We start from the raw sequence: 57670 nt of genomic DNA, 5'->3' as shown, positions 1-57670 counted from the left end.
CCAAGCGGAACAAGAATGACGCTGCCGACGCCGAAGGGCTGTGCGAGGCGATGAGCCGCCCAACGATGCGGTTTGTTCCGGTCAAGACAGTGGATGAGCAAGCGGCACTCATGCTGATCAGCGTCCGTACCCGTCTGATAGCCAACAGAACCCAACTCGCCAACGCTATACGGGGCTACGCCAATGAATTCGGCATTTCCGCAGCCAAGGGGCTAGCACATATTCCGATGCTGCTCGAAAGGGTACAAGTTGAGAAAACTGTGCCAGAGCTCGCACAGGAATTGTTCATGAGCCAGGCCGAGGAATACGCTCAGCTGGAAAAGAAGATTGCGGCTGTGGAGGCCAAGGTAAAGGCATGGCAGCGTAACGACGAACGCAGCAGACGTCTCAACACCATTCCCGGCATTGGCCCAATCGGTTCGGCTCTTTTGATCATGAAGACACCCGCTCCGGAGCTGTTCCAATCTGGCCGCCAGTTCGCAGCCTGGATAGGGTTGACGCCAAAAGATCACTCGACCGGCGGCAAGCTGCGGCTCGGTGGTATCACGCGAGCCGGCGATGAAGCTCTGCGGGCCGTCTTGGTGGCAGGAGCAACCGCTGTCATTCATCACGCGCGGCGATCTGGTAAGGCTTCTCAATGGTTGGCGGAACTGCTCAGACGTAAGCCGCCTAAACTGGCAGCTGTCGCACTTGCCAACAAGATGGCACGCATAGCCTGGAAACTCATGATCTCTGGGCAAACATACAGCGCACAATCAGGAGCAGCTTTGACGGGATGCGCCACATGAAGATTGGCGAGCAAGAACCCTGGATATCCTGATCTTCACCACGTGTTTGTGATACAACAACTTGCAGGATAATAGCAGATGGTGTGATCGATCGATCCGGGACACAGGATACTCCGGAAATCCCTTTGGCTCCTCAAGGCCGCCTTGATGTTTGGGACCTGTGTTGCGGAAACCATCTTGGCCAGCGTTCATGTGCGGACGCAACAACAGGCCGGACATATGGACGCAAGCGATCTGGTCAAATTATCTCGAGATATCTTGCAAGTCGGGGCCGTCCACATATGGGGTTTGAACTCTCGGCGCCCTATTTATCTTGGCCACTTCGAATCAAATCAACTACTTGGCTTTCGAGTCGGAGGACAGCCTATTCCCCAAACGGAAGCTCAATGTCTTCGCGGTTTTTCTTTGCCCCCTCGATCAGGACCATCTTGAACCGCTCGGCATCTTCTGCCGGCAACATCCCCACCCCGGTTCGAACACCTTCCTGCCACGCAGGCCCGCGCTCCCACGCTTCGTTGTAGACAAGCGCCAAGTCGGCAGATCGCCTCGTCTGCTGTAGGGCTTCAAAGAGCAGCGCAGCTTGACGAACATCCTTCTCTCGCTTCGCCGGCCCCTGCCCGTCAGTGTGCCGACGGCTGGCGACTATAAGCTTGTGGATCGCATACCTGGACGGATCCGGGACGACGACTGGGACACCGCTTCGGTGGAGCAGCATTGTCCTGACAGGTTCCTTGATGAGGAAATCGAGAAAGCGTAATGGATCCGCACTGGCGCCGCCGAGGGCGGGCATCGTGGCCGGCTGGTCGATGTAGTCGTCCGAACCACGGTTTGACGTCAGGAATTCAACCCTGTAGCCGTCGGCATTCTGAAACGCCGACGAGGCCGCGGATCCCGATCGATGGAGAACTGGCCGGAAGCTGGCGTCGACGCTTTGCAGAAGCTCAACAATCGGAGGCAGGCTGTCTTCAACTTCCCAGCTGATGGCATAGTCCTGGGCGATGTCCGCATCGCCGGTCAGGATTGCAGCCATGGGAAGGCGGACGCCCAGCAGTCCTGAATAGCACTGAAAGGCCACTGTGCCTATGAGAACACCGCGGAGCCGAAAAAGACCGCCGTCGGCAAGAGCCTCGACGATGTCGCCCGACATCGCGTCAGGAGCGATCATCCCGCCTTCACGGGTCAGGGTGTTGACCATGCGCCTGCGGGCGCGTAGATCGTCCTTGTCCCGCTTATGATCAGCTACGCGCTGCGCGATATCCGGATCGTCAGCAGGACCGACGTAACGACGTTTCGTACCACCGTGTCCATCCGGGATGTCGAAGTACCAGTACTTGCGCCCCTTGATGTTCGCCGGGGTGAACCGACCCTCCGGAGGGAAATCGGCCGTCCAGGCGGCGTCTAGCGAACGCTGACCTAGCTCGGCGAGCATCGTCTGATACATGAGGTCGATTGACTTCATAAGCGCGACTCCGCGTTATACTGTTTCTCAAAAACAGTATAACGATCGAGAGGATGGGTAGCAAGATTAGATGCTAGCCCTATCGCCTTGATGGGAGCTGAACCAATGACCTTTAACCAAAGCTTGCGATCTCTTGCCTTTGCTGACATCACTTTGCCGGCAAAAATGGCCAGATTGGGGTCGAGAGCAGACTGTCCGCTGCCAGGACAGCCAACGCGAAAGCAGACATTTGGGTATTCGCCGCCAAGAGCTGGAATTGGCCCGAGCCATACCATCGCCGGATAAGCGCGGGCCGCCTAGGCGGCCCTCTCTTTCCGTATCAGGGTGAGACCGAAAATCCCCAGTCCGACCAACGTCAGAGCGAACCCGGCCCAGACAGCGGAGAGAAGGCCGTAACCTGCCGCGATCGTAAGACCGCCTGCCCAGGCACCGATGGCATTGGCGACATTGAGCGAGGCGAGATTCATGGCACCCATCAGGCTCGGGGCTTCCGGAGCGAACCGGGTCAGACGAACCTGGATGGTGGGGATGGCGGCCATCATTGCACCACCGACACCAAACATGGCCGGGAAGAAGATCCAGGGGTTCGCACCACCAACGGCCAAAATTGCCATGATCACCAGAGCGCTGCCGAATCCGAGCGCGATGCCGCGAGCGGGATAGCGGTCTGCGAGCTTGCCGCCATAGACATTGCCGGCGGTCATGCCGATGCCGAACAGTGTTAGCGCCACCGGGATCATTGCAGGGGCAAGGCGGACGGTGTCGGTGGCCATGGGAGCGATGAAGGTGTAGACCGCGAAAATGCTGGCGACACCGAGGGCAGCGACGAGCATTACGCCCCAGACCGGGCCCTTGCGCAGGGCCGAGAGTTCCTGGATGACCGGAACACCGTCAAGCGCTTTGGTGCGCGGCACCCATTGCCGGATGGCGCTTAAGGCCAGAAGCGAGAAGGCGGCGACAGCAAGATAGGTTTCGCGCCAGCCGATAGTCTGGCCGAGGAAGGTGGCGAGCGGCGAGCCGACGATCGTCGCGACCGTCAGGCCGGTCATGACGATAGCGAAGGCCTTGCCAGCCTGGCCGGGGCCGACGGTGTAGGACGCGACAACCGCGCCGGCGCCGAAATAAGCACCCTGCGGCAGGCCGCTGATGAAGCGTGCCAGCATCAGCAGGCCGAGATCCGAGGCAACGGCTGACAGGACATTGCCGGCAATGAACAGACCCATGAGGGCAAGCAGCAGCGTGCGGCGATTGAGCCGGGCCGCCGCCAGCGTTATCAGCGGCGCGCCGATCACGACGCCGAATGCATATGCCGTGATCGCACTGGTGGCCTCGGGAACGCTGATGCCGAGACTATTGGAGAACAGCTGAATGATGCCCATGCTGGCAAATTCCGACGTTCCGATCGAGAAGCTGCCGAGCGCGAGCGCCAGCAATGTCAGGTTCTTGGAGCGGGCTGCTCCATTGGTTTGCGCGGGAATGTAGGCTTGAACTTCGGAGGTGATGGACATTTCAATGATCCTTTCAGGAGCGGAATGGAGTGCGGTCGCTTGGCGGAACTCAAAACCGGCCTGGTGCTTGACCACATGGATCTCACGTCGGGCCGGGCAGCAGTAGCCAGGTCGCGTTCTCACGATTTGAGAAGAAAATTCACAGATGAGTGCACGCTGCGCTGACAGCGCGCACTCTGGCGGCTACGCCCGACCCCACTTGTAAACTGGCGCGGGGGTAGCGGCATGGACAACAGAGCCGGTGAGGCGATGGTTTTCGTTCAGGTCGCCGAGGCCGGCAGCTTTTCCGAGGCCGCCCGTTTGCTGATGATGACCCCATCGACGGTTTCACGGTACCTCGCATGCAGGGGTTCCTGGCGGGCGAGCCACGTGGGGATACCGTTGCCACCAGCACCTAAGCTATGCCTTAATTTGCAAGTCATGACCTTCACTCCAGAGCGGGAAGCGGTGCTTCCGGGTTGACGAGGCCGGTCTGGCGGATTTCATACCAGAAGTCGGTGGGGATCTGTTCGGCAAGTGCCGCGCTGTCCTCCACGATACGGCCCGGCTTGCTGGCGCCGGGGATGACGGCGGCGACGGCGGGATAGGCGAGCGCGAATTGCAGGCCGGCTGCCTTCATGCTCACGCCATGGCGGTCAGCGATCGCCTTGATGCGGGCGACCTTGTCGAGGATCGCGGGCGTGGCGGGCGCATATTCGAAGTTCGGGCCGCCGACCAGTGCGCCGGAGCTGTAGGGACCGCCAACGACGATGCCGAGACCACGTTCGGCAACCATCGGCATCACGCGCTGCAACGCCCGATCATGATCGAGCAGTGTGTACCGACCGGCCAGCAGAAAACCATCCGGCCGCGGTTCTTGCAGGGCCAGCAGCAGTTCGATCGGTTCCACACGATTGACACCAAGACCCCAGGCCTTGATGACCCCTTCGTCGCGCAGACGATCCAGTGCCTTGAAGGCGCCCTTGCGTGCGCTTTCGAAGATAGCCAGCCACTCGTCACCGTAAAAATCCTGCGCCACATCGTGGACCCAGGCGATTTCGATATGGTCGGTCTTCAGGCGTTTCAGGCTGTCCTCGATCGAGCGCAGGGTCGCATCTTCCGAGTAATCGTTGACGATCTTGTTGGGGCGGCCATACTTGAAGACATCGCCCTTCTCGCCTAGGTCGCGGACGCTGATATCCTCGATCTCGTCGAGAATGACGCGGCCAACCTTGGTGCTTATCACATAGTCTTCACGCGGCTTGTCCGCCAGCGCCTCACCCATGCGGATCTCCGCAAGGCCTGCGCCATAGAAGGGCGCGTTGTCGTAATAGCGGATACCGTCATTCCAGGCGGCTTCGACGGTGGCGAGCGCTTCGGCCTCCGGAATATCGCGGAACATGTTGCCGAGCGGGGCTGCGCCAAAACCGAGCTTGCTGGGGAGAATGTGCTTGAGAGTCATTGTCTTATCCTTTTGATGTTAGTGGTGCGAACCAGGACCCGTCCCTGTTGAACGAAAAGATGGGAGGGAGTGGTTTGAGCCGGTAGCCGGTCGAGGTTCGCAGGATATGCGAACGGAACTCACAGATCCTGCGCAGACCGGTCCGACCGTTCAGCGCGCCGCCTTCTCGATCACCCCGGCGACATCCTCTGCCTTCGAGATCAAACCGGCTTGGCTGGCGGCGATCTCCGTCACCTCGGCCTTCATTCGGCTGGCAAAGACGCGCTGGGCGTCGGCCGGCACAGTCCGGTCTTCGGTCGTCACGACATAGAAGTTCGGCTTGTCATGCCACGCCGCGACCTCGGTCACTGCTTCAAAATTGGCGGGGTTCGAGGGCAGTTGCTTCTGGGCCAGCGCTTCGGCTTCGGCCTGGGGCAAGTCGCCGGCGAAGACGGTGGGGAAGGCTGCGGGGTCGACGATCACAGCGCCCTTGTCATTGGGGCGGATGGCCTTGGCGCCCTCGCTCGGCTGGCCGCCGGCCAGCAGCTTGGCGAGCGATTCGCCTTTTTCCGGGCCAAAGGCCGAGACATAAACAAGCGCCTTGACCTTGGCGTCGTCGCCGGCCTCGCCGATCACCACGCCGCCCCAACTATGGGCGACCAGCACGGTCGGCCCGTCCTGTGCGGCGAGCGCCGCTTTGGTGGCGGCGACGTCGTCGGCCAGCGAGGTTAGCGGATTGGCGACCTGGGTGACGTGGTAACCCTTGGCGCCGAGGATGGCGGCAACCTTGTCCCAGCTCGATTCATCGGCGAAAGCGCCGTGGACGAGGACGATGTTCCTGGCCGGCTGGGCGAGGACGGGAGCGGCACCGAAAACAGCGGCGCCGAGCATGAGCGTTGACAGGATATTTTTCATTTCCATCTCCATATGTTGTGTTAAGCTCTGGACGATCGGCAATGTTCTTCCCACCGGTGCCGGTACGCGGCGCCATGGACTGGATCTCTCCGTATCGTCAGGTTTTGATTGCGTTTTCGCTTCAAGCGATGACTGGAATATAGAGCTTTCCGCATGACAAGCCATGATCGCGCCTCCCAACATCTTGCCCTGGCGTCCGAAACCCATTTCCCGATGATGGCTTCGCGTGAGGATTTCCTGTCGCAGATCCTCACGCTGATCCGTCTTAGGGGCGAGCTCATTTGTTCGGCCGAGCTCGGCGCGCCCTGGGGCCTGACTTTCGAGCCCGGTTCGGGTTATCTTCACGTCGTATCGGAGGGCGAGCTGCGACTGACAGCGAGCGACGGAAAGACCGTCTATGCCAGGGCCGGTGATCTGCTGGTCATGCCCCAGGGAACAGGACATGTGATCGGCACTCCGGGGGCGGAGCCGGTCGAGGCACGCGGGCTGCTCAAGGCGCAGCTGCGCGACGATAACCTCGCGGTCCGCATCCAAGGAGGCGGGCCTGTCACCCATCTGGTGACGGGCGCCTTCCGTTTCGAGGGTGACAACATGCCCTCCATGCTCGCGGTGCTGCCGTCGGTGATCCATATTCAAGGATCGATGGATGCGGATGAAAAGGGCTGGCTGGAGGTGCTCGCGCAGTCATTGCTTTCTGAGGCAAGGGCGGCGCATCCCGGGTCGGCCATCATGATCTCGCGGCTGATCGACGTGCTGGTCATCCGGGCGATGCGCATCTGGGTGCGTACGGCCCCACCCGAGGAAAAAGGCTGGCTCGCGGCGCTGGCGGATGCAAGGATCAGCCGGGCGCTCAAGGCCATTCATGACGAGCCGTTCCGGCGTCGCACTGTCGCCGAACTCGCCGCGATGGCCGGGATGTCGCGTTCCAATTTTGCCGAGCGTTTTTCCACCCTGGTGGGCGCCGGACCCCTGCACTACCAGACCCGGTGGCGCCTGCTGCTGGCGAGCGACATGCTGCGACGCTCCGATGCGAGGGTAAGCGACGTCGCCCGCCGTGTCGGCTACGACTCCGAGGCCGCCTTCAGCCGCGCCTTCAAGGCGCAGTTCGGCATTCCACCCGTCATGGCGCGGGCAAGCTAAGCGAAGGACTCTGCCAAAGCTCTCGATGTGCCGCTGTCGGCGTTAGCATCCCGCCTCGCCAGCCAAGACAGTGTCTGCTTTCGAGCCGCCGCTTGGCGAGGCTCTATGACTGAAATGAGTGCGCAAACGACGACTACAACGATGACTACTCAGAGAAGCGGCTAGGGGCCTAAGTGGAAGATAGTCTCGCTCACGCGTTTTTTAACGACGCTGATCGTCTTGCGAGGGCTGAGGCACGAAACCGAAGCATTCGAATATGGCCTCACGGCCGAAAGTAAATCCTCTCGCTCTTGAGTGGAATCGAACCACCGAGGCACATTAGATTCGCTAATGAGTTGAAAATTGCAATCACCTTATGCAAGCTTAACGTTGGCTACGGCGTAAGCTGCTATTATGACCCAATCCCGTTGGAACGACGCAGTCGTGTGTCGAAAGTAGCCTCAAATTTCTTGGCACTGCCGAGCGCTGTGGCTGAGAATATGAAGGTTCTTGAGCGAGAAACTCGGGAGCATGGCCGCCGCTTCAATCGGTGATTTCCTTCGTCGGCGAACAACCGTAGCGTCGGCATTGTTACCAGGCCAGTTTCAGTTCTGCCCTGAGATAATTGCTGTCGCGGCCACCCACAGCTTCGAGCGCCGAGCCGACCCGGTAATGAACAGCCTCCAGCGACCCCGTGAGATTGGGATTGAAGCGGTAGTCCGCCTTGACCTGCACATAAGCTCCGGTCCATGCCTGCCCCTTACCCGCCGTGCCAGCGACGCGAACGCTTGGCAGGGTGTAGACGGCGTCCCGTGTTGTCTGTCGCCAGAGCAGTCCGACCCCGGCCATCAGGGTCAGGTCTTCTGTCGGCTGAACGGTAATCGACGGCTTGAGGTGAATGAGGTTAGCATATCCGGTATGGCCGCCAAGCGAGAAATAGAAGCCGTTCGGAAACAGCGGGTTGAAGGTACCAAGCGTGCCATCACCTGCGTCCCGGTCGCCGGACGCCACGTCGAACTGCAGACCGATCCGCGGCGACCAGGGGACATCCTCGAAGGTATAACCAGTCCTCGCACCGACGGCCCAGGCCAGAATGTCGGCTGAGCCGACCTGGCCAACCTGTCCCATCGCTTCGGCATCCCAGTCGAAACCGGCATATTTGCCGGCCGACCGGATATCGAGCACATGCCTGTCCTCCTCACCCGACGCGGCCAGAAAAGTGGCGTGCTTGCGCTGATAGAGCGCATAATAGCCCGAGACCTCGATCGTCGGCGAGAGTTGCCACTCGACGCGGGCGCCGCTGAACAGCACATCGCCGCTTGATCGATCATCGAAGGGGTTGTCATCCCGATACTGAACCGGCTGGCTGACAAGACCATAGAAGCGCCATGCATCCGTCTCCCATCCGGCCCAGACGGCATCGAACGCCTGGCGGACATTCGGCCCGTCGCGCACCGATACGAACCGCTCCAAATCAAACGCGAAGTCTTGCCGACCGACCCTTGCCCTGAAGGTTCCTAGGTCAGTCTCCTGCGTATAACCGATGAATGCGAGCCGAAGGTCAAATCGGTTTGCGTCGTTGGGGCCGACTACCGTCTTGTCGAACGCACGCACATCCTCGAACTGCGTGAACAGCTGCCAGTTTTCATTCAGGTGAACGTCGATCTGGAACTGCGCACGCTGTAACCAATAAGAATCTCTGGGGTTCGCTGGCACGGTTCCGAAAGCCGGCGCATCACTGACTTCGAAGATTTCGCGTAGATTGAGCCCTAACGAGATGTAGCTGTCAGGATTGGAGGGAAACAACGGAATGTATTTGAGACGATCCAGCGGCTCACTCCGCAGTTTCGGATCCGCGAGAGGCGACCAGTCCTCCTGCGAGCGGTCGGCCTTTATCGAGGGCCTTTTCTGCTCCAAGGAAAAATCATCCGCCGCCAGGGCTGACCGGTAGCCCCCTTGAGCAAATGCGAGAGCGAAAAGCGAAAGCAGGAGTGACAGCGCCATGGATACGAACCGAAGGCTGAGCGCCATTGAAAATGGCAAGGTGAAACATCTCTTTTGGTCAATCATCTGTTCGCCTTTCAGCCTTCGGCACGCGGCCACATCTTGCATCAGCTTCTGGTGGGTGGTTGACGCCGTCCGCCATTGGCACGGCGAAGCATGGGGCGCACACGGCCACCCCAGTTGCGTATCGACTGACTGAAGGTGGAGTTCGTCACCGGGCGCGTTTATGGTGAAATCGTTTTTCGTCGCGGGGGGGCGTGCACGGCTGCGCTGCTAGATGACTTCGGCCAACTCAACCACGTTCCCGAAAGGATCGGCAAAGAAAGCGATCTTGCGGCTAATCTCGTTGACCTGAAACGGTTCGCTGAGGATCTTTACGTCGCGGCGGCGCAGCTCTTCCACAGTGGCTTCGATATCGGCGACGGTCAGGCAGAAATGGTGGTAACCGGCATGCTTCAAGCTGTCGCCCAGGTCCTTGTAAACCGGTACCTTATGCGGACCCAGGTCGCCACCGGCAAGCAGTTCGACCATGAAACGATCGTCATTTGGCGGCGCAAGATAGGCGAGTTGTTGGTCAGCATAGGGCCATGTGTGGATGACCCGCCAGTCGAGCTTATCCTGATACCATTGTATTGCGGTGTCCCGATCGGGAACACGGATCGCAACGTGATGTCCGCGCACATCCGCGAAAAATGATGATGGGCTCTTCGCAGGCAGGGTGAAGTCAGCCAATTTTATTCTCCTCGATATAACGACGCCCCCCTTGACGCGCTTTGTTTTCGACGGGGTATTGAACGGTCGCCGTCAATGTAGGCGATGGTACTTTCGCCGCGGTAGGGTACGGCCAGGCGGCGAAAACGCGGCCCAATGAGCTCCTGAAATGGAACTGTCGGTGGAATGGGAGAACCATTCCGCTCAGTTCATTTTTCCCCATGATAGCTGCCGAAGTATTTTACGGGTGACCAAGCAGGAAGGATGTCGGGCAGTTTTGGCGATAGAGCGCTGTAGTCCTGCGCACCAAACACCACCTTTCCGTCCATAATAGTCAGTACGGAAGAGATGGAGCTGATTTGATCTTCCGGCACGGCGAAGTAATCCCTGTCGAGAACGGCGAAGTCTGCCAGATTTCCGGGGGCGATTATGCCTAGTTCGGCTTCTGCATTCATGAACCAGGCGGCACCGCTGGTGAACAGTTTCAGCGCCTCGGTGCGGGATAGGCGATTATTCTCGGCAAGTATCTCGGATCCGGACACAGACTTGCCAGATACCATCCAACTTATAGCCACCCAAGGATTAAACGTGGCTGCCCGGAAGGCGTCGGTGGTCATGGCCAGCGGCATGCCGCTATCGACGAGCATACGTAGACGCGGCGTCTTCAACGCCTTCTCGCGACCATATGTCCTGATGAAGCCATCGCCGTGCAGCGCCATTTTGGCGTCGAGGGCAATCCCGCCACCCAGCTTTTTCACCCGAGCGATGTTCTCCGGACTGATGGTCTCAGCGTGCTCGAGACTCCATTTCAGGCCATCGAGCGGGATCGTTTCGTTCACCTTCTCCAGCGCGTCGAGAAAAGGGGAGATGTTCTCGTTGTAGCTGACGTGCATGCGGAACGGGATGCGCCGCTGGACCAGCTTCAGCACATCCTGCTCGACAAAGCGCCGCATCTTCTCAGGCTCAATGATGACAGCCGGACGGTCGAAGTTCTCATGATCGTGCACTTCCCCGCTCAGAACCTCCCCGGCACCTCGATATTCGTGGCCATGTGCCAGGGTGGGGTGGAGGTTCTGCCCTGGACTTATAGGCGCCGTTTTCGTGATTGCCTCAATTTCAAGATCCACCATGTTTACCGGCCCGCCGTCGCCGAGTTGCAAGTCCACAAAGGGCATGCGCACATTGAGGCGGTTGTCTCGTGCAAGCACGTCTACCCTCGCCTGGGCCTCCGGGTAGGGCCACCTGCCGCCGTTATCGATGATCGAGGTCACGCCGAACCGGTTCAGACCGTGAATGCTATAGATCAACGAACTCACTTGTTCGTCGAACGTCGGCTGCGGCACCATGCTCTCGAGAGCGAGAAACAACCAAGTATAACCGTGGACCACACCAGTGAGATTACCGCGGCTGTCCATTTCGAATTCGGTGTCCGGCACCTTTGGGAACCGATCGGTACCCACGCCAAGCGCCTCCATCGCCTGCTTGTTCAAGAAGGCTTGGTTATAAGCATATTGCACGATCATGGGGCGATCGGGCACGGCGCTGCGCAATTCATCCAGCGTGGGGAAGCGGTTCTCCTCGAATTGGTAGGGTGACCAGCCTCCGATCACTTTGACCCATTGGCCCTTCGGCGTGCGTGCGGCCTGCTCGCTCAGCATCGTCAATGCCCGGCGCAGCGTCGGCACGCCATCCCATCGAAGATTGTAATTATAGGCCAGATCGTTGAGGACATGGATATGGGCGTCAATGATGCCGGGAATGAGTGTGCGGCTGCGAGCATCAATAATCGGGGTGTTGGAGTTCTTTAGACCGAGAATGTCCGCATCAGAGCCGACGGAATAAATGCGGCCATCCTTGACCGCCAAAGCCGAAGCTTCGGGGTGAGCACGGCTGCCGGTGAAGATCTTTGCGTTGATAACGATCAGATCAGCGCCGGGCTGTTCCTGCGTCGTTTGTGCCTGAACTGCGGAGAAAGAAAACGCTATCACTAAGGCGATGAATATCTTTCTGATCATTTTACCCTCGTTCGACTGATTTTACGAAATGCGGTCACTCGGAGCCGGTGCCATGCGGATGCGCGCGAAGGGCGAGGAAGTGAGTCCAAGCCGTCTCAAAAGGTCACTACTTTTTTCGCACACCATCGTTGAAGGCCGACTTGTCGGAGGACAAAAGCCCTTGTGAACACGTCCAAGTGGACAGTGCCATTGCAATTTCGGCTACGGTAGGCCATCAAATTGACACACCGTGTCGCCGAAAAGGAAACACCAATGGATATTGAGGAACTGCGCACTTTCGTGGAGATTGCTGACGCGACCGGCGTCACACAGGCAGCGCGTCGGCTTGGCGTTTCCAAATCGCTCGTCAGCCGAAGGCTTGCTCGACTTGAGCAATTCCTGGGCGTTCAATTGCTCGCGCGAACGACGCGCGGCGCCTTCCTGACCGAAGCTGGCGCGACGTTTCGCGAGCACGCGGCAAAGATCTGCAGCGAGTTTGAAGTTGCAAGGGAGGCCACTCTTCCCTCCGGAGATCTTCGCGGCCGGTTACGTGTCGCTGCGCCGCTTTCCTTTGGCCCAACACATTTTGCTCCTATCCTCTCACAAATGGCCCGCAGACATCCGCAACTACAAATCCTTTCTTCCTATACCGATCGTTTCGTAGATCTCGTCGGAGAGGGGTTTGACTGCGCTATTCGGCTTGGCCACCTTCAAGATTCCGCCCTAATCGCACGACGTGTCGGATCGATCTTCGGCATACTGGTTGCGAGTCCCGAATACATCGAAGCTCACGGTGCTCCCGTCACACCGGACGAGATCGTAAATCATCAAGTCGTCATGCGAGACGACGAGAGGTGGCAATTCATGGATGGCGATAAAATTGTTACGGTGCGTCCCCAGGGACGCTTCGTAGCGGATAGCGGAATATCGCTCGTATCTGCCACTCTAGATGGTATTGGGATCGGCTACCTGCCAGAACCGCTTGTCGCGGATCATGTTCGTTCGGGCGCATTGGTGCCAATCATGACGCGTCATCCGATTCCGCCAGCCGGCATGTTCGTCGTGAGGCCGCCCGGCCAGCATCCCTCGCGAAAGGTGAGGATCCTCACTGAAATGCTCATCGAACGTTTCGGAACCGCGGCCGTCAAGGACGGCGCGGCAGGCCTCGGCAGGCAAGACGAATGATCGGCATGTGGGTAATGGGTCGCCGCGATTCCCGATTATACAGGAATCTGACCTGGATCAGCGATCGCGGACGCGGCTAGTTCCTCCCCAACGTCACGAAATGGCTTCTCTTAGTGTCGAGTTGATCAACAACGAAAGGTGCCGCCGATGCAGTAATGGCGCGGTGCTGGATGCGAATGGATGACCCACCACTATTTCGCTGGGTAAGGCTCGATGTCTGCTGACCAATAATGCTTGGCGATATTCTGAGAGTTTCGGATGACGTGGTAGGCAGTTTCAGGGTTTCCTCCCTCAAATGTATCCGGGTCTGCGCCACACATGAGACAATACATTCGCTGGTGAACAACTGCCGCGAAATATTGCATCGCCGGCACAGCATCTTCCTGGCCGATCGCTCGCATATCCTCGGCAGCTTGTTTGGTCGCATCCTCCAAGGCACGCGAGACTGTGGCGGCAAGAGTCTTATCGGTACGACTTATGACCTTAGCAATCTCGCGCTCCACCAAGGTCGGGTCAGAAGTGTTTTCGGTCATTGTTCAGCTCTCCGGCAGTAGCTTGAAGGGACTGCTTCGCCTCTTGTACAGATAGCTGTTCTTCCGCATAATATTCCTTATCGTCGGCTCTGGTTCTTTGTTCAGCAGAATTCCTCACTTTCTCAAAACATCCTGCCATTCCGCATGGCGCTGGATCTGTGCTTTCGCGAACGGGCAAAGCGGTATGATCGTGATGCCTTCGCGCCTGGCATCCTCAACCGCTTGGCGGACCAATTGCTCGCCAATTTTTCGGCCACGCAACGCCGCAGGAACATCTGTGTGATCAATAACGATCAGCTTTTGACCCGCTCGGCTGTATGTCATCTCGGCTTCGATCCCATCAACCACGATCCGGTAGCGTCCCTTGGCGGCGCCATCTTCCCGTTCAACCTCGTCGCTCAATACATTTCCTCCATCATCAATCCAGTGCTCAACGTGTCGCTCCATCCTTAGACGGTCATCTGATCGAAACCGACCGGCAGAAATCAATCGGGCAAGGGAATGTGCTCGTCCCTGTCGTCAACCGGGAGATCGAAACGCCCCTTCCCCCAGTTCCCGGCACGCCATTCGGCCTTGGCTTCTTCGATCCGCTCTTGCGAAGAGGCGACAAAATTCCACCAAATGTAACGCGGACCAGGAAGCGTCGCGCCGCCGAGAATCATTAACCGGGCGCCTCTTTCGCCAGCGGTCACGGTGATCCTGTCACCGGGGCGAAACACCATCATCTGCATCGCTTCGAAGTCCTGGCCAGCGATCGAGATAGAACCGTCGACGATATAGATCCCGCGATCCTCGTGATCATCCGGCAGAGGCAGGCGGGCGTCTGCCTCCAGCGTGACATCGGCATAGAAAGTCTCGGAAAACATCTTCGCGGGAGCAACCTTGCCATAGGCGTTTCCCAGGATAAGCCGAATCGTGACGCCGCGATCCTCGACCGTGGGCAGCGCCTCTGTTCCATGGTGTTCAAACATCGGCGCCATGTCTTCATGGTTGTCGGGAAGCGCCACCCAGGTCTGGATTCCCAGCAAGCTTTGCGGCCCGCTGCGGCCTTCCGGCGTGGTGCGCTCGGAATGCGAGACGCCACGGCCCGCGATCATCCAGTTCAGGGCGCCGGGGCGAATGATCTGATCGGCACCTGTGCTGTCGCGGTGATGGAATTCGCCTCGATAAAGATAGGTCACGGTACCGAGCCCGATATGCGGATGCGGCCGCACATCAATGCCCTGTCCAGTCACAAGTTCTGCTGGTCCGACCTGATCGAAGAAAATGAACGGTCCCACCATTTGCCGTTTCGGAGCGGGCAAGGCGCGACGGACTTCGAAACCACCGAGGTCGCGCGAACGGGGGATGATCAAAGTGTCGATTGCATCCAGACCACCCTCTTCAGGACAGGCCGGGGCAATAGCGGGGTTCCAGCTCATGCATGTTCTCCTCTTCACTCTCCAGCGTTAACTCCACTGAGCTTCTCTTCCGTTTTGCTGCCCGCTAGGCGGAGCCGCTATCGACTCTAAAAAATGATGGCACCCGCGACTAGCCGCGGGAAACGGGACGCTGTGTCGCAGAAAGCAAAACATGCTCTTGCAGCATCAAACCTCGGCGCCCCAAAGACGCGTGTCTTTCTCAAAGGATTCGATCAGGAACTCCGAGAGGATCCGCACCTTTCGGGATGGATGCGGGCTGGGAGGTCGTACGACATAGACCCCGCCGATCGGTAGCGGAAAACGTGTCATGATCGGAACGAGAGCCCCTGAAGCGAGATAGTCGCGGGTGACGCAATCGGGGAGCCAGGCGATGCCGAGCCCTTCAGCGGCCGCACTCGCAAGCGCCATGCCGTTGTCGGTCCTGAAGCGGCCCTGCGGCTGCACTGTGACGATCTTTTCGCCATCCATGAATCGCCAGCTCTCCGCACCGACCAGAGCCTGGTGCGACGCGATGTCTTCCGGCGTCTGCGGCGAGCCGTGCAATCTTATATAGTCCGGGCTCGCCACCAGCTTGCCGTAGATCTGGCCGACGCGTTTTGCGATCAAATTCGAATCGCGAAGAGCGCCGACACGGATTGCACAATCGAACCCGTCGACGATCAAGTCAGCGAACCGATCGCTGTAGTCGGCTTGTATCTGAAGCTGCGGGTGGTGGCGCGCCATTTTGGCCAGGACCGGTGCAAAATGCACCGGACCCGATGTCAGCGGAACCGCGATCCGGAGGCGTCCGCGAAGGTCACCTTGCGGCAGGATCGCCTCGCGCGCGGTGTCGATCTCGGCGCAGACCCGTGCTGCGTGGTCGCGAAACAACGCCCCGGCTTCCGTCAGACCGGCTCCGCGTGTCGTTCGTGCAAGAAGCTGGGCGCCGAGCGCACCCTCGATCCTGGTGAGAGCGCGGCTGACCATGGACTTGGAGGCCCCCAGTCTACGCGCAGCCGAAGTGATGCCTCCCGCATCGGCAACCTCGACGAATACCCGCAGATCTTCGATGTCCATTTGGCATTCCTCCGTTCCGACACCGTGGATACCCGTCCTATCGCGCTGCCCTGATGATCGGAGCGACCTCGATGCCCAGAAGCTCGATCGACTGCTTCATCGCGGTCGTTTCAAGCGAAGCCGTACTCATCTGGAAGGTGATGCGCGAAAGGCCACCAAGCGTTTCGTTGGCCTGCAGCATCTTATCCGCAACAGTTTTAGGATCGCCGACCAGGAATGCACCGTCAGGACCCGCCATGATCTCGAACTGCTGTCGCGTCGGTGGCGACCAGCCGCGCTCACGACCGATCTTCGTCGTCAGATGCGCCCATCCGGGGAAGAAGGCATCCTTTGCGGCCATGTCGGTCTCGCCGACGAAACCCATTGCATGCATCCCGACCTTAAGCTTTTCCGGGCCGTGCCCGGCGCGCAGACCGCTTTCGCGATAGAGATCGACAAGCGGCCGGAAACGTTCAAAGTTGCCGCCGATGATCGCCACCATCAAGGGAAGGCCAAGTGCACCGGCGCGAGCGAAGGATTCGGGCGAACCGCCAACGCCGATCCAGACTGGAAGCCGCAATTGATGTGGACGCGGAAAGACGCCTTGCCCTTTGAGTGGCGGACGAAAGCGGCCTTCCCAGGTGATATCTCTCGTCTCGCCGAGCTTGAGAAACAGGTCGAGCTTTTCGGCGAAGAGCTCGTCATAGTGGCGCGTATCCAGGCCGAATAGCGGATAGGCCTCGATGAAGGAGCCTCGACCGACCACGAGCTCGGTGCGCCCCCCGGAAATCAAGTCGAGCGTCGCGAATTCCTGAAATACCCGCACCGGATCGGCTGCGCTTAGAACCGTGACCGCGCTCGCCAACCGGATCCGATCCGTGCGGGCCGCGGCCGCGGCCAGAATGACGGCCGGGGCGGAGTCGAGAAACTCACTGCGGTGATGCTCGCCGATACCGAAGACATCGAGCCCGACGCGATCTGCGGCCACGACCTCCTCGATAAGCTCAGCCATGCGATCCGACGGTGACGGGAGCTTACCCGTTTTCGGATCGGGAAGGATTGCTGCAAAACTGTCGATACCGATTTCCATGCTTGAGCCTTATAAGTTTCGCCCGGTTTGTTGCCACGCTACCGGGCGAGTTTCATTTCCACCCTCAAATAGTCGCCGTCGCGATGGTCGCAGGCGCATCTTTCGCGTCGGTGCACGGCCGGCCCAAGCTTGAACTCGCTTGAGTCGGGATGGCGAGGCTCGACTTTGGGGCCTTTACAGTGACATCAATTCGAGATTCCGCCATCCCAGTCAGCTTTTAAAGACCGGCCTGGCCGGTCGCCTGTACGGGCGTATTGAGGAGCTGCTGCTCCCACAGATAGGCGATGCCGCTACCACCGGCATGCTCGATGATGACGTCCGTCAGCGCAGCCGCAGTTTCCTCGCGAGCCCAATCGCGCTGCCATTCGGCGGCGATCGCGAGCCAGGTCATCATGTTGATGCCGGCCCCGATCATCCGCTGGATGGCGACCTGATGCGCCTCGACCGAGGTGCCACCCGACGCGTCGGTAATCACCGTAACGTCCCACCCCTCGCCGGCGGCCTGGATAGCCGGCATCGCAACGCAGACTTCGGTCCACAGACCAGCAATGATGAGCTGCTTGCGGCCGGTGGCCTTGACCACGTCCACGACTTTCGGGTCCTGCCAGGTGTTGATGAATGTACGGTCGATCACCTCTTGTCCCGGGAAAACATCGGTGAGGTGTTTGAAGAGCAGACCACCCCGGCCGGCGATCACACTCGTCAGGATCGTAGGAACGTTGAAAACCTTTGCCGCTTTCGCAAGCGCCGTGGTGTTGTTCACCACCGCCTGCGGATCGTGGCTGTTCACGTTCGCGAGCTGATAAGGCTGGTGGTCGATCATGACGAGGACGGAGTCTTCGGGACGAAGAAGTGAGTCAAGGCCGTTACGAAAGGTCATACTTACATCCTATGTTGGCGATTGATTGAGACACGCTCAGGAGAGGTGAACACCCTCCGAAGCGGCGGCTGCGAAAGGACCTTGTCATTCCCGTTTTCGATGCGGTAGTCATCGTTTGTGCCGAACAGTGTCGCGAAACGGGGAACGCAACATGGACATTGAAGATCTGCGGACGTTTGTGGAGGTTGCGGATGCGGGCGGAGTGACGTCTGCTGCGCTCCGGCTGGGCGTCTCCAAATCAATGGTCAGCCGACGGCTCTCAAGACTTGAGGCGGAGCTTGGCGCCCAGCTGCTCGCAAGATCCACGCGCGGGGCGTCCTTGACGGAAGCGGGCGCCACTTTCCGGGATTATGCCGCCAGGGTCAGCGCCGAGATCGATGTCGCCAGAGACACGATCCTGCCCGCCGGCGAACTGAGCGGCCGCCTGAGAATTGCGGCACCCCTGTCGTTCGGGCCTACCCACTTTGCGTCTGTCATTGCGGATATGGCATTGCGCCATCCGCAACTGCAGATCCAGACCAGCTATAGCGACCGTTTCGTGGACTTGATCGGGGAAGGGTTTGATTGCGCGATCCGGGTCGGTACGCTTCAAGATTCCAACCTGATGGCAAGACGCGTTGGTCCTCTCTACGGAAAATACGTCGCGAGCCCCGCCTATATAAAAGCCCATGGCTCGCCGGAAACACCGGAGGAACTCGTCACGCATCAGGCGCTTATGCAGGGGATGGAAACGTGGCAGGTGATGGACGGCGACAAGATCCTGACCATTCGCCCGCAGGGCCGTTTCAAGGCTGACAACGGGGCGGCTCTCGTCGTCGCTGCTGCGGCCGGGTTGGGTATCGCTGCCCTCCCCGATGGCCTCACCCGGGACTATCTCGATTCCGGCACGTTGGTGACGGTCATGAAAAATCATCCACCACCCCCGGCCGGAATCTATGTCGTTCGTCCGCCGGGACAGCACCCCTCTCGAAAGGTCCGCGTCCTGACCGAGATGCTGATCGAGTGTTTCGATGATAGCAGGCAAGGAAACCAACAGCCCATCTAGCGGATATAGAGCGACAGATCGAGACGGTCCCGGAGCTGACGCGCAGGCCGGCGACTATGGTCGGCAGATACTTTGAGTGGAACGCCGTTACCCGGTCAATTGCGACTGCGTTGAAGCGGCATTCCGTCAGCGCTGCGTTGATCGCATAGCCACCGCCGGCGCAAATTCCGAGAGGCTTAATGCGCTCTTCGTACAATAAGGAAGCGTCGTCAGGACATCGACCGCTTAACGAATGTCTTCGATCCGGGCGGCCGGATCTTCGAGGGCTCGCGGCTTGCCGCCGCTCTCGCCCTGGTAGGAAGAATCGAAGGTCAGCGCCAGAAAGCCTCGCTCAGCCAATCTCGCCGGATAGATCACACAGATCTGCTCCTTCACGTTGCTTCCGGGGTCGACAAAACAAGTGCCGGATATGACCAGCTCTTATCAAACCCCGGCCGCAGATGAACATTCCCGGCAACGTCGATATTTCTGTTCCTGAACGAAATACGTTTCATACCGACTGCCCTCCTCCTGCCAAACCATTTTTCGACACCTCAGCGTCAGGGTGTCATCACGACGCGGCCCAATGACCTTGCCGTTTCTGCATACTCGTGTGCTTTTGATGCCTCTCGCAGCGGGAAGACATTATCGATGACGACGTCGAGCCGTCTTTCCGCCACAGCCTCGAGAAGTTCGTCAACCGTCCCGTGCACGGCAGGCCGTTCGAACAGCGATCCCATGAAAACGCCATGAAGGGTCTGATTGTTCTGCATCGGGGACCAGAGATCGACGTCGAGATCGCCACCGCCGGCATTCCCCACAAAGACGAGACGCCCTTCGGCTGCCAGCGCGGAAAGGGAACCTTGCAAGGTCGACCCCACGGGGTCGATTACAAGATCAGCCCCCTTGCCATCGGTCAACCGACGGACTTCACCAACAACATCCTGCTCAAATCGATCAATGACATGGGTAGCGCCAAGCTTGCTCAGACGCGTTTGTCGTTCGCGACCGCCGGCAGCCGCAATAACCGTCGCCCCCGCTTGACGCGCGAGCTGAATGGCTGCCAGACCGACGCCGCCAGCGGCGGCCTGGATCAGAACTGTTTCGCCTTCATTTAGCCTGCCCTTGGTGATGACGCAGTGGCGGGCCGTCCCGAAGGAGATTGGTAGCGCTGCGGCTTGCACCATGTCGACGTCGTTCGGGATCAACCATGTGCGTGAGGCAGGCACGGCCCAGAGTTCGGCATGCGATCCCTGCATGTCGAAGGCTGTCACTTTTTGGCCAACCGTCCGATCCCTTACATTTTCACCGATCGCGACGATGGTCCCGGCAGCAGCATAACCGACGATCCACGAAGGGCGCTGCGGCGTCGAGCGCCGATTGACCAGGTCGCCGCCTTCAATCGAAATCGCCTCGACCGCGATTAGAACGTCCCCCGGTCTACAGACGGGATCCGGCACATCGGCATATCTTAAGACTGTCGGGGGGCCGGGGTTGTCATAGACTGCAGCCTTCATGTACCATTCCTTTCCTGTATAGGACGTTCTGCCTTTAATGGTCACAACGGTTGCAGGCCGCCTCTCAGCCCATCCGTGCCGCCAGGATATGTTCCAGATCCTTCAGCGCTGCAGCGGCCGTCGTCTGCCCCAAGCTCGCTTCAGCCATGCACTCACATCCCCGGTCTCTCGTTTTGAAGCGGCTAGCAACAGGCCTTGCCTGGCCGGTCTACTTCTCACTGAGTTTGGTAGAGTTGCCGAGCAGGCTCGAATAGTCATCGCATCGGCAAAACTCTGTCGCGGAACGGGGAACGCGAGTTCTCCGGCTGCTACACTATTCACAAAGCGAAGGTTGCCTGAATTCCGCCAGGCAACCAACAGCCATTACCAAACACTACGCAAGCGCGCCGCCGTCCACCGTCAGGATGGTGCCGGTGATTTGCCGAGCGGCAGGCGTTGCGAGGAAAGCGACTGCTGCCGCGACATCTTCCGGCTGGTTAAAGCGGCCAAGGGCGCTGAGACCACGCTGATAGTCGGCAAATTCGCCCGTCTCGGGATTCGAGTCCGTATTTGTCGATCCAGGCTGGACGAGATTGACCGTTATATCTCGGGCGCCCAATTCGCGCGCGAGGCCACGGTTGAATGCCTGGAGCGCGCCTTTGGTCATATAGTAGACCGTACCAGGCACGCCGGCGATGCGATCCGCGCCCGCCGATCCGATGGTAATGATGCGCCCGCCTTCCTTGAGGTGAGGGATGGCAGCCTTTGCAGTCAGAACAGGCCCACGCACGTTAACGGCAAGCAGCGCGTCGATGTCCTCGATCGTGAAATCTGCAATGTGGTTGTATCGCGCGATCGCCGCATTGTTGACGAGAATGTCGAGACCACCCAGTGCGCGGACAGTTTCGTCCACCGACCACTGGATGGCCGAAGGATCCGCGCTGTCGGCCTGTATCGCGATTGCCTTGCTCCCATTCCCTTCAACAATCCGGGAAAGTCGCTCCGCGCTGTCGGCGGATCGCTCGTACGTTATCGCAACGTTCGCACCTTTCTCCGACAGAGCTATCGCGATCGCAGCCCCGATGCCACGCGATCCACCGGTGACGAGCGCATTCTTTCCAGCTAGTTCCTGCATGGTCGAACCCTTTCCTATTCCTGTCGCCTTGACGCCGATTTGGAGGCTCATTCCTCGCTACGGGCTGCTCCGGCAGGCTTTTTGTTGCGCCTCAAAATAGGCGATCGCGACGCAGGCAACATTCCTGATCTTCCCAGACACTTGCCTGATCCTACCAAATCACTACATGCTGACGTGATGTTCGATCCCGTGAAGCCATCGACACTTCTGCTAAAGGCCGTTGCTCCGTTTGTTTCGGCGCGTGCGGGTACAGTGGGCGTTCCCACCCCCGTTCCGCGCGTGACGATTTGGACAAGCGCAAGGGCCACGTCGCCCACTTTGGCGGTGTTCGAACCCATGTTCTATGCGGTGTTGCGCGGAACCAAAGTCTTGATCATGGGCGCCAATCGGTTCGAACTGGTCACGGGCGATTGCGCGGTATCGTCCTTTGGACTGCCCTACAGCCACCAATTGACCGGCGCTAAGCCTAATTTCCCCTATGTTGGCGTCAGCCTTCATCTTGATGCCGATATTTTGACGCGCGTCATGTTCGATATCCCCAAGCGTGAGGACCGGTGGACATGCGCGGTCGCCGCCGGCGGCCTGGACGGACCCGTCGGCGACGCATTCGCGCGCCTCGTCGAGCTGGTCAACGCGCCCGACGATATCGGTGCGCTGGCACCACACTACGAGTTTGAGCTCTATTATCGCCTGCTTCAGAGCTCGATGGGTGACACGCTCCGACAGGTCAGTCAGAGAAACGGCCGCTTTCAGCAACTCAAGTCAGCGGCGGATTGGCTCGCTTCCAATCATAGCGAGCCTGTCAATATTCCTGCGCTGGCGGCGGCTTCTCACATGAGCGTAACAAGCTTTCACAGGCATTTCAAGGAAGTCACGGGGTTCAGCCCGCTTGCTTTTCAACGCCATATCCGCTTGCTTGAGGCGCGAAAGCTTCTTGCCAGCGGGAGCACCAATGTTTCGCGCGTGGCGTATGAGGTGGGTTATAAAAGCCCGTCGCAGTTCAGCCGCGAGTACAAGAGCATGTTCGGCAGCGCGCCGGTAGCTGATCTGGAGTGATGAACCCAGTCGTTACCGCTGACGGAAAAATCGATGCTTCCTCGCGCGCCTGGCAACACAGATTGCCGCTCTGCCGCCAGTTGATCACACCATAAAATCTGAACTGCCGGCCGCGGATATCGGAGAGAGTCGTGAACGCGATGGTCGATACGGCATATGCTGTCGGTACCACTGAATTGAAAGAGCCAGATTCGTTTGGCGTTCCGCTTTCGGCGACACAGCTTTGCACGAACGTGGCCTATCGCGCGACATCTTCGAGCTGCCATCAACGTGCCCGGCGACGGGTGTGGCGCAATCAGAACCCGTCTCGCGCTCGGTTCCAACCTTTAGGAGACAGTCAATGACCGTTTACAAATTCGCTATTGCCGACGCGGTGTTTGAACGCTCGCCGGGACAGGAAGGTGACATCTTCACCGGCAACCTGCTCGACCAGCGCCACGGCGGACCAGTCACCATTGGGTTCGGACGCTACGGTCCAGACCAGATTCTCGAGGAGACCATAGCCGTACACGACACGATGATTGTCCTGGAAGGAAACATAACTGTCAGCGACACGCACGGATCGCTGACAGCGGGGCCTGGCGAGATCATTGCAATGCAGAAAGGCGACACGGTGACCATCCGTTCGCATGAGAAGGGTGCCGTGACCGCTTATGTGACCTATCCTCATTGGCAGCAGCCAGAGCCCTGACCATCGGGCTCAACATGATGTGGCCGACCGATCCTGACCGTTGCGTCTGCCTGCGTGACCATCTGCGTTGGGTCGGGCAGCTGTACGCCAGACCACTTGTTAACAGAAGTGCCCGTATGAGGAACAAACAGAACGACTTCCCCGTGGGCGGTGTGCGTGTCGGCGAACGGATCATTCCTGTTCCAGCGTCCATCAGTCCTGAGGCGCAGGCTATGCTGCGCGCAGCCGTACAAGATGACGGCACACCACTCAACGCGCTTTATCCGATACCGGCCCCAAATGATCGGGCAGCTTGGCGTCAGTTGCAGGCAGCAGCCGAGGCCCATTATGTCGACGCTTTCAGTGCAGCCACGAACAAAATAAGCACCAAGATCGAAACGCGACGCCTGGGCATAGCAACTATCCATGTCGCCATACCAGAAAACCTGCGGCTCAAAGATTGTGTCTTCATCGACCTGCATGGCGGCGGGCTCGTATTCGGTGGTGGCGATGCCTGTCGTGAGAGCACACGGCTACAGGCAAACCGGCTCGGGATGATTTGTTACGGTATCGACTACCGGATGCCACCGGACCATCCCTATCCCGCAGCTCTCGACGACTGCATGACTGTGTATCGACACCTGGTCGATCAATATGGGGCCGATCGTATTCTGATCGGAGGCCGCTCGGCTGGTGGCAATCTCGCCCTCGCCAGCATCCTGCGCGCACGCGACGAAGGCCTGCCATTTCCGGCAGGCGCCGTATTGTTGTCTCCGGAATTGGATCTGACGGAATCGGGCGACAGCTTTCAAACCAACCGGACCGTCGATGTTGTGCTGCCCAATCCCCTGATGCCGAACAATCTGCTTTATGCGGACGGGGCGGACCTGTCGCATCCGTATCTATCCCCGCTTTTCGGAGAGATGTCGGCCGAGTTTCCTCCGATATTCCTGCAGAGCGGAACGCGCGACCTGTTCCTTTCCAATGCGGTGAGACTCCATCGCAAGCTGCGACGCGTGGGAGCTCCGGTCGAACTTCATGTGTTCGAGGCGATGCCGCATGGAGGATTTTCAGGATCGCCGGAAGATATGGAGCTCGCGGCGGAGGTAGCCCGTTTTGTTACGGAGTGCCTCCCGTCATCCGTTCGCTGACGATCGGCACCTTACGTCGGCGGATCGAAGCGGTGGTCTGCAGCGAACGAACCAACCAGCGACGCGATTTGGGAAACGTCCCTCAAAGGCGGCCTTGCTCCGGTCGTGACCAGATGATAGCACTGACGACATGAACAGAAGCCTCGCCAACGCCACGATGATGATGCCGCGCTCCTAGTGTGGCGGATTTTGTGCGCTTCTGATGCACCTTAGACCGCCCTTGAGGCGGTTTTTCATTGGTCGATCCGCCTTGAGGGACACTCAACCTTCACAAGGATACGCCAATGAATAATGCGACGACTTACATCACCACCTCGACCCCGTACGTCAACGCCGCACCGCATGTGGGTTTTGCGCTTGAGCTCGTGCAGGCCGATGCTTATGCCCGCCATTCTCGACTTCTCGGCAGAGACGTCAGGTTTCAGTGCGGTACGGATGACAACAGTTTGAAAAACGTTCGCGCCGCGGAAGCAGCGGGACGTCCCGTGGCCGACTTTGTCGGCGAGAATGCAGACCGCTTCGAAAAGCTGGGCAGGCGCCTTAACATCTCGAACGATGCATTCGTTCGCACATCCACGGATCCAAGACATATTACCTGCGTTCATTCACTGTGGAACGCATGCGCCAAGAATGGCGACCTCTATCGAAAGAGCTATGAAGGCTTTTATTGCGTCGGCTGTGAGCAGTTCTACGAGCTCCCGGATCTCGACGATGGCAGATGCCCGGAGCACGGCATCCCGCTTGAGATCGTGAAGGAGGAAAACTGGTTCTTCCGTCTCTCTCGATATGGTGACCGCCTCCGTCATCTGATCGAGACAGAAGAGCTCAAGGTCGTTCCGGTTCACCGGCGAAACGAGATACTCGCCTTGCTCCGGCGGGGACTCGAGGACATCAGTGTGTCGCGTAGTGCTGAACGAGCACGCGGCTGGGGCGTGCCCGTGCCCGGCACCGACGAAGTCATCTATGTCTGGTTCGATGCTCTGGCGAACTATCTCACAGGGCTCGGGTATGGTTCCGACGAAACCCTGTTCCGGCAGTACTGGGCACAGCAGGGCGAACGCACCCACTTTGTCGGCAAGGGAATTTCCAAGTTTCACGCGATTTACTGGCCAGCGGTACTCCTGTCTGCCGGAGTGCCGCTCCCGTCATCGATCTTCGTTCATGGCTACCTAACGGTAGACGGGCGAAAGATCGGAAAATCGGCGGGCAACGGCATCGATCCCGATGGCCTGGTGGAGTACTATCAGACCCCGGACGCACTGCGCTATTACCTGCTCCGCCATATCCGTTCCGCCGATGATGGGGACTTCTCTGAAGAACGGCTCGAGGCGGCATGGTCCGGAGAACTCGGCGGCCAGCTTGGAAATCTCGTCAACCGGGTTCTCACCTTGCTCGCGTCGTCCTTTTCCGGCGTGACACCGACTGTTCCCGACAGCGCTCTCGTGCGAGAAGCAACTGGACTTCCCGAAAAAATCTCGAAGGCTTTCGATGACTACGAACTTCATCTCGGCCTGACTGAGATCTTCTCCTATCTAGGGTCGGCGAACAGGGAGTTTACGCGAAAAGCACCCTGGTCCGATGCCAAGGCCTTGGCCGGCGAACTCGGCAGAGCGGAGCGACAAATAATCTCCGATCGCCTTGGAGCTACTCTGGCAGAACAGGTCTACGGCCTCGCCATCGTCGCTCGCTGTTTGCTCCCGTTTTTACCTGAATCTGCTTCCAGGCTGCACACGAAACTCGGAATATCGTGCCCGGAGCGGTATGATGTTCCAGTCGCCGTTAACGGAATGGAGACATCTTCTGGAGAGGTTCTCTTCCCGCGGCAGACAGTGGTGCGAACGAGGTCATGATTCAGCGCGCGCTTCCGATAACGCCTATGCGCCATCCAAAAACCGAAACCGCTATGCAATATTTTGCTGCAGCGGTTTCGCTGTTCTCTCGTCAGTCAGGACTCACACCGTCAATGCACGGAGCAAGCCTTCCAGATTTCTCTCGCCCTCCTTGGTCTGCGCTCCTGCTTTCAGTCCGCCCCGGATGAGCTTTTCGGCAGCGGGGCGTTCGAACAACCCTGCCCAGGCCTCGTGCTCGCGCTGAAAGCCCTCCCGCAGGTTTTTGGGGGGCAACGCTCTCTTGGCCGCGGCAACGACGTCTACGGGCAGTGCGGCGATGTTGCGTGCCAAACGCTCGACGAAGCTGTCGAGTTCAGAAGCCGGCAGTGCCCGGTTGATCCACCCGTATCGCTCAGCCGTCATAGCATCGACGAGATCGGCGGCAAGGATCACTTCAAGAGCTCGGCCACGCGTCATTCGGCTGGATAGATACTGGGTGGCTCCGCCGCCCGGCGTAATCCCCATCAACGCCTCGCATTGCGCAAGCCCTGCCAGCCCTTCTGCTGCAAACACCATGTCCGCCGCCGCGACAAACTCAGCGCCGCCGCCGCGGGCGAGCCCTGCGAGCTTGACGATGGTTACCTGCGGCTGCTCCCGCAGCAGTTCGCCAAATGCCTGGAATGGGTTGAGGCCTTCCGGAGCCTCACGGGCGATCTCGTCGAAGGCGTGCGGTTCATCGATCAATGTCATGTCGACATGGGCGATGAAGAACTCAGGGTCCGCACTCTGGAAAACCAGCACACGGGTGTCCGGATCATCGCGAACGGAAAGGAGAAAGCGGCGCATCTCGCTCATCAAAGGCACGTCGAGAACGTTTACCGGTGGATTGTCGATCGTGATCGTCGCAATGCCGTCGGCTTTGGAAATTCGAAGCCGGCTGAAATCTGTGTGTGTCATGGGTAAATCTCTATTCTTCGAGGAACACTGACGCTGGCTTATGCGCCATTGACCTCAAAGTATTCATCGAATACCTAGCGTCAATTGCGCACCTGAAGCATCCCAGGGATGCTGGAGGATACCGATGGATGAGCCGACAAGTGAAAATGACCCGGTCTACCGTGCCGACTGCCCGAGCCGCGTGATCCTCGACCAGATCGCCGACAAGTGGTCGATGATGGTGCTCGCGGTGCTCAGCAAGCCCCGTCGCTTCAATGCGATCAAGCGCCGCCTTGATGGCGTGACTCAACGCGTGCTGACACAGACGCTTCGAAAGCTGGAGCGCAACGGTATGCTGACGCGCAGGATCCTGGATGGGCGCGTGCTCGGGGTTGAATATGCATTGACACCCCTCGGCAGGTCGCTGCAAGGGCCGTTCTCAACCCTGTTCGACTGGACTGTCGAGAATATCGACGTCATCCAGGATTGTCAGCGCAGCTACGATGCGCGCGAGGGCTAGGGCCGACTTAAACGGGGGTTTGCGCGCACGTGCAAAAGCCGTCTATAGCACAATCGGCTTTCTCCAAGAAGGCACAATGCGCGGAGCGCTTCGCATGAGTAACGGCAGCCGACATGACTTGTTGCTAATATCGCTGCTTCGCGATCAATGGCAGGCCAACATTGGCTCACACAATCTTCGGTCTTGATGGGACTCGAACTGCCCACACCGCAGTTAAAACATGCTTGTTACAATTGGTTGCCCGAGCAGACTTCAACGGCTGGCATAAAGCAGCCGCCTGGTCGCGCTCATCCCTATATTTTGACGAAGTCGAGGATGCCGAACAACGCCCTGTGTCGCTCGTATGAAGTTCATCGCGCCTGCTCCCCGCAAAATCGACGTTCGCAAAGTCCCTGAACCCTAACGATTTGCGCGCGCGTAATCACCCAGTTCACCTTTGACGATCTCGATGAACTCCATCATGTAAACGGGTTGTACCCGGCCACGCGGCACCAGGAGCGAAATCCGCGCCGGCTCCATGATGCCGGAGGCAAGCGGTGTCCACGCAAGCTTGCCTTCCGAGACCTCCTTTTCCACGCCCAGCAGCGAGAGGAAAGCGATGCCCAAGCCGGAGCGAACGAGAGCCTTGAGAATACCGGGCCGTTCGGCGCGCGCGACGATGCGGCCGGGAGCCTGTTCTCCCTCAAAAATCTGCTTCAAACCACTATGCCGAAGCCAGTCGTCACCCGGCGCAATGAGCGCCCATTCAGCAATATCGGCCCGCGTCACAACATCCTTTCGGGACAACGGATGGTCTGGAGCGGTGATAATGCCGATCGGATCAGTGACCGAATGCGCTCTTTCGGCACGGACATGTTCGCTGACGTCGTAAGCAAGCACGAGATCCGCTTCCTTTGCCAGAAGCTCGTTTGTAATGCGTTGGTTGTCGCCTGAGATCAACGTGTAGTTCACATGCGGAAAAGTCGCCTGCAGCCGCATCATTGCGTTCGGCAACAGGTCCTCTGTGAAGGTTTCCGCGGCAGCAATGCGGATCGTTCCGCGCACGCCACCACTGAGGCTGCCAATCTCTTGCTTGACCAGCACCGCCTCCCTGCTCCAGCGACGAATATAGCTCAGAAGAACACCGCCGGCAGCCGTCGGCCGAATACCACGCGGCAGCCGTTCGAACAGCTCCGCACCGATTTCTTGTTCGAGCTGAAGAAGTTGGCGGTTCATGGCTGATGATGCGACGTTCAGGCTTTCAGCCGCTTTTCGAATGGAGCCGTGCCGGATTGCGGCATCGAAATGAATGAGCGAGGTCTTCAGAAGTGCCATGCCAACCTCCAAGTGAGCGAATTATTCGAGCAGCTAGCGCCAATAAATCTGCTGGTGCAAGACCAACTAGCGGTCATATCATCGATCCTGCTGAAGAGAAGGCCAACAAGGCGCATTCAGTGATGCCTGAGAAAGGGCGGTTGATCGCTCAAGGGCAATCGGATCATAGGGGATCGTCATGCTGATCAAACCGTTGGGGGAGGCGTTTTCCTCAATTGAACAAGCAATACCGGACGCGCGCCCGGCACACGCTGCGATTGAGATCAGAGACGTTTCCATGTCTTTTCCAGGGAAGCGGGCAGCCGTCGACGCACTGGTCGACGTCAATTTGTGCATCCCTGAAAATCGCTTCGTATCGATCATCGGCCGCAGTGGCTGCGGCAAGTCGACCTTGCTTCGGATCATCAGCAATCTCCTTCCGCCGACAAAAGGAGAGGTCCGTGTTCACGGCCTTTCCTCCGTGGAATACCAGCGCCGCAAGAAGTTCGGTTTCGTGTTCCAGGACGCCAGCCTCTTCGCCTGGAAAACGGTTTTCCAGAATGTGGAGCTTCCCCTGACGATCCTTGGTGCCGGCTCTCCGGCTGAGCGGAAAGAGAAGGTTCTCGATCTTCTCAATCTCGTCCATCTGGATGCCTTTGCCGATCACTATCCAGCCCAGCTTTCCGGGGGCATGCGACAGCGCGTCTCGATTGCACGCGCTTTATCCTATGAGCCGGACATTCTTTTGATGGACGAACCCTTTGGGGCACTCGATGATTTTACGCGCCACGAGATGCATGACGAATTGATCCGCATCTGGAACGCACGCGGCCTGACTGTGGTTTTTGTCACTCATTCTCTCAGCGAGGCGCTGTATCTCTCGGACCAAATTATCGTCATGGCACCCCGCCCCGGTCGAGTGAAATCGATCGTTACCGTTCTCAATGCACGCGTCAGCGATCCGGCGCTACGCGCCAGCCCCGACTATGTACGCCAGATGCAGGAACTGGAGGCATTGATCCATGAGCAATGATCTCGTCGTATCGCCAATACAGGTCACCATCGCCCGCTTCGTTTCGCGCCTCGTCGATCTGGCACCGGCTATCGGCCTCTTTGTCTCAATCGGGTTTGCCTGGGAAACCGCTGTGAAGGTCTTCTCCATTCCGGCCTATCTGCTTCCCGCCCCCAGCGCCATCGGCGTCAAAATCTGGGAAGCGCGTGACATGCTTGCGCAGAACCTCGCCTGGACGATGGCTGCCGCGGTTCTCGGCTTCATTATCGGCACGGCTTTCGCCGTCTCGCTGGCCATCCTCTTCCTTTATTCGAGAGCGGCCGAACGGGCGCTGTTTCCGTGGGCAATCACCTTGAAGGCGATCCCTATTCTTGCCATCGCTCCACTTTTGACCATCTGGCTCGGATTTGGTCTTTCGCCCAAGGTGGCAATCGCGGCGATCGCCTGCTTTTTCCCGACCCTGGTCAACACGGTGAAAGGACTGCGCACTGTCGATCGGCAGAGCCTGGAGTTTCTTTCCGTCATTGGCGCTACCAAGGCGCAAACATTTCGCCACGCTCGCTTCTACGCCGCCCTCCCCTATATTTTTGCGGCAGCCAAGGTCAGTTCCAGCACGGCCGTCATTGGCGCCATCGTGGCGGAATTTACCGGCGCCAATTTCGGGATCGGTACGGTCATCGTCACAGCTGGCTACCAGCAGGACGCCGCCATGCTCTTCTCCGCGATCGTCGCATCGTCCGTCGCAACCATCCTGATGTTTTATCTAGTCGTCGTCGTCGAAAAAATCAGTCTGTTCTGGCCCGAAGCCAGCATGGACACCTGAATCATTCACAACCTGTTCGGAGACTTTGCAATGAGATTAGGTGCGAAAACCCTTTCTGCTGCCCTTACGCTGACCGCCGTCATTGCTCTTTCGGCGCCGGCCCTTGCGGCCGACAAGGTCTCGCTTCGGTTGCCATGGCTTCTCAATGTGCAGTCTGCCGGTTACGTGATGGCCAAGGAGAAGGGCTTCTACGCCGATGCCGGTCTGGACGTGGACATCATGCCAGGCGGCCCCAACCTGAATTCGACAGCGCTGGTCGCCTCAGGCGCCAACACATTCGGAACGAATGATGTTGGTCAGATCCTGTTGGGCGATGCCAACGGTATGGATCTCGTCATGGTCGCCGCGTGTTTCCAGCGCCATCCGGCTGGTGTGGTCTCGCTGGAGAAAAATGGCATCAGGAAACCCACCGATCTGATCGGCAAGACGCTTGCCTATAATGAAGGCGGCCCCTGGACGCTGACCAAGGCGATGCTTGCCAAGGCCGGCGTGCCGCTCGAGAAGATCAAGCTGGTGGTGTCGCCGAGCGACCAACTCCTGGTCAACGGCTCCGTCGACGCCAAGACCGATTTCGTTATCAACGAAGCGGTGGCTCTTGATTTGCAGGGACACAAGACCTCAGCGCTTCTTCCCTCCGATTTCGGCGTCAGTACCTATGCAGAGGTGATCTTCGCGGCCCGCAGGACCGTCGAGGGCAGCCCCGACCTGGTCAAACGCTTCGTGGCGGCGACGCAGCGGGGCTATGACTACGCCTACACTCACAAGGACGAGACGGTGAAAGCCATCGTCAGCCTCAACAACCAGCTCGATCCGGTACAGCAGGCCAGACAGCTCGAGTTGCAGGAGAGCTATGTCTACACCGATTTCTCGCGTGCCAAAGGTGTTTGCGCCTTCGACGGCACGGTGATCGGGGAAACCGAGGAAACGCTTCGGGACTTCGGCGGTCTGAAGACCGGCGTCGACGTCTCGAAGACCTATTCGACCGAATTCGTACCCGCGAAATAATACTGCACCTGAGGAAGAAACCATGACGATCCAGCACACACCTATTCATCCTGGCGGCCTGCAGATGCACCTGAGGATCAAGCCGGGCGATGTTTCCCGCTACGTCCTTACGCCCGGCGATCCCGGCCGCGTGCCCGTCGTTGGAAGTTCGTGGGATTCCTACGAGGAAGTGGCCTATTTCCGTGAGTACCGAACGGCGCGCGGCAAGCTCGATGGGGTCGATATTACGGCCTGCTCCCATGGTGTCGGCGGCCCTTCGACGGACATCGCCGTTGTGGAGCTCTCGAATTGCGGCGCCGACACTTTTATCCGGGTCGGTTCCTGCGCAGCTCTTCAGCCGGAGATCGAACCAGGCGATCTGGTAATCTCCACCGGCGCTCTGCGGCTTTCGGGCACGGTCGACGCCTATGTCGACAGATCCTATCCGGCCGTCGCCGATCATGAAGTGTTGATGGCGTTGATCCAGGCGGCCGAAGATATGGGCGAACGCTACCATCTCGGTCTCGCCGCCAGCGTCGACAGCTTTTATGCCGGAGAGGTCAATCCCATGCCGGGCGGCTTTCGGCAGTCGAAGATGGACCATGTCATCGATGACCTGCAGAAGGCCAGGGTCGCGAACTTCGAGATGGAAGCAGCAACCATATTTACGCTGGCGCAACTGTTCGGGTTTCGCGGCGGGATGATTTGCTCCGTCGGCGCCAATCGCATCACGCGCAAACGCGAAGATTCCGCTGACTCGATCAAGCGGTGCTGTGCCGTTGCGAGCCGCGCGGTGGTCATTCTCGCCGGCTGGGATGCAAAGAAGGCCGAAGCGGGCAAGAAACACTTCTTTCCGACACTTCTGACGAAAGGATGACGAGGATGTGGAGCGCGGAAAACCCCATCCGAAACAGATCGCTCAATGTCATCTTCGACACTGATCCCGGCGTCGACGATGCGGCAGCGCTTCTGTTTCTCAATGCCTACCCGTCCGTGACGTTGCTTGGCATTACCACCGTTTTCGGCAATGCCGACATCGACACAGTGACGCGTAACGCCCTTTATCTGAAGAAACGCTTCGCCATTTCCGCGCCGGTTGCGCGCGGCGCCGGCGCTTCGCTCGCAGGCGAAATCAGCTTGCCTCCGACTCATATCCACGGCCAGAACGGGATTGGAGACATTGTTCTGGACCAGTCCGGTCTGCCGGATCTGGATCCGCGCGCAGCGCACAGATTCATCATCGACACCGTGCGGGCAAATCCCGGCGAAGTGACTCTCCTGGCTGTCGGACGGATGACGAACCTTGCACTTGCCTTGCGGGAGGCTCCTGACATCGCCTCCCTCATCAAGAACGTCGTCGTCATGGGCGGCGCATTTTCACTCTCCGGACACAACGGCAATGTCACGCCTGTGGCCGAAGCAAACATGATCGGAGACCCCCTGGCGGCCGACGAGGTGTTTGGTGCCAGCTGGCCCGTGACCGCAATTGGCCTTGATGTCACGCGGCAGGTTGTCATGGGACCGGCAGAACTAAGTCGTCTAGCGGCCTACGGTGGTGAGGCGGGACGATTTATCGTCGAAACGTCCAGAGGATATCGCGCATTTCACGCCCAGTTCGGAATCGACGGCTACTACGTTCATGATGCCACCGCAGCGGTCTATGTGGTCGATCCGGCGCTGTTCCAGGTGCGCTCGGGGCCGATCCGCGTCGCAACGGAAGGGGTCGCGATCGGGCAAACAATTCAACGCGACTGGGGCACCCTCTATCCACCCGGCGAATGGGATATGGCTCCCGATCAGAAGGTAGCAATCAGCGTGGACGCCAATCGCGTCCTTGGCATGTTGGTCGGAACGCATATTCCCTGCCTTCTGGCATCGTGACGGGGCCGCAAGCGATGAATGACCCAAGAGATGATAACCTGCTTTTGAACGCTCTTCTGGCCGTATTGGAGGCCCATATCCTGCCACTGACACGCAAAGGCGTATCGCGCGGCAACAAGATCTTCGGGGCCGCCTTGTTAAGAAAAGACGACTTCTCCGTCGTCCTGGCGGAAACGAACAATGAGACGGAAAATCCGCTCTGGCACGGCGAGATTCATGCCCTCAAGCGGTTTTTCGAACAGCAGCCACTGGGAAGACCCTCCACCAAGGATCTGATCTTCCTGTCCACGCATGAGCCTTGTCCCATGTGTCTTTCGGCGATCACCTGGGCGGGGTTCGATAACTTCTATTCGTTTTTCACGCACGAGGATTCTCGCGATGCTTTTGGCATTCCACATGACTTGAAGATCTTGAAAGAGGTTTTTGGATTAAATCCCGGAAAATACCGGCGCAAGAACGCCTTCTGGCAGAGCCGGTTTATTCGCGACATGATCGCCGTTTCGGACAAAACGGTTCGCTCGCATTTTGAAGCGCGTGCGACGGCAATAGCAGACGAATACGCTTCTCTGTCAACGCTTTACCAACAGGGCAAGCATCAGAACGCCATACCGCTGAACTGACGGACGCTCGACGTCTTTCTGCTTACGCGGAAAGTTTATGGCAGATCTCGGACTTGAACGGCCGCGCCTGTCGAAGGCTGTGTCACAACCAATATGATTTGAGGAAAATTCGTAGTCGCGGCCTGAATAGCCGTCCAATCGTCGAAATCAGCCAGGAGATAGCAAATGCCGAACCCGAATTCCACTTTGCAATTCTATCTTAATGGCGAGACGGTGGTGATCGAAAATCCATCGCCGTCTGCCCTGCTCGTCGACTATCTACGCTCGCCCGAGGTACGGCTCACCGGCACCAAGAAACCATGCGGACAAGGAGGATGCGGCGGCTGCACGGTCATTCTGTCGGATTGGCCGAACGGGCAGACGAGAAGCCGCGCCATCAATTCCTGTCTTCGCAGACTTTGCTCACTGAACGGAATGGCGATCACGACGATCGAAGGAACAGGCGGATTGCCCACCGACATCGCGGTCTATCCGGCGCATCATCCAACGGCCTCTCGCTTCGCACCGCCAGTCAATGCGCCTTTGCCTCTCAACCTCCTCGAAGAAGTGAAGACGGTAGGTGCCTACGTCTTGCCGGATGGATCGCATGTCAATCCAGTCGCTTATTCGCTCGCGACGAACAATGGCAGTCAATGCGGCTATTGCAGCGTCGGCTTCGTGATGAACATGTCCGAGTTCATCGCCAACCATCCGCAGGCGACAAAAAAGGAGATCGAGGGGATCTTCGATGGAAATCTGTGCAGATGCACCGGATACAGACCGATCCTCACCGCAATGGAAACATGGGCAAGCGATTGGAGCGCAGCGGACGATGAAAACCGCATGAAATGCCTCCAGGACCACCCACTGAGCAACGTGCCTAAGACCATGACCCTTCCGGATCCGGGGACACCCTTGTCCGGGCCGCCTCTATGGATGCAGGGAACTGGCATCGAATGGTTCGCACCTTCAAACATCGCCGACGCCGAGACCATCGACCTTACTTTGAGGAACCAGGGAAAGAATTTCCGCCTCGTCCATGGAGGCACATCGTATGGCATCTACAAAAGTGAGTTCGCTGAGGTGGACGCTTTCATAGATTTGGCTGGCGTTGCGGAACTGCACGGCGACATCGCCAACCGGAGCAACTATCTGTATATCCCTGCTGGGGCCACATACAGTCAGGCCATTGATGCCATCCAGACGATCTACGACGGGGCGGGCAGGTCGGACGACGCCCTCAGCGATCCTCTCATGTACATGTTGAAACGGACAGCGGGGCGCATCGTGCGCAACGCAGCGACCATTGGCGGGAATCTGATGCTTTATCTGCATCACATCGCAAACGGCACCGGAGATCCATTTCCCTCCGACCTGGCAACCGCCGTCTATTACAATTCCAGCATTGACATCAGCAACCTTAGCGGCAGCAACTGGGTATCGAGTCCGGGCACTGTTCTAAAGAACGTCTTTGATGATGTCGCAAACGGGCGGCTGTCTGCGGACGATCTTATTATTTCGGGCCTCACCGTTCCGCTAGCGCTTTCCTATGGTGATCGACACTTCTGTGTCGCTCAAAAAACCGCACTGCGAGAAGTCAATTCCCACTCCATTATAAATTCCAGCATTGCATTCGACTGGGACGTCTTTTCTTTGAATATAAATACCTATGCCTATTTTGGCGGGGTCACCGGCGCCATCTGGACGCCCGATTCAAGCGTTTTCAGTCCGTTTTCGGGCCAGACAGGTCTTAACCTGCAAACCCTTTCGACTGCATGCACGAATTTATATGGCGCAGCCGTAAGCGCTCTCCAGCTGGCATCCCAGGGCAGAATGCAAGCCACGACGGACGAAGGTTTTACAATAGAATATAAAGCGCAGCTCATTGCGGGCATGTTATTCAAGGCGGGCATTGCGCTGTTGTCCAAATTAGGAACCTCAGTTCCCCCTGAGCTCGCATCGGCCGGAGAGATCACGTGGGGGACTTGGCCTGTCAGTAGCGGGCATCAGGACTATGCGGCCCAGGACTATAAAGCCCCTGTGGGTCAGCCTTACATCAAAGCTACGGCGCTCGAACAATGTTCCGGGCGAACCCACTATACGCATGAGCTGGCATATCCTCAGGGCACCCTGCACGCTGCTTTTGTTCAAAGCCGGAATGCCTTGGCAGAATTCAACTTTCGGTGGGCCACCGCGGCGGTTGCCGCCGACGAGCTGAGCGATCAATTGGCGACAACGTTCCCGGCTTTCCGACGACTGATAACCTACGCGGACGTCCCAGTGCAATCAGCCAACTTCCAAGGCATGGGCGCCGATCAGCCATTGTTTGCGGTGGACAAGGTGCTCTACGCAGGTCAGGCCATCGCACTTATCCTTGCCGATACCGAACAGGATGCGAACCTGATCGCTGAATATGTCTCGGCGAAGTGTCTGGCCTACAAGCCGATCGACTGGGGTGGAGCGTGGGACTCAAGCTGGCAAGATCCCATCCTGACTCTCGAGGACGCAATTCAGAAGGGAAGCATCTTCCCTGATACGCCGATGGCGGTCCCCTATCTCTGCCATATCTGGCAAATCAGGCGTCTTCGGAGCCGCATGGACTGGGCGGGGCCTCCGGCTGCCCCCGCCGATTTCGATGCCGTCCCTACGACCGACACCAAAACCATTGATGGGTCGAACTGTATCCATCTCGTCAACAACCAGAAAACCGGCGGCCAGGCACATTTTTATATGGAAACGCAGGCCTGCCTCGCCGTTCCTGCGGATGAAGGTCGCATCGTCGTCAACTCTTCCACTCAGAGCCCGATGGAGATGCATCAGACTGTCTCGTCAACTCTCGGGAAGCAATACAATAAGGTCAAGATTCAGACCCGATTGCTGGGCGGCGCGTTCGGAGGCAAGACCGAGCAGGCTCGCTTTACTACAGGACCGACTGCCGTTGCCGCAGTGGTAGTGGACGCTCCGGTGCGCCTTGCGATGCCTCGCGATGAAGACACGGCCATGATCGGCAAGCGGCATGCACTCTATGGAGTCGGAGAAATTGCAGTAGACGACGGATCGGTGCGATCAGAAGACAAGGGCGTCATCAAAGGCATGCAGTTGGCGATGTGGGCCGATGGCGGTGCCTATTACGATTGTTCCTTTATTGTCACCAATTGCATTCAGACCCGTATCGATAACGCATATATGATCGACAATTTCCTCAGTCAGATCGATGTCTGCAGGACTAACACTTCTCCCAACACTGCGATGCGAGCCTTTGGCGACATCCAGGCTACAAACATCGTCGAAAATCTGATCGATGATGCCGCGGCCGCCCTGAATATGCGCGCCGAGGATCTGCGCGAGAAAAACTTCTATCAACGCGGTGATGTGACGCCCTACGGCCAGACACTGACGGCCTGCTATATGAGCGAGGTTTGGCGCTACCTGAAGCAGAAAGCCAACTTCGACGACCAGCTTGCGAAGGTCCAAGCGTTTAACGGGCAGCACAAATGGCGCAAACGGGGTATCGCGCTGATCCCGGTCAAGTATGGATCCGGATATAACTTCGAGCAGCTGAAGCAATCTTCAGCCATTGTTGTCGTCAACCAGGCGGACGGTTCGGTCGTCGTTCACCAGGGCGGCGTCGATATGGGACAGGGGCTACTCACACAGATAAGGCAGGTTGCAGCCTACGTGCTCAATATTCCTCAAACGCTCGTCCATGTAGAGTCTCCCCAAACAGATACGACCCCCAATACGAGCAGCAGTGGTGCGTCTACCGGCACTCCCTATAGCGCTGAAGCCGTAAAACGTACCTGCGAGCAACTAAGGCAGCAGCTCCACGAATTCGGATATCAACTGCTCAAGGACAACGGAAACGACTGGTGTAAGGATAACGGCGTCGATTTCTGGAACTACGGACAGGACGGTTGGAATACGCTGGTGAAGACAGCGCAAGGGTACAAATTGATCTGGCAGAACCTTATCAATTTGGCATATGCGAACCGACTGCCGCTGACCGCCACGTTCAACGCCAATATCGAGCACGGCGAGTTCGACATGCCAGTCTTGCGGTTCAAGCAACCGGATGAGCAGAACGATATACCCGGCATCACGAGAGCCCACGTTTCCACTGTAACCGACGTGCAGAACCAATTTGTCGGCTTCACCTATTCTGCTGCCTGTTCGGTGGTCGAGGTGGACATCCTGACGGGCGAGACAACCATCCTGCGTTCCGACCTAGTCTACGACGTGGGCTGGAGCCTTAATCCCGCCCTTGATGTTGGACAGGTCGAAGGGGCCTTCGTCCAGGGGATCGGCTTCCTTCTAACCGAAAATCTCGTGACCCAGATGGACGACACCGGCCCAAATGAAAAAGGTCATCTAAACACCACCAACACCTGGCGCTATAAAATCCCTGCGCATGTCACGATTCCTCTTGAGTTCAATGTGTCGCTTTTTCCGCGAAACGATCCCTCCGTGGTCAACATCCCTCCGGACGACCAAGGTGTCTTTTCCGCCAAGGAAGTGGGGGAGCCGCCTCTGGTGCTGGCAAACTCGGTGTTTTTCGCGATCAAGGATGCAATCAGGGCATCGCGATTGGAACGCAAACACAGCGCGCTGTTCAATCTGCGCGCGCCGGCCACAGTGCAGGAGGTACGAAACGCCTGCGATGTCATGTGGAGCGAACTGGCAAGCTAACAACGCCCTGGCCGGCGGAACATTTTGTGCCATTGGCCAGTCGCCACATAGACAACACAGTGCTGACCTTCGTCGGCTGGATCAACCAGCGCTGTCGAGGGACCATCGTGCTGACCACCCCTGCATTCTAGATGTATCCTCCCGTATCATATCGCGCCTTCAGGACGGACGGCGCCGAGGCTAAGGGGCGACAATTAAATCAGTTCCCTCAGCGAAACCGTTAGCCAACTGGATTGCTGCCTAACTGTGCCAAACTTCAGGCCATGGCCTCTCTGGATGTATATGGACCTCGCCCGATTGCAACGGGTTTGGCGAGATCAGGATGTTAGGTCACAACTGCTGACGTATATTCGGCTTCTTGATGCCGCGCGAATACCGTCGCTGCGAGCCTCGATGGGTTTTCGCACGCTTCCCCCTAAATGGCGCCGAGACATTGGCCGAAGCCATGCCGATCCAGACATGACACCCTTAGAAGTTCAACTAAAGATTATATAAGTAAAGTATAATTTATAGTTAAATAATAATTAAAGTATTAGATGGAGTATTGATGATTATTTGCACTGCAGGAAACCGGAACAATCTTCGAGGGATCAGGCATGAGTATTATAGGTCGCGGCAACAATGCTATTGCAGTACTCGCAGCGCTTTCAAAATCCCAAGCCATGATCGAGTTCGACTTGTCTGGCAGGATCTTGGCTGCAAACGAAATTTTCTGTAGGGCATTAGGCTATGATCTGCCAGAAATCATCGGAAAACATCACAGCATTTTCGTTGAACCGGAATACGCCTCGTCACAAGACTACAAAGCCTTCTGGGCAAAGCTGTCGGCTGGAAACTTCGATCAACGTCAGTACAAACGGATCGGCAAGGGTGGCAAGGAAGTCTGGATCGAAGCTTCTTACAATCCGGTATTCCGGCGTGGAAAGCCGGTGAAGGTCATCAAGATAGCAACCGATATTACAGCACAGAGGCTCAAAGCGGCTGAAGATGCGGGCAAGATCGAAGCGCTCGGGCGTGCCCAGGCCATCATCGAATTTACGCCTGCCGGTGAAGTGCTGACAGCGAATGACAACTTTCTCACCGCCCTTGGTTACACTCTTGCAGAGATCCGGGGCAAACATCACTCGATGTTCTGTGAGACCAACTATGTCGGGTCGGACGCCTATCGGCAATTCTGGAAAAAGCTTTCGGGCGGTGAACTCGTTGCAGATGAATTCATGCGGCTCGGCAAGGGTGGCCGCAAAGTCTTCATCCAGGCCTCTTACAACCCAATCTTTGATCTGAACGGTAAGGTGTTCAAGGTCGTGAAATTCGCAACCGACGTCACGGCGCGAGTGGAAAACGTCGATCAGCTTGCGCGTTGCCTGACGAACCTCGCAGACGGCGATCTGTCACAACGGATTGAAAAGCCTTTCATTCCATCGCTGGAACGACTTCGCACTGATTTTAACAGCGCCTCAGATAAGCTTATGAGCGCTATGGCAACCGTTGCCGAGAATGCCCGGGCTATTTCGGCGGGATCGAACGAGATCCGTACTGCAGCCGACGACCTGGCAAAAAGGACTGAACGGCAGGCTGCTTCCGTCGAAGAGACAGCGGCTGCCTTGGAGCAAATCACCACCACCGTCAAGGATTCGAGCCGCCGGGCCGAGGAGGCCGGAAAACTCGTCGCCCGAACAAAAGGTGACGCGGAGCATTCCGGCAATGTCGTGCGGGATGCGATTGGCGCCATGGGCCAGATCGAAAGCTCATCGCGAGAAATCTCAAGCATTATCGGCGTCATCGACGAGATCGCGTTTCAGACCAACCTTCTGGCTCTTAATGCTGGGGTCGAGGCTGCACGCGCGGGCGACGCGGGCAAGGGATTTGCCGTGGTCGCTCAGGAAGTGCGTGAACTGGCGCAGCGGTCGGCGAAAGCGGCGAAAGAAATCAAAACCCTGATTACTGCGTCAGGCACTCATGTCGCAAGCGGAGTGGCGCTCGTGACAAATGCTGGCTCCGCTTTGCAGGAAATTGCCAGCCAGGTGCACGAAATCAATACGAACGTATCAGCAATTGTTGATTCCGCCCGTGAACAATCGACCGCGCTCAGTGAAATCAACCAGGCCATCAATACGGTGGATCAGGGGACCCAGCAAAATGCGGCCATGGTCGAGGAACAGACTGCCGCCAGCCATGGTCTGGCACGCGAGGCGGCCGCTCTGTTTGAATTGCTTGGCCAATTCCGGTTTGATGAGGCGTCGAGACCTGCGACATCATCGAAGCAGAATAGACAGCAGATTGTCGAACCGGTAGCAGCAAGGCCCAACCGACAACGGCCCTTGCTCTCTGTATCGCGCGGCTCATCTGCGCTTGCGACCCAGTCAGATTGGGAAGACTTCTGAACCAGATTCGAGGTTTATGTCGGGCAAGATCGATCATCGAATACTTCCTCGACAGTACAAGTGCTGATGGTCATTGCCAGAGGGGAGAAAGCTGCCGGTAAAGGTCGCGATAGCGGCGATAGGCCGTTCTGTACCGGCGACTGTTTTCGACGTCTGGCTCCAACTTTTCGGCAAAGGTGACGAAGCGGGTAATGCCGCGCCAATCATCCGTCAGCCCCGCGCCGATTGCAGCGGTCCAGGCAGCGCCAATACAGGATCCCGGATGGCCGGACAGGCGCTGCACCGGCGCCTCCAGAACGTCAGCCACGATCTGCATCCAGATCCGGCTCTGCGCGCCGCCATCCGAGACGAAATAGCGTAGCGGCTTGTGACCCATGTCGATCAGGACCTCGATATGGTGTCGGATGGCATAGGCGTAGGATTCGAGTAGCGCCCGCCACATGTGACCGAGATCGTGGGACAAGGTGAGGCCTTCAACGACGCCGCGAGCGGCTGGATCGTGAATAGGTGTCTTTTCACCGAGAAGATAGGGAAGGATCGTCAGCCCGTCCGCGCCGGCATTTTTTTGCTCTGCCATCCTGTCGAGATACTGGTAGACCGTCAGCCCGGCCGCTTTTGCGGCTTCCTTCTCCCCTCTGGCAAAGGTTTCAATAAACCAGTTCAGCGCCGAGCCGCCGGTCGACATGCATCCATTGGGCATAAAAAGTCCCGGCACCAGATGGTAATCGAGGAAGAGGCGAGCGTCCGGACGCACGACATCCGTTGCAGTCAGGATATCGACCGCGCCGCCGAACTTGAGAAGCACGTCGCCCGCATCGACGACGCCCGCGCCGAGCGCCGAGGCGATCATGTCTGCTGCTCCGGCAACGACAGGCGTTCCCATGGCAAGGCCGGTCTCGCGCGCGCCTCTTTCATCGATATGACCCGTGAGAGCATGCGACGCCTTTTTCGGCGGGACGACTGAGCGCGCTACATGCGCAAGCGCAACGAGGCCGTCGTCGATTTCATGTCGTGTGATATCTACGAAGCCTGCTTCAAGTGCCCAATTCTGCTCCACGGCAAGCGCACCCGTCAGCCGGTAGTTGATATAGTCGTAAGAGCCGAGAACCGTCGAAATGCGCTTGAAATTCTCAGGTTCATGGCGTTCGATCCATCGCAGCTTAGCTGTGACAAGCTGCTGGTTGATGCCGTTTCCCGCTTTTGCCAAGAATGCCGCCTCATCGCATTCGACCTTCAGTTCGTCGACCTCAACACCGCAACGTCCGTCGCTCTGCTGGATGCTGGGCCGGATCACCGTCCCGGCAGAATCGAGCAGAACCACGGCCGGAAGCATGCCTGTCGTGCCGATCGCTCCGATGTCGCTTGCCTTCGCACCGCTCATTTCCAGAAGCTCTGGAATGATCGAGCGCACGTTTTTCCACCATTCGGCCGGATCCTCCTCTGCCCAGCCGATCTGGGGCGAACGAAGGGTAACGGGCCGAGACGCGGTAGCAAGGATTTCGTCGGGCAGCCTCAACAGGATACCGATGGTCGAGGTCGTTCCGATATCGAGGCCTAGGACCATGGTCATCCGCCAATCTCCAATCTAGCGCAGCGTTTCGACCAAATCCATGAACTGCTTGACACGACTGCCGTCAACGGCGTTCCACGTATTGCCGTCGATCTTGAAATGCGTACCGATCACTACGCCTTGCGCGACGGACAGGACATCGCGGACATTGTCGAGATTGACGCCGGTGTTTGCGAAGACCGGCACGTCGGTCACAGCCTCGCAGACCGCGCGCAAGTCGGATTGTTCGGCGGGTTGACCTGTAATCGGACCGGACACCAGGATCGCGTCAGCCAGCGACGAGAACACCGCGCTCCTGGCCCGCAGTGCGATGGGCCGCTGGTCGAGCGAATAGGCAAATTCGGCATTGATGTTGAAAAGCAGTTTCATGTCGTCGCGACGAAGCGAACTGCGAAGCCGCGATGCGCTGGCGCAGTCCGGCTGCCATAACCCCATATCAGAGGCGAACAGACCGGTGAAGATTTCCCGCACGAAACTCGCCCCGGTCACTGCACCGATGGCGACGCTTGCCGACGGATCCCAAAGATAGTTTACGCCGAAGGGGACCTTGATGGCGGGCTTGATCGCCTGGACGATGGCAGTCATCGCGGCGATGCTTTCGGGGGAACCCTTGAAAACATAGGGCCGATCGTTTTCGTTGCCGAACATGATGGCATCGACGCCGCCGTCCTGCAGTTTCTCGACATCCGTCATGACGTCGTCGATCAGCTTCTGAACGCCGCCGTCCGCATTATAGAGCGGCGAGCCAGGAAGCGCACCAATATGCGCCATGGAGATCACGACCTTCTTGCGGTCGCCAAAGCAATCAAAAATCATTGTTTTTTCCTTCCTTGCAGGAATGCCGATGTCCGGATTGAGATAAGCCGGCCTCAGGCATATGCGTGTTTTTCAGCGTTCGAGTTATCAGGCAGTCTGTTCGAGTTTCGCTTCTTACTCCTAGGCCGCCACGCTCTGGCGGTAGGCACGCCAGCCGCCATGAGCGGTGATGTCGGGCTGGCCGGCGACGGCCGTGCTTTCACACAGAAAACCGGTGACTTCCGTGCCATCTTCGAGTGAGAGCTTTCCGACGCCGAGCGGAGCCGGAATACGGGCGATGAAATCGCCAAAGCCGGCGGCCGGCAAGGCCCAGACTTCGACCGCGATTCCGGCGCCGCCATCGGCTGCGCGGATAAGGCCGGGCTTGGGCGGGACGGTGCCGTTCAGTGCGTAGAGCCGGTAGGTGTCGGTTGTCTTTGCCGCCCGCCGGAAGATCCCGCCGCGTGTCGTCAGTTCGTGATTGAGCGGCATGCCGGAAAGATGCGCACCGACCACGGCGATCTCGCGGTAATCTTCATCAAGCGGCAGCGGGTTCTCCTCGGGATAGGGATTGTCGAACATGGCGAGCGAAAGGCCGGTCGCACGGTGGAATGCGGCGGCAATTCCCGCCGTCTTGGCTTCCTGAAAGCCAGACGCCAGAAACGTCACGCCCAACGGCAGTCCGTCGTCGCGAAAACCGTTGGGGACGGCGATGCCGCAAAGCCCCATCAGGTTGACGAAGTTCGTGTAGATGCCGAGCCTGGCGTTCAACGCGATCGGGTCGGCGGCGATCTCATCCTTCGCGTAGATGGTTGGCGTCGTCGGCACCATCAGGACGGCAATATCCTCCCAGATGGGCCGCGTGTCGCGTTTAAGTTCCGCGATGCGATGGATGGCGGCAAACGTGTCGAGCGCCGTGAACTTTCCTGAATTGGATAGAATCTGCCGTGTCACGGGATGAATGGCATCACGGTGTTTTTCCAGCACGGCATCGAGACTGAGGGCGCGCTCGGAAATCCAGGGCCCCTCGTAGAGGATGCGCTGCGTTTCTTCAAAGGGAGTGAAGTCGACCTCTACCACCTCTCCTCCCAGGGTCTGCATCCGCGTGACGGCTTCGCGAAACAGGCGCTCAGCCTCGGTGTCGCCGAAGAAGCGAAGGGCAGTCCCCTTCGGAATGCCGAAGCGGAATCGTGGCGGCGATGCGGAGGGCGTCAGTCTCACGGCGTCCGCTTCAGGCTTGGAAAACGGATAGGTAGGGTCATAGCCGGCGATCAGCTCTGTCACCTTCATGCCGTCTTCGACGGTGAGCGCGAAAACCGCAAGCGTTTCGATGGTTTTCACGCAGCCGCCGCCCGAGACGCAGGCGTTGCTGACGAGACCCGGCGTCGGCTTGATGCCGACGATATTATTGAAGCCAGCAGGCACCCTGCCAGACCCGGCGGCGTCATTGGCGATCGAGAAGGTTGAAAGGCCGGCAGCGACCGAGACGGCCGAGCCAGAGCTTGAGCCGCCGGAAATGTAGCGCTCGTCGAAGACCGAGGAGCAGGCGCCGTAGGGCGTGCGCATGCCGACGAGGCCGATACCGAACTGGTCCATATTGGTCTTGCCGATGAGGATGGCACCGGCATCGAACAGCCGCGTGATCGCCTGACCGCTGGAGATGGCGATATAGGCGCTTTCTTTCAGCGCATTGGTGGTGGGCAAGCCGATAACGTCGTTGCAATCCTTGACCGAGAACGGAATGCCCCAAAGGGGTCGCTCATCATAACCCTCAGCCTCAAGAACCGCCGCCGCCTTCAGCGCGTCTTGTCGCGATACGAGATGGATCCAGACGTGATCGTCGCCGCGCGAAGCGATACGGTCGTAGATCGCGGAAATGACCATGGTCGGCGTCAAGGCGCCGGTGGAATAGGCCTTGGTCAGTGTGTCGAGATCGAGACTGCCAGTTGCGGCAGACCAGTCTTGCTTGGTCATCGCAGGTTCCTCAGACTTTCGTAAGGGCCGCCTTTACGGCGGCGGCGGAAGCAATGGTGCCGAACAGGCCATTGCCGAATGTTGTGATGCGCAATTGCGCGGCATGGCGCGTCTCGCTCGTGCCTTGGCAGGCGTCGGCAACGGCAAGGCACTCGAAACCCATATCGTTGGCGGTGCGTTGCGTGGCGTGAATCAGCCCTTCCGTCGGCAATCCGGCGATCAGAAGATTACGGATGCCACGGACCTTCAGCTCCATTTCGAGGGGTGTCTTGTAGAAGGCATTATCGCCGGGATGATCGATCACCAAAGCGGTGTGCGGCAGAACGAGTTGTGGCGGAAAATCCCAAGCGTCGGAGCCTTCGGCAGGTACGACATCGCCCATGGTATGACGGCGTCGGGCGACCGGCTCGCCATCGGGCAAGGCGACACGGCGCGACGCCGCGACAAATAGGCCGCAGTCTTGCGCGGCCGCCAGCAGGTCCAGCGCCACTGTAAAGGTCGGCACGGCGGAGAGTGCCGAAATCGTGCCTTGCTGAAAGCCCAGCAGCAAGAGGGCGGTATCGGCCGATGACCAATATCCGTCGAAAGGAAAGGAATACGGATCGGCCTTAATCTGGCCGAAGGGTCTGGTGCCGCGATCAGACATCGGCCTGCTCCAGCATGGCTTGGAAGGCGGCAAGGCAAGAGACACCTCCCCAGCGGCCGCCAAAGGCCTTTAGAATTTCCAGCGTCGCCAGATGGTTCGTCGTCTCGACTGCCGCCGTACAGTCCTCGAGCAAGACGCATTCGAAGCCCCGCTCGAAACCATCCCGCATGGTCGATTGCACGCAGCAGTCCGAGGTGACGCCGATGATGACCAGACGGGAGATGCCGCGCTTGCGCAGCTCCGCCTCCAGATCGGTCTGATGGAAGGCGGATTTGCCGGGTTTGTCGATGACCAATTCCTCAGCTTCGGGAGCGAGTTCCGGAATAATCTGCCACCCTGGTTCGCCACGGACGAGGATCCGGCCCGTGGCGCCCATGTCGCCGATCCCCAGTCCATGGACGCGGGTGCGCCATTGCTTGTTGGCATGCAGGTCGGACAAGTCGGGCGAATGTCCCTCACGTGTATGGATGACGGCGATGCCGGCGATCCTTGCAGCATCGAGCGCCTGCCGGATCGGCGGAATGACGGCGCGGGTGTTGGAAACGTCCTCTCCGAGCTGGTCGATCCAGCCGCCGGGCGCGCAGAAATCGATCTGCATATCGATGAGAATAATCGCCATCGCACTTTTGACTGACGTGCCGCCAAGTGGCCAGAAGCCCGATGCGGGGTGTTCGCTCATAGCGCCATGCCTTTTTCCGCGTCGAAGATGTGGATGGCCGACGGATCGACCGAGAAGGTCAGCGTCTCGCCCGCCGTGACCGAACGGCTACTGTCGATCATCGATCGCAGACGCGGACGAATTGAAAGGAGGTCCTTCTCCTCCTCGATCACGTTGGAATGGATCATGGTGGCATCCTGAACATCGAGATGAACCAGAAGCGTTGCACCCAGATCCTCGACAAAGGCGGCGCGCGCCGAAATTGTGCCCGCCGCGCCGATATAGCCTGTGAGCTTGAGGGCCTCGGGCCGGATGCCGACGATCACCTTGCGGCCTGACGTGATTTCGCAACGCTCACCGGAGACGCCGAGCGGCAGGGTGAAGGCTCCGGCTTGAACCACCGGCTTTCCACCTTCTGCCGCGATGGTGCCTTCGATGAAATTGATCGGCGGCGAGCCGATGAAGCTGGCAACGAACAGATTGACGGGCTTGTCATAGAGACGACGAGGGGTATCAAGCTGCTGGAGGGCGCCCTTGTTCATCACCGCCACTCGATGCCCCATGGTCATCGCCTCGACCTGATCGTGCGTCACATAGACGGTCGTGACCGCGCTCATGCGCTGCAGTTTGGCGATCTCCGCGCGCATCTGGCCGCGAAGGCGGGCGTCGAGATTGGAGAGTGGCTCATCCATGAGAAAGGCATGGGGGGAGCGCACCAGCGCACGGCCCATGGCGACGCGCTGCCTTTGGCCACCGGACAGCCGGGCAGGCTTGCGATCCAGATACTCGGTGAGTTCGAGCAGTGCCGCTGTCTCGCGCACCTTCTTCTCGATGATCTCGCGCCGGACGTTGCGGACCTTGAGGCCGAAGGCGATGTTGTCGGCAACCGTCAGATGCGGATAGAGCGCATAAGACTGGAACACCATGGCGATATCGCGGTCTCGCGGCGCGAGATCGTTTGCCACCTGACCATTGATCCTGAGGGTGCCGCCGGTGATGTCTTCAAGGCCTGCGATCATCCGCAGCGCCGTGGACTTGCCGCAGCCGGACGGTCCCACAAGAACCATGAATTCGCCATCGATGATGTCGAGATTAAGCCCATGCAGCGCGGAATGACCGCCCTCATAGGTTTTGGAGATATTCTCAAAGGAAATCTGGGCCATCGATCGGCTCCTATTGTACGCCGTTGGTCGCGCCCTGCACGAAGTAGCGGTTCAGGAAAAGCGCCATCAGGACAATCGGAATGGTGGAGAAATGCGCCAGCGCGCCAAGCGACCCCCAGGTCACATCCTTGGTGCCGTAGGCGGTCAGGAGGGCCACCGAGATAGGCTTGGAATCGAGCGTCGTCAGGAACATGGGGTAGAGGAAGTCGTTCCACGAAAACATCACGCAGAACAGGACGCAAGCGATGATGCCGGAGCGGGCGGCGGGGACCGCGACCTTCAAAAATGCGCCGATCTGCGTGCAGCCATCCGTCATTGCAGCTTCTTCCATATCTTTCGGAAGGGCGCGAAAGTAAGAAAACATCATCCAGGTGACGAAGGCGCAGTTGAGCATGGTATTGATGATGATCACCGCCCACCAACTTCCAAGCAGCCCTATATCGCGCATCATGAGATAGAAGGGGATGAGGGCCGCAATGGCTGGAACCATACGGATGGCGAGGAAGAAATAGGCAAAGAAACTGGCGTAGCGGGAACGCGACCGGGCCAGTGCGTAACCGGCAGGCACCCCAAGGAGAAGCGAAAGAACGGTGGTACCAAGGCTGATCACGATGGAGGAGCGCAGCAGCGACACGACATCGAAATAGGTAAATACCCCTCTAAACTGGTCTAGCGTCGGTTGGAAACCAAGCTTTGGTGGAATCGAGAAAATCTGGTTGGACGGCTTGTAGGCCGTGGTGATCAGCCAGAGCACCGGCAATAGGAACAGCATCGTGATGATCAGAACGGCAGTCCGCTCGAACAGGATCTGACGGGTTGAAGCATTGGACATCGGCGTTACTTCCCATTGATCCGGACATCGGCACGGCGCACGACGAGCAGAAGCACGGCGGCCATGGTGGCGATGAACAGCAGGGTGATATTGCCGATCGCTGAAGCGTAACCGACGTTGAAGAACTGCAGACCCTCCTTGACCGCCAGCACCATCAGCGTGTTGGTCGCGTCATTCGGTCCGCCGCCAGTCGTGACGAAGACGGAATCGAACACCCGGAACGCGTCCATCATCCGCAACATGAGTGCGAGAAAGATGGAAGGAAGCATCAGCGGCAGGATGAGAAGGGTGAAGCGCTGCAAGGCCGTGGCTCCATCGGTGCGGCCTGCCTCGAGAACATCGTTGGGTAGGGATTTAAGCCCTGCAAGCAGGATCAACGCCATCAGCGGCGTCCATTCCCAGCAATCGACGAGGATCAGCACCCAGAGTGCGGTCCCCGCATCGGTGAGAAAGCCGGTTCGCGGGCCGATGCCGGCGTTTGCGAGAAAATAGCCGACAAGGCCGTAGTCAGCCCCCAGAAGCGCTTTGAAAATGAGGCCGACGACCAGTGGCGTGATGGTGGCGGGAATGAGCAGGAAAGCCAGCGCCACACGGTTGAAGCGGCTGTCGCGCCACAAAAGCAGCGCCAGGCCAAATCCCAGGATCAGTTGGAGGCTCACGCTGGCGATGGTGAACTCAAACGTATTGACGATCGCCTGGCGCGCGGAGCGGTCCGAGAAGATTTCGATGTAGTTTCCAAGACCGATGAATTTGGTGCGGGCCGGACGCAGCAGATTGTAGTTGAAGAAACTGTACCAGACGCCCTGCGCCAAAGGCCAGACACCCACGGCCAGGACATAGAGCATGGCCGGAGCCGCCATGAAGAAGAGGAAGAAACGGCGACGATCTGAAAAACTGCGGCGGATCGTAAAGAGACCCACACCGTCTTGCCGCGGTTGGCGGGCATCGTCGCCCATGGCGAGGAATGGCTGGTTCATTTCGGTTTCAGTCCTGAGTTTTTTCAACGCAATGCACGTTTGAACTCCCTCTCCCCGCCTGCCGGCGGCGGGAAGCACTACCATTGCTGAACGGGCACTTGAAACCTAGAACAGTTTCTTGGCTTCCACTTGGGCCTCATCAAGGGCTGCCTGTGGTTCAGCAGCGCCCGCTAGAACAGAATTCACGGCAGAACCGAGAATGTCCTGGATTTCCGGGTATTCCGGGATACGCGGTCGGTATTCGCCGTTGCCGTTTTCGTAGGTCTTGGCAACGACAGGCAGGAAGTCGAACTTGGCCGTCAGATCCGGATCGGTCATCTGGCTTTTGCGCATGAAGGAACCGGCGCCGTCCATGTTGAACTCCTTGTGGATCTTCTTGCTGACGAGCCATTTTATGAAGGTCCAGGCGGCTTCTTTCTGTTTTGGATCGATATCGGCATTGATCGCCATGCCCCAGCCGCCGACGCCATATAGCGGCGGAACGCCTTTGCCGACGGGTGCGGTGGTAATGCCGACCTTGCCGACGACGTTGGACGAGGCAGGGTCCGAATAGCCCGGCGCACCAACCGACCATGTCTGCATCATGGCCGCGGCGCCCTGACGGAAACTTTCCTCGCGACCGCCCCAATCATATTCGATGGCGCCGGGAGGAGCGGTCTCGACGAACAACTGCTTGTAGACGGTGAGACTCTTGACGTTCTCAGGAGAGTTGAGCGCCGGCTTGCCGTCGTTGTCGAGAATGGAGCCGCCCATCTGGTTGTTGTACTGCATCCAGTCCTGTGCGACGGCCGGGCCTTTCTGGCCGTTGGCCACGAAGCCGTATTGCTTTTTGGAAGGGTCGGTCAGCTTCTTGGCGTCGGACACCAGCTCTTCGACGGTCGTCGGCACCGGGAGCCCGGCCGCCTGGAACAGATCCTTGCGATAGGCAAGCACATTGGCGTAAGCCGCGAAGGGGAAGGCCACATAGTGGCCCTTGTACTGACCCAGCGATTGAAGAATAACTGGGTAGATATCGTCCAGGTCCAGTTCCGCGGCATCACGTTTGACCCAGTCGGTCAGATCGACGGAATAGCCGTTTGCCTGATAGGCGCCGGCCCAAACGATGTCCATGGTGACGAGATCATAGCCTTTGGTCTTGCCGACGAAATCGGCGGTCGTCTTGGTGAGCAAAGTCCCATAGTCCATGACTTCGACCTTAAGGTCAGCGCCGGTGTCTTGCTTGAATTCGGCGGCGAGTTTGGTCAGTACGGCACCAAACGGATCGTTCTGCGATGCAAGGGTAAGGGTCACCCCGTCGAGCGGTTTGGCGTGTGCAAAAGCCGCCGATGTCATCAGCGTCACCAATCCGATGCTCAACAGGCGGGTCGCCTTGGGCATCGGGAATGCGGAGATCATGGTCATATGGTCGAGCCCTTCCTTGGAGATTGAAGATCTGCCGCGACGCTATCTCAGCCTCAGCCGCTGTCAAACAAAATCTCACATTAAATGTGAAAATATAACTAAACTGAACATCAGTGATTATTAGTTCCGCGCAGTGATGAAAAAATCATCACTCTTTGCTTTCTCCTGCAGCATCTTCTGAATACGAATGACAATATCCCACAAAACCAGGGGATGAAATCGATGCCTAAGAAATGATCTCGTCGTTCGATCGGAGGGGATTGATCTCCGATTGGAGTGAGCACAGATCATTTCCTGTGTGAATTGGAGACAGGAGCGCGATCAAGGAGAAAAAAATAACATAATCGCACACTTTACAACTTTCCTGCACCATCTATTCTCGATACAGCCTCGAGGGAGATCAGGGACATGCAGACGAAGGCCGGCGAAACGTCAAAAGCCGCACGTGACGTAGCGCTCCTGCGGCTTGAACGGCGCGTCCGCCTGGATCTGGCCGCCATCGAGGCGCCTTTGCGGGAATGGGTTCCCGAGCGTCGGGACGAAAACGGCCGGGTTATCGATGACGTCGTGATCGTAGGCGCCGGCCTGTCGGGACTGTCGTTGGCATTCGGTCTGATGCGACAGGGCCTCACGCGTGTGAAGGTTATCGACACAGCGCCCGCAGGCAGAGAGGGTCCATGGCTCAATACGGCGCGCATGCGCACGCTGCGGTCCCCCAAGACGCTGACAGGCCCCGACCTCGGCGTCCCCTCGCTGACCTATCGCGCATGGCACGAAACAGCGTACGGCTCGCAAAGTTGGGAGAAACTCGACAAGATCGAACGCGGCGACTGGATGGCCTATCTCGTTTGGTTTCGCGGTGCCGTCGGCATGGATGTTGAAAACGAGACACACCTTGTCGGCATCGAGGTCCGCAATGGTCACCTGGCCGCGCGCGTGGAAAAGGCCGGCATCGAGTGCATAATGACCTGCCGCAAGGTCGTTCTGGCGACCGGCATGGACGGTGCAGGCGGGCACAATGTACCGGCTACGATCTCCGATGCTCTGCCGCGCGACCGCTGGACGCATAGCGGGGAGACCATCGACATGGGCTTTCTATCGGGCAGGACCGTCGGCGTCATCGGCGCGGCGGCATCTAGTTTCGATTGGGCGGTCGCAGCGCTTGAGGCAGGCGCCAAATCCGTGACCATCCTGGCGCGATCACGGAGCCTGCCTCGCACAGAAGTTCTCGACTGGTCGAATTTTTCAGGTTTCCTCAATCATTACGCCGACCTCGATGACATCAGCCGCTATCGGTTCGCACGCCGAATGTTCGCCTTTAAGACCCCGCCGACTACGGAAATGTTCGAGCGGGCCATGCGCTTTCCTGCATGCGAACTCGTGATGGGTGCTCGGCTCAAAACGTTGCGGATGCAGGATGGAGATATTGCCGTTTCAACCGCCGCCGGCGATTTCGTCTTCGATCACCTTCTGCTTGGAACAGGCTACACCGTCGATCTCCGACGCCGGCCGGAACTCGGTGGCATCATCCACGCAGTGGCAACGTGGGGCGACCGTTTCACCCCGCCAGCCGGCGAAGCCGATGACAGTCTCCTCGCCTACCCCTATCTTGGTCCCGCCTTCGAATTTCTGGAGAAGGAACCCGGTCAGTCGCCGTTGCTGCGGGACATCCATATCTTCAACAGCGCTGCCGTCCCGAGCCTCGGACCGGTGTGCAACGGCATTACCGGGCTTAAATCCGGCGTACCCAGGCTCGTCGCCGGTATCTGCCGTGGACTTTTCCTGCAGGATGCAGATCTGTTTTACCAAACGCTGGACGCTTACGACAAAGTACATTTCGAACCGCCGATGGTGACGGGCTTTGATCCCGAGCCATGACTCCGCCGCCGGCAATATCAGTCGATGAGCCCGACCCGGCGTGCGGCGACGACGCGATAGAGCGGATCGCCGGTGTGGCGATATTCCTCGAGCGCGGAAAAGACGAGGGAATGATCGTGTTCATCGTCAGACGCGACAGCAGCGGAAGCTATGGCTTCGTCGGGTGGCACGGGCAATGCACGCCATGCGTCCAGCATCTCCGCACTGGGCAAATCTGGCATGCCGATCTTGGTGTATAGCGACAGCACCACCTCCCAAAAATGCGTTGCCAGGGCTTGTGGCTTATCGAGATGTGGGCTGACCAGGCGCAGCCAATGACTGCCGGTCAGCGCGTGAAGTGCCTCGAAACTCATCGTGCCCGCATAAAGTGCCAGGGAGGCCTGTCGTATCCGGACGAGAACATCGTCGGCCGGCACGAGTTGCCCGAGGTGCTCCTGAAACGCCGGAATCCGGCCAGCGGCCTCGATCCATTTCCAAAGAAGCGTCGAGGAAACAGCAATGTTCCTGAGGCTCGGCTCGGATTGCATCGAGAGCAGCTGCTCAACCGGATCCGTTACTGTCGGGGCGCCGGCGGCCGGCGGAAAGGCAAGATAGGTCGCGGCCCAATAACCCAGCGCGATGCCGATCTCCGTCTCGTCACGGCGTAGCACGGCATAGGCGAGACGCATCAAGCCGTGGGTGGCTGACGCCGCGACACCAGGCAAGAGTGTGGGTAGATGGTGACGGATCGCCTCGCTGCCGCCGATATTTGAAACCACGTCGGCGAAATAGTCGCGCAAATCAGTTTCCCGCTCGCGCTGGCCAAGTGCCGATCGCCATGTCTGATCGGTGAGCGATGCAATAGCTGGCGGCGGAAACGGCACGGCATGGGCAAGCGTATAGTGGCGGGCGTAGGCCTCCAGCCGCTCCGGCGTCGCACCAAGCCTGCCCATGGCTTCGAGCACCATAGGTAGGTGATTGGCAAGAAAATCTGGAAATTCGCCACTACGCTGGCCAACCTCCGCAATCAGTGGCCGCAGCCGCGCACTGGCCGTCGGATGACGGCAGATACCGCTCGATGCATCCGTCTGCGTGTTGGCGGCGATCTGAATGCTCGGTCCCATTGTCTTCGTCCTTTTATTCGCACCCTATGTCATCGTCCGAACAACGCAACGACATCAGTCCATGCGAACGCCACCGGTGACATTGATACCCTGCCCAGTCATAAAACGAGCACCATCGGAGGCCAGAAAACGGACGACCACCGCCACATCCTCCGGCTCCTCGATCCGTCCCATCGGTGTCAGGGTTACATATTCCTGGCGCACTTCGTCCGGCGTCATGTTGCGAAGCTTGCCTTCCCAAATGATCTCGCGTTCCTGCATGCCCGTGCGTACGAAGCCGGGGCATACGGCATTAACACGGATGCCCGTGGGCGCAAGTTCGCGCGCAAGCGCCTGCGTCCATCCGAGAACGGCGAACTTGCTTGCGGAATAATGCGCCAGAAGCGGCGCGCCGACCTTGCCCGCCAGCGAAGCGGTATTGACGATGACACCCTTATTGCCCGTCGCCAGAAAATGGCGAACAACGATCTGGTTGCACAGGAAAACACCCTTGGCGTTGACGTCCATGTTGAAGTCCCAGTCCTCGTCCGTCAGATCGACGGAGGCCTGCATCGTCGATACCCCAGCATTGGCACACAGGATATCGATACCGCCCTGCCCGGAGATCACGGCATCCATTGCTGCCTGCACAAAGCCTCGATCGCGCACGTCAATGCCACCGGAAAAGGCATTGTCGCCCAGTTCGTCGGCAAGAGCAGCGGCACGGCCCGCATCGAGATCCAGGATCGTGACCCGAGCGCCCTCTGCGTGAAACGTTCTGGTAATTGCCGCGCCAATACCGGACGCACCTCCGGTGACGACGACTGATTTTCCTGCGAATTCCGACAATGAAGCCTCCATGACTTAGTACATTCCGAAAGTGTGCCGTTTGACGATTTGTTACACTTTTGAACATTATATAACAGAAAACAACCTTTATTCACGCGTGCGCTTGTGTTAGGCACAAACATCAGCTGAACCGCGGGCGGTGGAAAGACGGCCCAGGGACAGCGGGAGAACCGCCCGCGCTCATTTGTCGGCGTATTCACGGAAGCAAACATGGAAAACGGCCGACCCGCAGACATCAAGCCAGGCACCGACCTCGAGGCCAATCCCGGGCATGACGGCGAGGGCCGCACCGAAAGGGTTCCAGCGGCGTTAAGGCACGCGCGCATCATCGCCTCTTTCGGAAACAACGATTTCGTGTCGATCACAAGTCTAGCTGATGAGCTCGGCGTTTCCGGTATGACTGTGCGCCGCGATCTCGATCTCCTTGGAAAGCGCGGGTTGCTCGAGCGCACGCATGGCGGCGCGGTCGCCGCGGGTCCGCTGGCGGCGGCCACCTTCGATGAGGACGAGCCGCCGTTCGAACAGCGCATGCGCCTGCAGGCGGTGGAAAAATCTTCGATCGCCGCAGCGGCGGCGAAACTGGTCGAGCCGGGCGAATCCGTTGGCCTTGATGTCGGGACCTCCATTCTGGCACTTGCAAGCGCCCTGGCGCCGCGCCGGGATCTGCGTGTGTTCACCAACAATCTGCGCGTCAGCATGTTGATGGCGGAGGGAAAGAGCACTGTCTACATTCTGGGGGGCCAGGTACGCGTGCCGGAATATTCCGTGATCGGACCACAAGCAATCGAAGGCCTGAAGAGCCATTTTCTCGATAAGGTGTTCATCGGCGTTTCCGGCGTAGATGCCAATGGCTTCTACGATTATTCTCCCGAGGATACTGAGGTGAAGCGCGCCTTCATCGCCAGCGCCGGCAGCGTCATCGTTCTCTGTGATTCATCAAAATTCGGACGCCGGGCCTTGTCGCGGATCGTCCCGCTTGAAAAGGTGAACATCCTTGTCACCGATGCCTCGCCCCCCGCCGATCTCGCCGCCGCATTGAGCGAGCGCGGTGTCCGGATCATCGTGGCCGCATGACGCGCTGACGCCGAGAGATGAGGATGCATCCGTGGCAACACTTTTCTCCAATGGAAGGCTTCCCGAGGCCGGTCTGGTCGATATCACGGTGCGCGACGGCCGGATAGAGGCGATATCGTCGGCCGGCACGGAACCGGGCCGGCGAAACTATGGTCGATCTCGGTGGCCGGCTGGTCCTGCCGGGTTTGGTCGAGGGACATATCCATCTAGATACCAGCTTCTACGGCGGCAAATGGATTTCCCACAGGCCCTGCACCAACGGTTTCGACGTGCGCGAACGCGTCGCCTTCCAGCACGAGAACATGGCGCTCGCCGAGCCGATGGACGTGCGCGCCCGCAAGCAGTTGGAGCTTTGTATCGTCAACGGGACGACCGCCATGCGCAGTCACGTCATGGTCGATGCCTCCGTGGGTCTCCGTTCGCTCGAAACCATCCTGGCGGTCCGCGAGGAATATCGCAGCCTCATCGATCTTCAGCTTGTCGCCTTTCCGCAGAGCGGCATTCTAACAAGCCCCGGAACATCCGATCTTCTCGACAAGGCGATCGAGCTTGGCGCCGATCTGGTCGGAGGTCTCGATCCTGGAAGCCTCGACCGTGATATCGAAGGCCATCTTGCCGTTGTATTCGGCGTGGCGGCGCGGCGCGGCGGAGATGTCGATATCCATCTGCATGATGCCGGTATGCTCGGCGTCTTCACGATCAAGCAGATCTGTGTCCGAACCCGTGCGCTCGGTCTGGAGGGTCGCGTGGCCGTCAGCCATGCCTACGCTCTCGGCGACGTTGCTGCCGACATAGCGAAACGAGCAGCAGATGAACTGGCGCGCAGCGGCGTGTCGATCATGACCAATGCGCCCGGCGCACAGGCGTTTCCGCCAGTTGCCTTGCTGCGCGCGGCGGGTGTCACGGTTTTCTCGGGAAGCGACAACATTCGCGATTCCTGGTGGCCCTATGGCGATGGCGACATGCTCGGCCGGGCGATGATGATCGGCTACCGGTCGGGCTTCTATACCGATGAAGAACTGAATGCGGCATTCGATGTGGTCACCACCGCCGGTGCGAGGGCCTTGCGACTGGAGGGATACGGTCTGAAAATTGGTGCAAAGGCCGATTTCATCGTTCTCGAAGCCGAGCATGTGGCCGAGGCAGTTGTCTCGGTTCCCAGATCGCGCTCCGTCTATAAAAGCGGCCGGCTTGTCTCCCAGGATGGCAAACTCATTTAAGTACAGATAC

48 protein-coding genes and 2 pseudogenes are annotated in these 57670 nt (G+C 58.6%); 21 read left to right on the top strand and 29 right to left on the bottom strand.

Annotated elements, in window-relative coordinates:
- Window positions 1-788 (top strand): IS110 family RNA-guided transposase (locus RRH01S_RS31875; protein ID WP_042477344.1); only part of this gene is annotated, 788 nt, incomplete at its 5' end.
- Between the two features lie 364 nt (window positions 789-1152).
- Here RRH01S_RS31875 and RRH01S_RS31870 read toward each other — a convergent pair.
- The gene (locus RRH01S_RS31870; protein WP_042477342.1) at window positions 1153-2247 is read right to left on the bottom strand and encodes a nucleotidyltransferase family protein; all 1095 of its coding nucleotides are present in this window, start codon (window positions 2245-2247) and stop codon (window positions 1153-1155) included.
- 296 nt (window positions 2248-2543) lie between these two features.
- A complete protein-coding gene (locus tag RRH01S_RS31865; protein ID WP_015918050.1) occupies window positions 2544-3755 on the bottom strand; it encodes an MFS transporter in 1212 nt (403 codons plus the stop codon).
- A 225-nt stretch (window positions 3756-3980) separates the two neighbouring features.
- On the opposite strand from RRH01S_RS31865, the pseudogene RRH01S_RS35060 reads away from it, so the two are divergent.
- Window positions 3981-4097 (top strand): annotated as a pseudogene (locus tag RRH01S_RS35060) (helix-turn-helix domain-containing protein); the annotation flags it as partial.
- Window positions 4098-4182: 85 nt separating this feature from the next.
- Here the strand turns inward: RRH01S_RS35060 and RRH01S_RS31860 are convergent.
- Together RRH01S_RS31860 and RRH01S_RS31855 are read right to left on the bottom strand one after the other, a co-directional pair.
- Window positions 4183-5196: an aldo/keto reductase gene (locus RRH01S_RS31860; protein ID WP_015918051.1), complete on the bottom strand. Its 1014-nt coding sequence runs from the start codon at window positions 5194-5196 to the stop codon at window positions 4183-4185.
- Between the two features lie 150 nt (window positions 5197-5346).
- The gene (locus RRH01S_RS31855) at window positions 5347-6090 is read right to left on the bottom strand and encodes an alpha/beta hydrolase (RefSeq protein WP_042477358.1); all 744 of its coding nucleotides are present in this window, start codon (window positions 6088-6090) and stop codon (window positions 5347-5349) included.
- Window positions 6091-6243: 153 nt separating this feature from the next.
- On the opposite strand from RRH01S_RS31855, the gene RRH01S_RS31850 reads away from it, so the two are divergent.
- A complete protein-coding gene (locus RRH01S_RS31850; RefSeq protein WP_051696857.1) occupies window positions 6244-7230 on the top strand; it encodes an AraC family transcriptional regulator in 987 nt (328 codons plus the stop codon).
- A 570-nt stretch (window positions 7231-7800) separates the two neighbouring features.
- Here RRH01S_RS31850 and RRH01S_RS31845 read toward each other — a convergent pair.
- The 3 genes from RRH01S_RS31845 to RRH01S_RS31835 form a co-directional block, all read right to left on the bottom strand.
- Complete coding sequence (locus tag RRH01S_RS31845; protein ID WP_015918054.1) at window positions 7801-9279, bottom strand: alginate export family protein; 1479 nt, start codon at window positions 9277-9279, stop codon at window positions 7801-7803.
- Window positions 9280-9486: 207 nt separating this feature from the next.
- Window positions 9487-9945, bottom strand: a complete 459-nt coding sequence (locus tag RRH01S_RS31840) for a VOC family protein (protein WP_015918055.1) — start codon at window positions 9943-9945, stop codon at window positions 9487-9489.
- Window positions 9946-10133: 188 nt separating this feature from the next.
- Entirely contained in the window at window positions 10134-11939 is a 1806-nt protein-coding gene (locus tag RRH01S_RS31835) for an amidohydrolase (protein ID WP_015918056.1), read from the bottom strand.
- A 252-nt stretch (window positions 11940-12191) separates the two neighbouring features.
- Here RRH01S_RS31835 and RRH01S_RS31830 point away from each other — a divergent pair, with 252 nt between their 5' ends.
- A complete protein-coding gene (locus RRH01S_RS31830; protein WP_015918057.1) occupies window positions 12192-13103 on the top strand; it encodes a LysR family transcriptional regulator in 912 nt (303 codons plus the stop codon).
- Window positions 13104-13294: 191 nt separating this feature from the next.
- Here the strand turns inward: RRH01S_RS31830 and RRH01S_RS31825 are convergent, their stop codons facing one another.
- From RRH01S_RS31825 to RRH01S_RS31800, 6 genes are all read right to left on the bottom strand, one after another.
- Window positions 13295-13636 carry a hypothetical protein gene (locus RRH01S_RS31825; protein ID WP_015918058.1) on the bottom strand — a complete coding sequence of 114 codons (342 nt, stop codon included), beginning with the start codon at window positions 13634-13636 and terminating at the stop codon, window positions 13295-13297.
- Between the two features lie 114 nt (window positions 13637-13750).
- A complete protein-coding gene (locus tag RRH01S_RS33835; RefSeq protein ID WP_015918059.1) occupies window positions 13751-14038 on the bottom strand; it encodes a GNAT family N-acetyltransferase in 288 nt (95 codons plus the stop codon).
- An 83-nt stretch (window positions 14039-14121) separates the two neighbouring features.
- Window positions 14122-15057 carry a pirin family protein gene (locus RRH01S_RS31815; RefSeq protein ID WP_034520821.1) on the bottom strand — a complete coding sequence of 312 codons (936 nt, stop codon included), beginning with the start codon at window positions 15055-15057 and terminating at the stop codon, window positions 14122-14124.
- A gap of 165 nt (window positions 15058-15222) precedes the next feature.
- Entirely contained in the window at window positions 15223-16113 is an 891-nt protein-coding gene (locus RRH01S_RS31810) for a LysR family transcriptional regulator (protein ID WP_015918061.1), read from the bottom strand.
- Window positions 16114-16150: 37 nt separating this feature from the next.
- Window positions 16151-17182 (bottom strand): LLM class flavin-dependent oxidoreductase, encoded by a 1032-nt coding sequence (locus tag RRH01S_RS31805; RefSeq protein ID WP_042477337.1) that lies wholly within the window; start codon window positions 17180-17182, stop codon window positions 16151-16153.
- Window positions 17183-17399: 217 nt separating this feature from the next.
- Entirely contained in the window at window positions 17400-18062 is a 663-nt protein-coding gene (locus RRH01S_RS31800) for a hydrolase (protein ID WP_015918063.1), read from the bottom strand.
- Window positions 18063-18213: 151 nt separating this feature from the next.
- Between RRH01S_RS31800 and RRH01S_RS31795 the strand changes: the two genes are divergently transcribed.
- The gene (locus RRH01S_RS31795; RefSeq protein ID WP_042477334.1) at window positions 18214-19107 is read left to right on the top strand and encodes a LysR family transcriptional regulator; all 894 of its coding nucleotides are present in this window, start codon (window positions 18214-18216) and stop codon (window positions 19105-19107) included.
- A 225-nt stretch (window positions 19108-19332) separates the two neighbouring features.
- On the opposite strand, the gene RRH01S_RS34595 is transcribed toward RRH01S_RS31795, so the two are convergent.
- The 3 genes from RRH01S_RS34595 to RRH01S_RS31780 all read right to left on the bottom strand — a co-directional run bounded on the left by RRH01S_RS34595 (window position 19333) and on the right by RRH01S_RS31780 (window position 21717).
- Window positions 19333-19482: a hypothetical protein gene (locus RRH01S_RS34595; protein WP_155293897.1), complete on the bottom strand. Its 150-nt coding sequence runs from the start codon at window positions 19480-19482 to the stop codon at window positions 19333-19335.
- Between the two features lie 164 nt (window positions 19483-19646).
- Window positions 19647-20603: a quinone oxidoreductase family protein gene (locus RRH01S_RS31785; RefSeq protein WP_015918066.1), complete on the bottom strand. Its 957-nt coding sequence runs from the start codon at window positions 20601-20603 to the stop codon at window positions 19647-19649.
- Window positions 20604-20976: 373 nt separating this feature from the next.
- Window positions 20977-21717 carry an SDR family NAD(P)-dependent oxidoreductase gene (locus RRH01S_RS31780; RefSeq protein ID WP_042477353.1) on the bottom strand — a complete coding sequence of 247 codons (741 nt, stop codon included), beginning with the start codon at window positions 21715-21717 and terminating at the stop codon, window positions 20977-20979.
- A gap of 84 nt (window positions 21718-21801) precedes the next feature.
- Between RRH01S_RS31780 and RRH01S_RS31775 the strand changes: the two genes are divergently transcribed.
- The 4 genes from RRH01S_RS31775 to metG all read left to right on the top strand — a co-directional run bounded on the left by RRH01S_RS31775 (window position 21802) and on the right by metG (window position 26444).
- A complete protein-coding gene (locus tag RRH01S_RS31775) occupies window positions 21802-22773 on the top strand; it encodes an AraC family transcriptional regulator (RefSeq protein WP_234711805.1) in 972 nt (323 codons plus the stop codon).
- Between the two features lie 340 nt (window positions 22774-23113).
- A complete protein-coding gene (locus RRH01S_RS31770; RefSeq protein ID WP_015918069.1) occupies window positions 23114-23464 on the top strand; it encodes a hypothetical protein in 351 nt (116 codons plus the stop codon).
- Window positions 23465-23580: 116 nt separating this feature from the next.
- Window positions 23581-24594 carry an alpha/beta hydrolase gene (locus RRH01S_RS31765; protein ID WP_034520817.1) on the top strand — a complete coding sequence of 338 codons (1014 nt, stop codon included), beginning with the start codon at window positions 23581-23583 and terminating at the stop codon, window positions 24592-24594.
- A gap of 284 nt (window positions 24595-24878) precedes the next feature.
- The gene (gene metG, locus RRH01S_RS31760) at window positions 24879-26444 is read left to right on the top strand and encodes a methionine--tRNA ligase (protein WP_042477331.1); all 1566 of its coding nucleotides are present in this window, start codon (window positions 24879-24881) and stop codon (window positions 26442-26444) included.
- A 102-nt stretch (window positions 26445-26546) separates the two neighbouring features.
- On the opposite strand, the gene RRH01S_RS31755 is transcribed toward metG, so the two are convergent.
- On the bottom strand, window positions 26547-27380 hold the full coding sequence (locus RRH01S_RS31755; protein WP_015918072.1) for an enoyl-CoA hydratase/isomerase family protein: 834 nt from the start codon (window positions 27378-27380) through the stop codon (window positions 26547-26549).
- Window positions 27381-27504: 124 nt separating this feature from the next.
- Between RRH01S_RS31755 and RRH01S_RS31750 the strand changes: the two genes are divergently transcribed.
- A complete protein-coding gene (locus RRH01S_RS31750) occupies window positions 27505-27879 on the top strand; it encodes a winged helix-turn-helix transcriptional regulator (RefSeq protein ID WP_015918073.1) in 375 nt (124 codons plus the stop codon).
- A gap of 399 nt (window positions 27880-28278) precedes the next feature.
- Here RRH01S_RS31750 and RRH01S_RS33305 read toward each other — a convergent pair whose 3' ends face one another.
- Window positions 28279-29193 (bottom strand): LysR family transcriptional regulator, encoded by a 915-nt coding sequence (locus tag RRH01S_RS33305; protein ID WP_015918074.1) that lies wholly within the window; start codon window positions 29191-29193, stop codon window positions 28279-28281.
- 277 nt (window positions 29194-29470) lie between these two features.
- On the opposite strand from RRH01S_RS33305, the gene RRH01S_RS31740 reads away from it, so the two are divergent.
- The 8 genes from RRH01S_RS31740 (at window position 29471) to RRH01S_RS31705 (ending at window position 41541) form a co-directional block, all read left to right on the top strand.
- Entirely contained in the window at window positions 29471-30205 is a 735-nt protein-coding gene (locus RRH01S_RS31740) for an ABC transporter ATP-binding protein (protein WP_034520814.1), read from the top strand.
- Window positions 30195-31007, top strand: a complete 813-nt coding sequence (locus RRH01S_RS31735; RefSeq protein ID WP_015918076.1) for an ABC transporter permease — start codon at window positions 30195-30197, stop codon at window positions 31005-31007. Before RRH01S_RS31740 ends, RRH01S_RS31735 begins: the two co-directional genes overlap by 11 nt.
- A gap of 30 nt (window positions 31008-31037) precedes the next feature.
- Window positions 31038-32012, top strand: a complete 975-nt coding sequence (locus tag RRH01S_RS31730; RefSeq protein ID WP_015918077.1) for an ABC transporter substrate-binding protein — start codon at window positions 31038-31040, stop codon at window positions 32010-32012.
- A gap of 22 nt (window positions 32013-32034) precedes the next feature.
- Window positions 32035-32868 carry a nucleoside phosphorylase gene (locus RRH01S_RS31725; RefSeq protein ID WP_042477328.1) on the top strand — a complete coding sequence of 278 codons (834 nt, stop codon included), beginning with the start codon at window positions 32035-32037 and terminating at the stop codon, window positions 32866-32868.
- A 5-nt stretch (window positions 32869-32873) separates the two neighbouring features.
- The gene (locus RRH01S_RS31720) at window positions 32874-33872 is read left to right on the top strand and encodes a nucleoside hydrolase (protein WP_015918079.1); all 999 of its coding nucleotides are present in this window, start codon (window positions 32874-32876) and stop codon (window positions 33870-33872) included.
- Window positions 33873-33886: 14 nt separating this feature from the next.
- Window positions 33887-34492 carry a tRNA-specific adenosine deaminase gene (locus RRH01S_RS31715; RefSeq protein ID WP_015918080.1) on the top strand — a complete coding sequence of 202 codons (606 nt, stop codon included), beginning with the start codon at window positions 33887-33889 and terminating at the stop codon, window positions 34490-34492.
- Between the two features lie 165 nt (window positions 34493-34657).
- Window positions 34658-39157: a molybdopterin cofactor-binding domain-containing protein gene (locus RRH01S_RS31710; RefSeq protein ID WP_015918081.1), complete on the top strand. Its 4500-nt coding sequence runs from the start codon at window positions 34658-34660 to the stop codon at window positions 39155-39157.
- A gap of 596 nt (window positions 39158-39753) precedes the next feature.
- On the top strand, window positions 39754-41541 hold the full coding sequence (locus RRH01S_RS31705; protein WP_034520812.1) for a methyl-accepting chemotaxis protein: 1788 nt from the start codon (window positions 39754-39756) through the stop codon (window positions 41539-41541).
- A gap of 70 nt (window positions 41542-41611) precedes the next feature.
- On the opposite strand, the gene RRH01S_RS31700 is transcribed toward RRH01S_RS31705, so the two are convergent.
- The 9 genes from RRH01S_RS31700 to RRH01S_RS31660 form a co-directional block, all read right to left on the bottom strand.
- On the bottom strand, window positions 41612-43111 hold the full coding sequence (locus tag RRH01S_RS31700; protein WP_034520809.1) for an FGGY-family carbohydrate kinase: 1500 nt from the start codon (window positions 43109-43111) through the stop codon (window positions 41612-41614).
- A 15-nt stretch (window positions 43112-43126) separates the two neighbouring features.
- A complete protein-coding gene (locus tag RRH01S_RS31695) occupies window positions 43127-43927 on the bottom strand; it encodes a BtpA/SgcQ family protein (RefSeq protein ID WP_015918083.1) in 801 nt (266 codons plus the stop codon).
- 120 nt (window positions 43928-44047) lie between these two features.
- A complete protein-coding gene (gene atzF / locus RRH01S_RS31690) occupies window positions 44048-45880 on the bottom strand; it encodes an allophanate hydrolase (protein ID WP_015918084.1) in 1833 nt (610 codons plus the stop codon).
- A 10-nt stretch (window positions 45881-45890) separates the two neighbouring features.
- On the bottom strand, window positions 45891-46526 hold the full coding sequence (locus RRH01S_RS31685; RefSeq protein WP_015918085.1) for a cysteine hydrolase family protein: 636 nt from the start codon (window positions 46524-46526) through the stop codon (window positions 45891-45893).
- A complete protein-coding gene (locus RRH01S_RS31680) occupies window positions 46519-47205 on the bottom strand; it encodes a cysteine hydrolase family protein (protein WP_015918086.1) in 687 nt (228 codons plus the stop codon). Before RRH01S_RS31680 ends, RRH01S_RS31685 begins: the two co-directional genes overlap by 8 nt.
- On the bottom strand, window positions 47202-48347 hold the full coding sequence (locus RRH01S_RS31675) for an ABC transporter ATP-binding protein (RefSeq protein ID WP_015918087.1): 1146 nt from the start codon (window positions 48345-48347) through the stop codon (window positions 47202-47204). The genes RRH01S_RS31680 and RRH01S_RS31675 overlap by 4 nt, the downstream gene beginning before the upstream one ends.
- A gap of 10 nt (window positions 48348-48357) precedes the next feature.
- Entirely contained in the window at window positions 48358-49119 is a 762-nt protein-coding gene (locus tag RRH01S_RS31670) for a carbohydrate ABC transporter permease (protein ID WP_374188778.1), read from the bottom strand.
- A 65-nt stretch (window positions 49120-49184) separates the two neighbouring features.
- Window positions 49185-50084: a carbohydrate ABC transporter permease gene (locus RRH01S_RS31665; protein ID WP_034520852.1), complete on the bottom strand. Its 900-nt coding sequence runs from the start codon at window positions 50082-50084 to the stop codon at window positions 49185-49187.
- Between the two features lie 177 nt (window positions 50085-50261).
- Entirely contained in the window at window positions 50262-51551 is a 1290-nt protein-coding gene (locus RRH01S_RS31660) for an ABC transporter substrate-binding protein (protein ID WP_374188777.1), read from the bottom strand.
- A gap of 414 nt (window positions 51552-51965) precedes the next feature.
- Here RRH01S_RS31660 and RRH01S_RS31655 point away from each other — a divergent pair, with 414 nt between their 5' ends.
- Window positions 51966-53435: an FAD/NAD(P)-binding protein gene (locus RRH01S_RS31655; RefSeq protein ID WP_015918091.1), complete on the top strand. Its 1470-nt coding sequence runs from the start codon at window positions 51966-51968 to the stop codon at window positions 53433-53435.
- 17 nt (window positions 53436-53452) lie between these two features.
- Here RRH01S_RS31655 and RRH01S_RS31650 read toward each other — a convergent pair whose 3' ends face one another.
- Window positions 53453-54538: a questin oxidase family protein gene (locus tag RRH01S_RS31650; RefSeq protein ID WP_015918092.1), complete on the bottom strand. Its 1086-nt coding sequence runs from the start codon at window positions 54536-54538 to the stop codon at window positions 53453-53455.
- Window positions 54539-54592: 54 nt separating this feature from the next.
- On the bottom strand, window positions 54593-55378 hold the full coding sequence (locus RRH01S_RS31645) for an SDR family NAD(P)-dependent oxidoreductase (protein ID WP_015918093.1): 786 nt from the start codon (window positions 55376-55378) through the stop codon (window positions 54593-54595).
- 198 nt (window positions 55379-55576) lie between these two features.
- On the opposite strand from RRH01S_RS31645, the gene RRH01S_RS31640 reads away from it, so the two are divergent.
- Both RRH01S_RS31640 and RRH01S_RS31635 read left to right on the top strand, forming a co-directional pair.
- Window positions 55577-56440 carry a DeoR/GlpR family DNA-binding transcription regulator gene (locus RRH01S_RS31640; RefSeq protein ID WP_015918094.1) on the top strand — a complete coding sequence of 288 codons (864 nt, stop codon included), beginning with the start codon at window positions 55577-55579 and terminating at the stop codon, window positions 56438-56440.
- A 31-nt stretch (window positions 56441-56471) separates the two neighbouring features.
- Window positions 56472-57660 (top strand): annotated as a pseudogene (locus tag RRH01S_RS31635) (amidohydrolase family protein).
- The last annotated feature ends 10 nt before the right edge of the window (window positions 57661-57670 follow it).

Origin of the sequence: Rhizobium rhizogenes NBRC 13257 (assembly GCF_000696095.1) — a bacterium.
In the GTDB taxonomy this organism is placed as follows: Bacteria; Pseudomonadota; Alphaproteobacteria; order Rhizobiales; family Rhizobiaceae; genus Rhizobium; species Rhizobium rhizogenes.
Note: the sequence above shows the minus strand (reverse complement) of the source record. Positions and strands in the feature narration are given on the sequence as shown.

Bases quoted from the DNA above. Each gene is read 5' to 3' on its own strand.
- RRH01S_RS31870 (WP_042477342.1), bottom strand. From the start codon at position 2,247: ATGAAGTCAATCGACCTCATGTATCAGACGATGCTCGCCGAGCTAGGT.
- RRH01S_RS31865 (WP_015918050.1), bottom strand. From the start codon at position 3,755: ATGTCCATCACCTCCGAAGTTCAAGCCTACATTCCCGCGCAAACCAAT.
- RRH01S_RS31860 (WP_015918051.1), bottom strand. From the start codon at position 5,196: ATGACTCTCAAGCACATTCTCCCCAGCAAGCTCGGTTTTGGCGCAGCC.
- RRH01S_RS31855 (WP_042477358.1), bottom strand. From the start codon at position 6,090: ATGAAAAATATCCTGTCAACGCTCATGCTCGGCGCCGCTGTTTTCGGT.
- RRH01S_RS31850 (WP_051696857.1), top strand. From the start codon at position 6,244: ATGACAAGCCATGATCGCGCCTCCCAACATCTTGCCCTGGCGTCCGAA.
- RRH01S_RS31845 (WP_015918054.1), bottom strand. From the start codon at position 9,279: ATGATTGACCAAAAGAGATGTTTCACCTTGCCATTTTCAATGGCGCTC.
- RRH01S_RS31835 (WP_015918056.1), bottom strand. From the start codon at position 11,939: ATGATCAGAAAGATATTCATCGCCTTAGTGATAGCGTTTTCTTTCTCC.
- RRH01S_RS31830 (WP_015918057.1), top strand. From the start codon at position 12,192: ATGGATATTGAGGAACTGCGCACTTTCGTGGAGATTGCTGACGCGACC.
- RRH01S_RS31825 (WP_015918058.1), bottom strand. From the start codon at position 13,636: ATGACCGAAAACACTTCTGACCCGACCTTGGTGGAGCGCGAGATTGCT.
- RRH01S_RS31815 (WP_034520821.1), bottom strand. From the start codon at position 15,057: ATGAGCTGGAACCCCGCTATTGCCCCGGCCTGTCCTGAAGAGGGTGGT.
- RRH01S_RS31810 (WP_015918061.1), bottom strand. From the start codon at position 16,113: ATGGACATCGAAGATCTGCGGGTATTCGTCGAGGTTGCCGATGCGGGA.
- RRH01S_RS31805 (WP_042477337.1), bottom strand. From the start codon at position 17,182: ATGGAAATCGGTATCGACAGTTTTGCAGCAATCCTTCCCGATCCGAAA.
- RRH01S_RS31800 (WP_015918063.1), bottom strand. From the start codon at position 18,062: ATGACCTTTCGTAACGGCCTTGACTCACTTCTTCGTCCCGAAGACTCC.
- RRH01S_RS31795 (WP_042477334.1), top strand. From the start codon at position 18,214: ATGGACATTGAAGATCTGCGGACGTTTGTGGAGGTTGCGGATGCGGGC.
- RRH01S_RS31785 (WP_015918066.1), bottom strand. From the start codon at position 20,603: ATGAAGGCTGCAGTCTATGACAACCCCGGCCCCCCGACAGTCTTAAGA.
- RRH01S_RS31780 (WP_042477353.1), bottom strand. From the start codon at position 21,717: ATGCAGGAACTAGCTGGAAAGAATGCGCTCGTCACCGGTGGATCGCGT.
- RRH01S_RS31770 (WP_015918069.1), top strand. From the start codon at position 23,114: ATGACCGTTTACAAATTCGCTATTGCCGACGCGGTGTTTGAACGCTCG.
- RRH01S_RS31765 (WP_034520817.1), top strand. From the start codon at position 23,581: ATGAGGAACAAACAGAACGACTTCCCCGTGGGCGGTGTGCGTGTCGGC.
- metG (WP_042477331.1), top strand. From the start codon at position 24,879: ATGAATAATGCGACGACTTACATCACCACCTCGACCCCGTACGTCAAC.
- RRH01S_RS31755 (WP_015918072.1), bottom strand. From the start codon at position 27,380: ATGACACACACAGATTTCAGCCGGCTTCGAATTTCCAAAGCCGACGGC.
- RRH01S_RS31750 (WP_015918073.1), top strand. From the start codon at position 27,505: ATGGATGAGCCGACAAGTGAAAATGACCCGGTCTACCGTGCCGACTGC.
- RRH01S_RS33305 (WP_015918074.1), bottom strand. From the start codon at position 29,193: ATGGCACTTCTGAAGACCTCGCTCATTCATTTCGATGCCGCAATCCGG.
- RRH01S_RS31740 (WP_034520814.1), top strand. From the start codon at position 29,471: ATGTCTTTTCCAGGGAAGCGGGCAGCCGTCGACGCACTGGTCGACGTC.
- RRH01S_RS31735 (WP_015918076.1), top strand. From the start codon at position 30,195: ATGAGCAATGATCTCGTCGTATCGCCAATACAGGTCACCATCGCCCGC.
- RRH01S_RS31730 (WP_015918077.1), top strand. From the start codon at position 31,038: ATGAGATTAGGTGCGAAAACCCTTTCTGCTGCCCTTACGCTGACCGCC.
- RRH01S_RS31725 (WP_042477328.1), top strand. From the start codon at position 32,035: ATGACGATCCAGCACACACCTATTCATCCTGGCGGCCTGCAGATGCAC.
- RRH01S_RS31720 (WP_015918079.1), top strand. From the start codon at position 32,874: ATGTGGAGCGCGGAAAACCCCATCCGAAACAGATCGCTCAATGTCATC.
- RRH01S_RS31715 (WP_015918080.1), top strand. From the start codon at position 33,887: ATGAATGACCCAAGAGATGATAACCTGCTTTTGAACGCTCTTCTGGCC.
- RRH01S_RS31710 (WP_015918081.1), top strand. From the start codon at position 34,658: ATGCCGAACCCGAATTCCACTTTGCAATTCTATCTTAATGGCGAGACG.
- RRH01S_RS31705 (WP_034520812.1), top strand. From the start codon at position 39,754: ATGAGTATTATAGGTCGCGGCAACAATGCTATTGCAGTACTCGCAGCG.
- RRH01S_RS31700 (WP_034520809.1), bottom strand. From the start codon at position 43,111: ATGACCATGGTCCTAGGCCTCGATATCGGAACGACCTCGACCATCGGT.
- RRH01S_RS31695 (WP_015918083.1), bottom strand. From the start codon at position 43,927: ATGATTTTTGATTGCTTTGGCGACCGCAAGAAGGTCGTGATCTCCATG.
- atzF (WP_015918084.1), bottom strand. From the start codon at position 45,880: ATGACCAAGCAAGACTGGTCTGCCGCAACTGGCAGTCTCGATCTCGAC.
- RRH01S_RS31685 (WP_015918085.1), bottom strand. From the start codon at position 46,526: ATGTCTGATCGCGGCACCAGACCCTTCGGCCAGATTAAGGCCGATCCG.
- RRH01S_RS31680 (WP_015918086.1), bottom strand. From the start codon at position 47,205: ATGAGCGAACACCCCGCATCGGGCTTCTGGCCACTTGGCGGCACGTCA.
- RRH01S_RS31675 (WP_015918087.1), bottom strand. From the start codon at position 48,347: ATGGCCCAGATTTCCTTTGAGAATATCTCCAAAACCTATGAGGGCGGT.
- RRH01S_RS31670 (WP_374188778.1), bottom strand. From the start codon at position 49,119: ATGCTGTTCCTATTGCCGGTGCTCTGGCTGATCACCACGGCCTACAAG.
- RRH01S_RS31660 (WP_374188777.1), bottom strand. From the start codon at position 51,551: ATGATCTCCGCATTCCCGATGCCCAAGGCGACCCGCCTGTTGAGCATC.
- RRH01S_RS31655 (WP_015918091.1), top strand. From the start codon at position 51,966: ATGCAGACGAAGGCCGGCGAAACGTCAAAAGCCGCACGTGACGTAGCG.
- RRH01S_RS31650 (WP_015918092.1), bottom strand. From the start codon at position 54,538: ATGGGACCGAGCATTCAGATCGCCGCCAACACGCAGACGGATGCATCG.
- RRH01S_RS31645 (WP_015918093.1), bottom strand. From the start codon at position 55,378: ATGGAGGCTTCATTGTCGGAATTCGCAGGAAAATCAGTCGTCGTCACC.
- RRH01S_RS31640 (WP_015918094.1), top strand. From the start codon at position 55,577: ATGGAAAACGGCCGACCCGCAGACATCAAGCCAGGCACCGACCTCGAG.